General features: G+C 68.4%; 49 protein-coding genes and 2 pseudogenes (1 of these 51 running past the window's edge). 25 read left to right on the top strand and 26 right to left on the bottom strand.

Going from position 1 to position 56,348, the window contains the following annotated elements; all coding sequences use genetic code 11:
- The 7 genes from AC1DSO_RS01465 to AC1DSO_RS01435 form a co-directional block, all read right to left on the bottom strand.
- Positions 1-3,372 carry the 5' portion of a glycosyltransferase gene (locus tag AC1DSO_RS01465; RefSeq protein WP_477067134.1) on the bottom strand. 6 nt of this gene lie to the left of the window's left edge, so 3,372 of the gene's 3,378 nt are visible here — the first part of the coding sequence; it begins with the start codon at positions 3,370-3,372; the stop codon falls past the left edge of the window.
- An 87-nt stretch (positions 3,373-3,459) separates the two neighbouring features.
- Positions 3,460-4,755 carry a spinster family MFS transporter gene (locus tag AC1DSO_RS01460; protein ID WP_477067133.1) on the bottom strand — a complete coding sequence of 432 codons (1,296 nt, stop codon included), beginning with the start codon at positions 4,753-4,755 and terminating at the stop codon, positions 3,460-3,462.
- A gap of 105 nt (positions 4,756-4,860) precedes the next feature.
- Positions 4,861-7,104: a TonB-dependent receptor gene (locus AC1DSO_RS01455; protein WP_477067132.1), complete on the bottom strand. Its 2,244-nt coding sequence runs from the start codon at positions 7,102-7,104 to the stop codon at positions 4,861-4,863.
- Positions 7,105-7,425: 321 nt separating this feature from the next.
- Positions 7,426-8,133, bottom strand: coding sequence for a TetR/AcrR family transcriptional regulator (locus AC1DSO_RS01450; protein WP_477067131.1), 708 nt, complete (start codon positions 8,131-8,133; stop codon positions 7,426-7,428).
- Between the two features lie 77 nt (positions 8,134-8,210).
- The gene (locus AC1DSO_RS01445) at positions 8,211-9,662 is read right to left on the bottom strand and encodes a carotenoid oxygenase family protein (protein WP_477067130.1); all 1,452 of its coding nucleotides are present in this window, start codon (positions 9,660-9,662) and stop codon (positions 8,211-8,213) included.
- Positions 9,663-9,674: 12 nt separating this feature from the next.
- The gene (locus AC1DSO_RS01440; RefSeq protein WP_477067129.1) at positions 9,675-10,112 is read right to left on the bottom strand and encodes a DUF2141 domain-containing protein; all 438 of its coding nucleotides are present in this window, start codon (positions 10,110-10,112) and stop codon (positions 9,675-9,677) included.
- 35 nt (positions 10,113-10,147) lie between these two features.
- Positions 10,148-10,693, bottom strand: coding sequence for a DUF2306 domain-containing protein (locus AC1DSO_RS01435; protein WP_477067128.1), 546 nt, complete (start codon positions 10,691-10,693; stop codon positions 10,148-10,150).
- Between the two features lie 60 nt (positions 10,694-10,753).
- On the opposite strand from AC1DSO_RS01435, the gene AC1DSO_RS01430 reads away from it, so the two are divergent.
- Positions 10,754-11,581, top strand: a complete 828-nt coding sequence (locus AC1DSO_RS01430) for a LytTR family DNA-binding domain-containing protein (protein ID WP_477067204.1) — start codon at positions 10,754-10,756, stop codon at positions 11,579-11,581.
- Here AC1DSO_RS01430 and AC1DSO_RS01425 read toward each other — a convergent pair whose 3' ends face one another.
- The 4 genes from AC1DSO_RS01425 to AC1DSO_RS01410 all read right to left on the bottom strand — a co-directional run bounded on the left by AC1DSO_RS01425 (position 11,582) and on the right by AC1DSO_RS01410 (position 19,920).
- A complete protein-coding gene (locus tag AC1DSO_RS01425; RefSeq protein WP_477067127.1) occupies positions 11,582-13,747 on the bottom strand; it encodes a hypothetical protein in 2,166 nt (721 codons plus the stop codon).
- Between the two features lie 126 nt (positions 13,748-13,873).
- A complete protein-coding gene (locus AC1DSO_RS01420; RefSeq protein ID WP_477067126.1) occupies positions 13,874-15,274 on the bottom strand; it encodes an efflux transporter outer membrane subunit in 1,401 nt (466 codons plus the stop codon).
- 140 nt (positions 15,275-15,414) lie between these two features.
- Entirely contained in the window at positions 15,415-18,591 is a 3,177-nt protein-coding gene (locus AC1DSO_RS01415) for an efflux RND transporter permease subunit (protein WP_477067125.1), read from the bottom strand.
- A gap of 147 nt (positions 18,592-18,738) precedes the next feature.
- On the bottom strand, positions 18,739-19,920 hold the full coding sequence (locus AC1DSO_RS01410) for an efflux RND transporter periplasmic adaptor subunit (protein ID WP_477067124.1): 1,182 nt from the start codon (positions 19,918-19,920) through the stop codon (positions 18,739-18,741).
- A gap of 418 nt (positions 19,921-20,338) precedes the next feature.
- On the opposite strand from AC1DSO_RS01410, the gene AC1DSO_RS01405 reads away from it, so the two are divergent.
- The gene (locus AC1DSO_RS01405) at positions 20,339-20,974 is read left to right on the top strand and encodes a TetR/AcrR family transcriptional regulator (protein ID WP_477067123.1); all 636 of its coding nucleotides are present in this window, start codon (positions 20,339-20,341) and stop codon (positions 20,972-20,974) included.
- Positions 20,975-21,107: 133 nt separating this feature from the next.
- Here AC1DSO_RS01405 and modB read toward each other — a convergent pair whose 3' ends face one another.
- Together modB and modA are read right to left on the bottom strand one after the other, a co-directional pair.
- Positions 21,108-21,779: a molybdate ABC transporter permease subunit gene (gene modB, locus AC1DSO_RS01400; protein ID WP_477067203.1), complete on the bottom strand. Its 672-nt coding sequence runs from the start codon at positions 21,777-21,779 to the stop codon at positions 21,108-21,110.
- 2 nt (positions 21,780-21,781) lie between these two features.
- Positions 21,782-22,540: a molybdate ABC transporter substrate-binding protein gene (modA, locus tag AC1DSO_RS01395; RefSeq protein WP_477067122.1), complete on the bottom strand. Its 759-nt coding sequence runs from the start codon at positions 22,538-22,540 to the stop codon at positions 21,782-21,784.
- Positions 22,541-22,610: 70 nt separating this feature from the next.
- Here modA and AC1DSO_RS01390 point away from each other — a divergent pair, with 70 nt between their 5' ends.
- Positions 22,611-23,387, top strand: a complete 777-nt coding sequence (locus AC1DSO_RS01390; protein WP_477067121.1) for a TOBE domain-containing protein — start codon at positions 22,611-22,613, stop codon at positions 23,385-23,387.
- A gap of 110 nt (positions 23,388-23,497) precedes the next feature.
- Here the strand turns inward: AC1DSO_RS01390 and AC1DSO_RS01385 are convergent, their stop codons facing one another.
- Positions 23,498-23,926 carry a MarR family winged helix-turn-helix transcriptional regulator gene (locus tag AC1DSO_RS01385; RefSeq protein ID WP_477067120.1) on the bottom strand — a complete coding sequence of 143 codons (429 nt, stop codon included), beginning with the start codon at positions 23,924-23,926 and terminating at the stop codon, positions 23,498-23,500.
- Positions 23,927-24,006: 80 nt separating this feature from the next.
- Here AC1DSO_RS01385 and AC1DSO_RS01380 point away from each other — a divergent pair, with 80 nt between their 5' ends.
- Complete coding sequence (locus AC1DSO_RS01380) at positions 24,007-24,744, top strand: DUF899 domain-containing protein (RefSeq protein WP_477067119.1); 738 nt, start codon at positions 24,007-24,009, stop codon at positions 24,742-24,744.
- Positions 24,745-24,847: 103 nt separating this feature from the next.
- Positions 24,848-25,609, top strand: a complete 762-nt coding sequence (locus AC1DSO_RS01375; protein WP_477067118.1) for a VOC family protein — start codon at positions 24,848-24,850, stop codon at positions 25,607-25,609.
- Here AC1DSO_RS01375 and AC1DSO_RS01370 read toward each other — a convergent pair.
- From AC1DSO_RS01370 to mtgA, 3 genes are all read right to left on the bottom strand, one after another.
- A complete protein-coding gene (locus AC1DSO_RS01370; RefSeq protein WP_477067117.1) occupies positions 25,606-26,028 on the bottom strand; it encodes a Ros/MucR family transcriptional regulator in 423 nt (140 codons plus the stop codon). The genes AC1DSO_RS01375 and AC1DSO_RS01370 overlap by 4 nt on opposite strands.
- A gap of 103 nt (positions 26,029-26,131) precedes the next feature.
- Positions 26,132-26,674, bottom strand: a complete 543-nt coding sequence (locus AC1DSO_RS01365) for a GNAT family N-acetyltransferase (protein WP_477067116.1) — start codon at positions 26,672-26,674, stop codon at positions 26,132-26,134.
- A 23-nt stretch (positions 26,675-26,697) separates the two neighbouring features.
- Positions 26,698-27,396: a monofunctional biosynthetic peptidoglycan transglycosylase gene (gene mtgA, locus AC1DSO_RS01360; protein WP_477067115.1), complete on the bottom strand. Its 699-nt coding sequence runs from the start codon at positions 27,394-27,396 to the stop codon at positions 26,698-26,700.
- Between the two features lie 84 nt (positions 27,397-27,480).
- Here mtgA and AC1DSO_RS01355 point away from each other — a divergent pair, with 84 nt between their 5' ends.
- On the top strand, positions 27,481-28,143 hold the full coding sequence (locus AC1DSO_RS01355) for a nitroreductase (protein WP_477067114.1): 663 nt from the start codon (positions 27,481-27,483) through the stop codon (positions 28,141-28,143).
- A gap of 147 nt (positions 28,144-28,290) precedes the next feature.
- Here the strand turns inward: AC1DSO_RS01355 and AC1DSO_RS01350 are convergent, their stop codons facing one another.
- On the bottom strand, positions 28,291-29,322 hold the full coding sequence (locus AC1DSO_RS01350; protein WP_477067113.1) for a WD40 repeat domain-containing protein: 1,032 nt from the start codon (positions 29,320-29,322) through the stop codon (positions 28,291-28,293).
- Between the two features lie 262 nt (positions 29,323-29,584).
- Here AC1DSO_RS01350 and AC1DSO_RS01345 point away from each other — a divergent pair, with 262 nt between their 5' ends.
- The gene (locus AC1DSO_RS01345) at positions 29,585-30,031 is read left to right on the top strand and encodes a biopolymer transporter ExbD (RefSeq protein ID WP_477067112.1); all 447 of its coding nucleotides are present in this window, start codon (positions 29,585-29,587) and stop codon (positions 30,029-30,031) included.
- A gap of 153 nt (positions 30,032-30,184) precedes the next feature.
- Entirely contained in the window at positions 30,185-30,955 is a 771-nt protein-coding gene (locus AC1DSO_RS01340) for an EF-hand domain-containing protein (RefSeq protein ID WP_477067111.1), read from the top strand.
- Here AC1DSO_RS01340 and AC1DSO_RS01335 read toward each other — a convergent pair.
- Together AC1DSO_RS01335 and AC1DSO_RS01330 are read right to left on the bottom strand one after the other, a co-directional pair.
- Complete coding sequence (locus AC1DSO_RS01335; RefSeq protein ID WP_477067110.1) at positions 30,952-32,070, bottom strand: CobW family GTP-binding protein; 1,119 nt, start codon at positions 32,068-32,070, stop codon at positions 30,952-30,954. The two genes, AC1DSO_RS01340 and AC1DSO_RS01335, sit on opposite strands and share 4 nt — an antisense overlap.
- Before the next feature lie 40 nt (positions 32,071-32,110).
- Positions 32,111-32,740: a hypothetical protein gene (locus AC1DSO_RS01330; protein WP_477067109.1), complete on the bottom strand. Its 630-nt coding sequence runs from the start codon at positions 32,738-32,740 to the stop codon at positions 32,111-32,113.
- A 203-nt stretch (positions 32,741-32,943) separates the two neighbouring features.
- On the opposite strand from AC1DSO_RS01330, the gene rplU reads away from it, so the two are divergent.
- The 3 genes from rplU to AC1DSO_RS01315 all read left to right on the top strand — a co-directional run bounded on the left by rplU (position 32,944) and on the right by AC1DSO_RS01315 (position 34,527).
- Positions 32,944-33,498 carry a 50S ribosomal protein L21 gene (rplU, locus tag AC1DSO_RS01325; protein WP_477067108.1) on the top strand — a complete coding sequence of 185 codons (555 nt, stop codon included), beginning with the start codon at positions 32,944-32,946 and terminating at the stop codon, positions 33,496-33,498.
- 31 nt (positions 33,499-33,529) lie between these two features.
- A complete protein-coding gene (rpmA, locus tag AC1DSO_RS01320) occupies positions 33,530-33,799 on the top strand; it encodes a 50S ribosomal protein L27 (RefSeq protein WP_047406501.1) in 270 nt (89 codons plus the stop codon).
- Positions 33,800-33,993: 194 nt separating this feature from the next.
- Positions 33,994-34,527 (top strand): GNAT family N-acetyltransferase, encoded by a 534-nt coding sequence (locus AC1DSO_RS01315; protein WP_477067107.1) that lies wholly within the window; start codon positions 33,994-33,996, stop codon positions 34,525-34,527.
- Positions 34,528-34,642: 115 nt separating this feature from the next.
- On the opposite strand, the gene AC1DSO_RS01310 is transcribed toward AC1DSO_RS01315, so the two are convergent.
- Entirely contained in the window at positions 34,643-35,596 is a 954-nt protein-coding gene (locus AC1DSO_RS01310) for a hypothetical protein (RefSeq protein WP_477067202.1), read from the bottom strand.
- Positions 35,597-35,876: 280 nt separating this feature from the next.
- Here AC1DSO_RS01310 and obgE point away from each other — a divergent pair, with 280 nt between their 5' ends.
- The 8 genes from obgE (at position 35,877) to AC1DSO_RS01270 (ending at position 44,498) form a co-directional block, all read left to right on the top strand.
- Positions 35,877-36,941 (top strand): GTPase ObgE, encoded by a 1,065-nt coding sequence (obgE, locus tag AC1DSO_RS01305; protein ID WP_477067106.1) that lies wholly within the window; start codon positions 35,877-35,879, stop codon positions 36,939-36,941.
- The gene (gene proB, locus AC1DSO_RS01300; RefSeq protein WP_477067105.1) at positions 36,938-38,071 is read left to right on the top strand and encodes a glutamate 5-kinase; all 1,134 of its coding nucleotides are present in this window, start codon (positions 36,938-36,940) and stop codon (positions 38,069-38,071) included. Before obgE ends, proB begins: the two co-directional genes overlap by 4 nt.
- Positions 38,072-38,234: 163 nt before the next feature.
- Positions 38,235-39,770, top strand: a complete 1,536-nt coding sequence (locus AC1DSO_RS01295; RefSeq protein WP_477067104.1) for a UbiD family decarboxylase — start codon at positions 38,235-38,237, stop codon at positions 39,768-39,770.
- 6 nt (positions 39,771-39,776) lie between these two features.
- Positions 39,777-41,591 carry a M14 family metallopeptidase gene (locus AC1DSO_RS01290; protein WP_477067201.1) on the top strand — a complete coding sequence of 605 codons (1,815 nt, stop codon included), beginning with the start codon at positions 39,777-39,779 and terminating at the stop codon, positions 41,589-41,591.
- An 86-nt stretch (positions 41,592-41,677) separates the two neighbouring features.
- Positions 41,678-42,079: an MAPEG family protein gene (locus AC1DSO_RS01285; protein ID WP_047406519.1), complete on the top strand. Its 402-nt coding sequence runs from the start codon at positions 41,678-41,680 to the stop codon at positions 42,077-42,079.
- 57 nt (positions 42,080-42,136) lie between these two features.
- Positions 42,137-43,468: a TldD/PmbA family protein gene (locus AC1DSO_RS01280; protein ID WP_477067103.1), complete on the top strand. Its 1,332-nt coding sequence runs from the start codon at positions 42,137-42,139 to the stop codon at positions 43,466-43,468.
- Entirely contained in the window at positions 43,465-44,244 is a 780-nt protein-coding gene (locus AC1DSO_RS01275; RefSeq protein ID WP_477067102.1) for a 3'(2'),5'-bisphosphate nucleotidase CysQ, read from the top strand. The genes AC1DSO_RS01280 and AC1DSO_RS01275 overlap by 4 nt, the downstream gene beginning before the upstream one ends.
- A 20-nt stretch (positions 44,245-44,264) precedes the next feature.
- Positions 44,265-44,498, top strand: coding sequence for a DUF4170 domain-containing protein (locus tag AC1DSO_RS01270; RefSeq protein WP_477067101.1), 234 nt, complete (start codon positions 44,265-44,267; stop codon positions 44,496-44,498).
- Positions 44,499-44,633: 135 nt separating this feature from the next.
- Here AC1DSO_RS01270 and AC1DSO_RS01265 read toward each other — a convergent pair whose 3' ends face one another.
- A complete protein-coding gene (locus AC1DSO_RS01265; RefSeq protein WP_477067100.1) occupies positions 44,634-45,299 on the bottom strand; it encodes a fused DSP-PTPase phosphatase/NAD kinase-like protein in 666 nt (221 codons plus the stop codon).
- A gap of 144 nt (positions 45,300-45,443) precedes the next feature.
- Between AC1DSO_RS01265 and AC1DSO_RS01260 the strand changes: the two genes are divergently transcribed.
- The 5 genes from AC1DSO_RS01260 to lpxK are packed head-to-tail and all read left to right on the top strand — an operon-like array spanning position 45,444 to position 51,225.
- Complete coding sequence (locus AC1DSO_RS01260) at positions 45,444-47,222, top strand: ABC transporter ATP-binding protein (protein ID WP_477067099.1); 1,779 nt, start codon at positions 45,444-45,446, stop codon at positions 47,220-47,222.
- Positions 47,219-47,932: a lysophospholipid acyltransferase family protein gene (locus AC1DSO_RS01255; protein WP_477067098.1), complete on the top strand. Its 714-nt coding sequence runs from the start codon at positions 47,219-47,221 to the stop codon at positions 47,930-47,932. Before AC1DSO_RS01260 ends, AC1DSO_RS01255 begins: the two co-directional genes overlap by 4 nt.
- Before the next feature lie 31 nt (positions 47,933-47,963).
- Positions 47,964-48,974, top strand: a complete 1,011-nt coding sequence (locus AC1DSO_RS01250) for a cation diffusion facilitator family transporter (protein ID WP_477067097.1) — start codon at positions 47,964-47,966, stop codon at positions 48,972-48,974.
- A complete protein-coding gene (locus AC1DSO_RS01245; RefSeq protein WP_477067200.1) occupies positions 48,944-50,221 on the top strand; it encodes a 3-deoxy-D-manno-octulosonic acid transferase in 1,278 nt (425 codons plus the stop codon). The genes AC1DSO_RS01250 and AC1DSO_RS01245 overlap by 31 nt, the downstream gene beginning before the upstream one ends.
- Positions 50,218-51,225 (top strand): tetraacyldisaccharide 4'-kinase, encoded by a 1,008-nt coding sequence (gene lpxK, locus AC1DSO_RS01240; protein WP_477067096.1) that lies wholly within the window; start codon positions 50,218-50,220, stop codon positions 51,223-51,225. Before AC1DSO_RS01245 ends, lpxK begins: the two co-directional genes overlap by 4 nt.
- Positions 51,226-51,364: 139 nt before the next feature.
- Here the strand turns inward: lpxK and AC1DSO_RS01235 are convergent, their stop codons facing one another.
- Both AC1DSO_RS01235 and AC1DSO_RS01230 read right to left on the bottom strand, forming a co-directional pair.
- On the bottom strand, positions 51,365-52,651 hold the full coding sequence (locus AC1DSO_RS01235) for a metal-dependent hydrolase family protein (protein ID WP_477067095.1): 1,287 nt from the start codon (positions 52,649-52,651) through the stop codon (positions 51,365-51,367).
- An 8-nt stretch (positions 52,652-52,659) separates the two neighbouring features.
- Positions 52,660-53,742, bottom strand: coding sequence for a phosphotransferase family protein (locus tag AC1DSO_RS01230; protein WP_477067094.1), 1,083 nt, complete (start codon positions 53,740-53,742; stop codon positions 52,660-52,662).
- Between the two features lie 257 nt (positions 53,743-53,999).
- Here AC1DSO_RS01230 and AC1DSO_RS01225 point away from each other — a divergent pair.
- A pseudogene (locus AC1DSO_RS01225) lies at positions 54,000-54,409 on the top strand (VOC family protein).
- A 137-nt stretch (positions 54,410-54,546) separates the two neighbouring features.
- Here the strand turns inward: AC1DSO_RS01225 and purD are convergent.
- Together purD and AC1DSO_RS01215 are read right to left on the bottom strand one after the other, a co-directional pair.
- On the bottom strand, positions 54,547-55,827 hold the full coding sequence (gene purD / locus AC1DSO_RS01220) for a phosphoribosylamine--glycine ligase (protein ID WP_477067093.1): 1,281 nt from the start codon (positions 55,825-55,827) through the stop codon (positions 54,547-54,549).
- Between the two features lie 63 nt (positions 55,828-55,890).
- A pseudogene (locus tag AC1DSO_RS01215) lies at positions 55,891-56,348 on the bottom strand (methyl-accepting chemotaxis protein); the annotation flags it as partial.

Genomic DNA, 56,348 nt, shown 5'->3' with positions numbered 1-56,348 from the left:
CTTGCGTTCAGAGTGGGGCGAAACCGAAGCCGTCGCGCGACGCTCCAGCTTGCCCCAGCCCACCCGGCCGCCGCGGATGGCCATGACCACCGACTTGACCACGACGTAGTACATCAGCTGGCGATAGCCGAACCGCTGCACCGGCAGGAACGGCAGATCGGCCCACGGGGCGCGCTTCTCCAGCGCCATGCCTAGGGCGCCGGCTGAGAGATCGACAGCGATGAACACCGCCCAATAGGCCAGGCCCAGCAGCATGTCGTCGGGCCGCCACTCGACCGGATGGGCCACCGCGCCGTAGAGGCCGGCGACCAGGCTCCAGATCACCGCCAAATCGACCAGCGGTGCGGCCACGGCCAGCAGGATCTGGAACAGCCAGATCTGCGGCAGGGCCACGAAGCCCAGCACCGGGGCCTTGCGGCTGAACATCGCCTGGCGGTGCTTCCAGACGCATTGCAGCGTGCCGAACGACCAGCGGAAGCGCTGCTTCAGCAGGCCGCCGACGGTGTCCGGCGCCTCGGTATAGGCGCGGGCCTCGGGGTCGAAGGCCACCTTCCAGCCGGCGCGCTGGCAGGCGATCGTCAGGTCCTGGTCCTCGGCCAGGGTGTCGGCTGGATAGCCGCCCAGGGCGTCGAGCACGCTCTTGCGCCAGGCCCCGACCGCGCCCGGCACCACCGTGACCGCGCCCAGGGCCGACAGGGCCCGCCGTTCCAGGTTCTGGGCGGTGACGTATTCCAGGGCCTGCCAGCGGGTGACGATGTTCAGGCGGTTGCCGACGATGGCATTGCCGGCCACGGCGCCGACATCGGGATCCTGGAACCAGCGGGCCAGCCGGCCGATCGTCTCGGGCGGGAACAGGGTGTCGGCGTCCAGGGCCACGACGAACTCGCCCTTGGCCACGGCCAGGCCGCGGTTCACGGCCCGCGCCTTGCCGCCGTTCTCGAAGGACAGCAGCGTCACGCGCGGATCGCTGGCGAAGTGGTCGCGAACCTCCTGCGCCGTGCGGTCCTTTGAGCCGTCGTCCAGGACCAGCACCTCGAGGTTCTTCCAGTCGCTCTCCAGGATCCGCGCGATCGAGGCGGCGATCACCTTCTCCTCGTTGAAGCAGGGGATCAGCACGCTGACCAAGGGACCGTTGTCGCTGTCGAGGTCGGCTGGCTCCTCGTGCGTCCAGAAGCGGTGGACCAGGGCCAGGCTGGCCAGGAAAACCAGCCGCGCCACGCCCAGGAAGATCGCCGTGATGAACAGCCAGGTCATCGCCGCCTGCGTCCAGCGGAAGAAGTCGAACCCCACGCGGTCGACGGCCAGGTCCAGGGCGGTGCGCGAGGTGGGCGGCATCACCTGCTGCGAGGTCATGCCGGCCAGCTCGCCCACCGTGACCAGGCGATAGCCACGCGCGCGGATCTGATCGATCAGCCCCGGCAGCGCCGCCACGGTGCGGCTGCGGTCGCCGCCGGCGTCGTGCAGCAGCACCACCTGACCCGGGTTGTTCCCCGGATTGTCGAGGCGATCCAGGACCCGATCGATGATCTGTTGCGACGACGGCTTCTGCCAGTCGTCGGGATCGATGCGCAGGCCGACGGTCATGTAGCCGAGCGTCTGGGCGATCACGAGCGGCGCGACCTCGTGCGGCGTCGATGGCTCGGCGTCGCCGAAGAACGGTGGCCGGAACAGGCGCATCGAGCGGCCGGTCAGCACCTCGAACAGGCGCTGGGTGGCGTTCAGCTCGACCTGCACCTGCGGCAGCGGCGTCTCGGCGATGTTGGGGTGGGTCCAGCTGTGGCCGCCCACGTCGTGGCCCTCGGCGACCTCGCGCTCGACCAGGTCGGGCCGCCGCTGCATGTTCTGGCCGATCACGAAGAAGGTGGCCGGGGCGTTCTTCTGTTTGAGGACGTCCAGGATCCTGGGCGTCCAGCGGGCGTCAGGGCCGTCGTCGAAGGTCAGGGCCACCAGGCCCTTCTTCTGGCCGTAGCGCTCGATCACGTACGAGCTGGGGATGACGTCGTAGGTCTCGCCCGAGATCAGGCCGGTGTCGGGATCGAACTCCAGGCCGCGCTTGCCCGGGGTCGGCAGCTGGGCGATCCGCAAGACCTCGCCGCCGCCGTCGAAGTCGACGCCCTGACCATTGGCCAAGGTCGTCAGCCCACCAGCCGAGGCCTGGCCGTAGGGCTTGCCCAGCAGCGACCAGACACCCGGGTCCTCCATGCCCATCCGCCACAGGCCATAGCCGCGCGGCTTCCAAGGATCGGAGACCTTGACCTCGTTGAACAGGGTGACGGCGTCCAGGAACCAGACGATATGGTCGTCGCCGGCGTCGTCGGTATAGGTGTAGGTCGGGTTCAGGGCGTCGTCGTCCATGCGGACCGTCGCCCCGGCGTCCTGGGCGTTGCGCATGGCCTCGTGGAAGGTGGCCGGCGAGCCCGACGCGCGGCTGCCGTCCTTGTTCAGCGTCCAGTCGTAGCCATAGGCGCCCAGGGCCAGCACGGTGTGGTTCGGATCCAGATGCGCGAACCGCTTCTCCAGCTCGGTCTCGTACCAGTCCTGGCCGGTGTTCGGGCCAGGATCGCCCAGGGCGTAGTGCTGGTCGTAGGCCATCAGCACCAGGGTGTCGGAACTCCGCTGCAGGCGCTCGAGCGGCCAGCCCTCGCCGTCGAACGGGGCGGTGACCCAGACCTCGCGGCCAGCGCCCTTCAGGGCCGCGCGGGCCTGGTCGAGGAACTGGGGATAGGCGGCCAGCCCCTTGGCCGACAGCGCCTCGAAGTCGAAGACATAGCCGCCGTAGCCGCGCTGGGCGGCCAGGGTCGTGAGGTTCGAAATCAGCTTGGCTCGGGCGGCAGGATCGGCCAGCAGGGCGTCGGCCAGAGGGCCGTTGAACGCGGCGTCGGCCGAATTGTGGACCAGCGGTAGCACCGCCGGATGATTGGGCGCGGCGGCGATCCGCGCCGTCCCCTCCGGGTCGTCGACGACGCTGATGTCGCCCTTGCCGCCGCTGATCGCCACCCACTGGGGCGAGACCACGTCCAGCTTGTCGATGTTGCGGCGCAGGGACTCGCGGCTGTCCTCGTCCCAGGCGACGTAGAAGCCGACCGACAACGGGCGGGCGGCCGCGCCGTTCGCAGCGGCGCCTTTAGGCCGGGGGACGCGACGCCAGGTCTTGCCCAGCTTGGCCTTGTGCGCGTTCTCCTGATGCAGCGACGTCAGGATGTGGGGGTCCTTCAGCGGCGCGTCGGGCAGGTGGGGGGCGAAGGCCAGGGTGGCGACGAAGCCGGCCACGATCGCGGCGACGGCCGAGATGACGATCCCCAGGACCAGCTTGGCCCGCCGCTCACGCTTGCCCGTGGGGTCGTGAAAGATGTGGCGGTCTTCGGGGGTCATGGCGGCGCTCGCGATCTTCGCGCCTCTTGATACCCGATCTTGACCGAAGCGTGGCCGTCGAAACCCACGCCGCGTTTGCCCTCCGCCCTACTCCACCCAGTCCTTCTTCAGCCGGGTCGAGGCCAGGGTCAGCAGGGCCGCCGCGCCGAGATAGAAGGTCAGGCCCCAATAGATGGCGTAGCGCATCGACTCCGCGCCGTAGGTCGGGGACAGCTGGTCCGAGACGAAACCGAAGAACCAATAGCCGACGGCGATGCCGAGCAGGTTGTTGATCAGCAGGAACAGCGCCGAAGTGGTGCTGCGCATGGCGGCCGGAGCCAGGTGCTGGACCGCGGTGACCACCGGGCCCAGCCAGGCCAGGTTCAGGCCCGTCGGGATCAGGAACAGCACGAAGGCCAGGGCCAGCGCCTTGGCGTTCATCGCGGCGAAGAAGCACGGCAGGGCGATCAGGAAGCAGATCGCCGGGGCCAGGGCGTAGGCGCCTTTCGACTTTCCGCCGAACTTGTCGCCCAGAAAGCCGCCCAGCCAGATGCCGGCCACGCCGCCGAAGAAGGCGATGGCGCTGTAATAGATCGAGGTCTCGACCAGGGTCAGGTGCAGGCTGCGGATGAAGAACGACGGCAGCCAGAAGGCGACGCCATAGCCGCAGACCGACGAGCAGGCGGCGCCGAACGCCAGCAGCCAGAACGACGGCTTGGGCAGGACCGTGGCCAGCACCGCGCCGAAGCCCGGGACCTTCGCGGGGGCCGCGCCCGCCACGGCGTCGAGGCCGCCGCGCGGCGGATCCTTGACCACCAGCTTGAACAGCGGCGCCAGCACCACGCCGGCCGCGCCCACGGCGATGAAGGCCATGCGCCAGTCGACATAGGCGGCGATCAGGCCGCCGAACAGCACGCCCATTGCGGTGCCCAGCGGGATGCCGAACGAATAGGCGGCCAGCGCTCGGGCGCGTTGATGCTTGGGGAAATAGTCCGCGAGCAGCGAATAGGCGGGCGGCACGCCGCCGGCCTCGCCGACGCCGACGCCCATCCGGCACAGGAACAGCGACCAGAATCCGCCGGCGAGGCCGCAGGCCATGGTGAAGCCGCTCCACACCGTCAGGGCGCCGGTCATGATCCAGGTGCGGCTGAAGCGGTCGGCCAGCCAGGCGATCGGCACGCCCAGGGTGGTGTACAGCGCCGCGAAGGCCAGGCCGCCCATCAGGCCCAGCTGGGTGTCGCTCAGGTGCAGCTCGTTCTTGATCGGCTCCTTGAGGATGCCGAGGATCTGCCGATCCAGGAAGTTGAAGGTGTAGGCCAGGATCAGCATCGCCAGGACCACGTAGCGATAGCCTGGCTTGACGCCCGAGGCCGGAGCCTCCGCCTCGATCCGCTGCTTGCTCATGCCTTCGCCCCCGTTACGCCACTGGCCACATACAAAAATGGCCACATACAAAATGGGCGGAACTTGTTGCAGCAAGCCCCGCCCTAGCTTTTGTCGCCTAGATTTCTAGAACGCCACCTCGATCGAGCCCGCGATGGTGCGCGGCGGTCCGTAGAAGCCGATCACCGAGTTGTTGTAGGTGGCCACGCCGAAGTTGTAGCCGCCGGTGCGGTACTTCTCGTTCGTCAGGTTCTTGCCGGTCAGGGCCAGCTTGTAGCGGCCGCCCGGCGCGGTCCAGATCGCCGTCAGATCGACCAGGGTGAAGGCCTTCTGGTCCAGCAGCGGCAAGGGCTGCTCGAACTGCTGATAGTCGTCGCGGTAGCTGACCATCGGGGTGATCGCCAGGCTGCCACCGGCCAGGTCGCCGCGCCAGGTCAGGCTGACATTGCCGGTCCATTCCGGCGTGTTCTGGAAGCCATAGAGGTTGGCGACATTGATCACCTGGCCCGTCGCCAGAGTGGTCGACGGGTTCAGCGGGTTCGGGGCGCCGGCCGGCACGAAGCGGTTGAAGCGGTCGTACTCAGCGTGGATGTAGCCCAGGGCGACATTGCCCGAGAGGTGCTGGGACAGCTTGGCGTTGGCTTCGAACTCGACGCCGTAAAGGGTCGAGGCGCCGGCGTTGTCGACCGAGCTGGCGATGCCCGAGGGCACCACGACCTGGGTCGTGACCTGCTGGTCGGTGTATTTCGACAGGAAGGCCGCCGACGAGAACGACACTCGGCGGTCCAGCAGCGAACCCTTCAGGCCGACCTCGTAGGTCTTCACGACCTCGGGCTTGTAGCCGTTGACGGTCTGCGGGGTGATCGCCGCGTCGCCGCGCATGTCCCAGCCGCCCGACTTGTAGCCCTTCGAGAACGAGGCGTAGGTCGTCAGGTCGTCGCTCAGGTCGTACGAGGCCGAGATGCGCGGCGTGAACTGCTCGAAGGTCTTCTGGGCGTCGTAGTTGGTGCGCACCTGCAGGATCGGGCGCGGGGCGCCGTGCTGGTACGGGGTCGGCGTCGCGCCCAGATAGAAGAAGCGGAAGACGTTGGCGCGCTTGTGGTCGCGGGTGGCGCGGGCGCCCAGCGAGACCTTGAACTTGTCGGTCAGGTTGGCGCTGAAGTCGAAGAAGGCCGCGAAGCTCTGGGTGTTGACCTTGCCGCCGTCGGCGATGGCCACGCCCAGATTGCCGGCGATGGTGTCGAACTCGCCCGAGGCCTGGCTGTTCATGTAGTAGAGGCCGAACACGCCCTGGACGTTCTCGTCGGCGTAGACCGCCTGCAGTTCCTGCGAGAACGAGCGGTCGTCATAGGTGGCCGGCACGTCCAGGGTCGGCAGCGGCGTGCCGTCGAAGTCGATCATCGTCTGGGTGTGGCCGCGGCGGCTGGCCGTGATCGACTTCAGGGTGACGTATTCGCTGGCGTTCCACTGGCCGGTCAGCGACACGCCCTTGGTCATCACGTGGTTCTTGTCGCCCAGGCCCGCCTGGGTGTCATAGACGTCCAGCACCTTATAGCCGCCGACCAGGGCCGGCAGTTCGCGGTGGCCGTGGCGCGGGTTGGACTTGTCCTCGACCCGGTCATAGGCCAGGCGGAAGAACAGGTCCTCGGTCGGCTTGTACTCGGCGCTCAGGCGATAGGCGTGAACGTCCTTGTCGTACTGATCGGCGCCGGTGGTCAGGTTCGAGCCGTAACCGTCGCGCTTGTAGAGGGCGTAGGCCGCGCCGACCGACAGGCCGGTGTCGGCGATCGGCGTCTGGGCCGAGACCAGGACGTCGGTCTGATTGTAGCTGCCATAGGTCGCCTTGATCTTGGCGCCGGCCTCGTCGCCGAGGCGCTTGGTCACGTACTTGATGGCGCCGCCGATGGTGTTTCGGCCGTACAGCGTGCCCTGCGGGCCGCGCAGCACTTCGATGCGCTCGATGTCGAAGATGTCCAGCACCGCGCCCTGCGGGCGGTAGATGTAGACGTCGTCGACATACAGGCCGACGCCGGGCTCGTAGCCCCACAGCGGGTCCTGCTGGCCGACGCCGCGGATGTAGCTGATCAGGGTCGAGTTCGAGCCGCGGGCCGTCTGCACGGTGATGTTGGGGGTGGTCTGCGACAGGATGGTGATATCCGTGCCGCCCTGCTGTTCCAGCTTGGCGGCCGAGAAGGCCGAGACGGCGACCGGGACGTCCTTGAGGTTTTCCTCGCGGCGACGGGCGGTGACGACCACCGCGTCCACCGAGGCCGAATTGTCGGCCGCTGGAGCCTGCTGCGCCGACGCCACGCCCGCGATCGAGCTCCACGCCGCGCCAGCCAGCAGCGCGGCCTTCCACATCGAAGTCATGGGGTTTCCCCTCCCTTGCGTTCCGCCCTCCCCAGCCAAATCCGTCTTGCGCGGACGCGTGCTCGGGGCTCGCCAATTCATCGAACAGCGAATTGCGAGCACAATCACCCGAACCGGCGCCGGACGCCAGTCTTTTTTCACCAAGTGATGAAAATGGACGTGCGCGGAGCATCCGGGAGCGTAGAGCGCCCCCTCCGTCACGATGCGTATCCGCATCGCGCCACCTCCCCCGTTTCACGGGTGAGGAGGAAGCCCTCCTCCCCTGCCCAGCGGGGGAGGTGGATCGGCGCGAAGCGACGAGACGGAGGGGGCGTCCCGCGCCTAGCCCCCAGCCTTGGCGATCACCGCCTCGAAGCCCGCGGCGCAATAGGCGAACAGACGAGCCCGAACCGCCTCCAGATCGCTGGAATGGCACTCGCCCTCGGACAGCGAGTCGATCCGTCCGGTCTCGGACAAGGCCAGCATCATCGATCCGGTCAGGAACTGGTAGCACCAGTAGAGGTCGCGATACTCGGCTTGGGGACGCACGGTCTTCAGGGTCTCGACCAGCCGATGGACCACGGGGTCGAAGAACCGGGCCATGGTCTCGCCGCCCCAGGCCGGGGTGTTGTTCACCTGGGCGACCAGGGCGAAATAGCTCTTCCAGCCGGGGCCGCCGTCCTGGGAGATGCGCAGCAGCGGATCGATGAAGGCCTCGATCACGCCCTCGACCGTCATGGTCCCGGCGTGGGCCTGCAGATAGGCGTCCATCGACGACTCGCGGGCCTGGTTCAGGATCTCGGCCCGGCGCAGGAACACCGCGTCGAACAGCTCGCGCTTGGCCCCGAAATAGTAGTGGATCAGGGCGGTGTCGACGCCGGCCTCGGCCGCCACCTGGCGAGTGGTCACGCCATAGAAGCCGTGGCGCGCGAACAGGCCCTCGGCCGCGTCGAGGATGGTTTCCTTCAGGTCCAGGCCCTTGGCCTTGGACGGACGGCCCCGCCCGCCGGAACGGGCCCCGGAGCGGGATGGGGGCTTGGCTGCGGTCATGAGGACGGGCCCGCCGTGGTTGCGCTCCGTCCTCGGATAGGCGCAACCACGGCGTACTGGCAAGGATGACCGTTACGTCAGGCTTGGACGAACATCCCGTGGAAGGTCACCGGCAGCGCCACCGGGGCCCGCCAGGCGGCGATCGGGCCTTGCTGGACATGGCGCGCGTCGAACACGTGCAGCTCGGTCGCCTTGGCGTCGAGATTGACCGTCGTGCCGACCAGCCAGCCGTCCAGCTCCTCGCTGGAGCCGGGCCGCGGGACGAACACCGTCTCCTCGACCAGATGGCGCTGACCGAAGTCGAACACCTGGTCGGTGTCACGCTTCCAGTCGCGCACCGCCACGCCCTGGAACAGCGGCCGGTCGGGCCGTTCGTTGGTCACGTGGACCGAGTAGCGGCGGACCTGACCGGCGAAGCGCGGATCCGAACGCGGGAACTCGGCGCTGACGGCCTCTTTGGCGAACGCCCCCTTGCCGTCGGCGCCCAAGGTAATCAGGGCCCGGCGCGGCGGCGCGGCGCGCAGCCGTTCGCCGCGCAGGATCGCGCCGCCATTGGCGGCCGTGCCCGACGCGTCCTTGTCGACACAGGCGTCGAAACGGATGGTTCCGTCCGTCTCCTCCCAGGCGTCGCCCAGGTGGAAGAAGAAGAACGGCGGCAGTTCGAAGATCCGCTGCTTGCTGAGATCGTCCTTGTCCAGCACCAGCACCTGGGTCCCCAGCTCCGGCTTCCACTGCATCGAGGTCGCGAACGGCATGACGAACCGCTCCTGGATCCAGGGCTGGAGCACCAGCACCAGATGGCGCGCGGTGGCCGTGAAGTCGTGCATGTAGCTGCCGCGCGGCAACTTGATCATCTCGGCCTTCAGCAAGCTTCCGTCCGAGGCCAGCTTCCAGACCACCGCCTGCTTGCCGCCGAGGCCGATGTTCCAGATCGTTCCGTCCGGCTGGACGCGCGGATGGGCCAGGAACGGCATGCCCTTCAGGTCGGGGCGCAGGGTCTTGACGCCGCGCGTCTCCAGGGTGGCGGGATCCAAGGCGATCGGCGAGCCGCCCTCCCACAGCGCCCACAGCTCGCCGCCGGCCATCAGCACCGAGGTGTTGGCGGCATTGGCGTCGTCGGGGCCGGTGATCACCGCGCCCGGCCCGGCGGCCGTGCCGAAGCCGGGGGTGATCACGGCGTTGGCGGCCGTGTCGTGGCGACGCTTCACGGTGTCGACGAAGCGGGCGCCCATCCGCGCCTGGCCGTCGGCGATCTGGAACTTGCGGACCATGCCGTCGCCGTCGAACCAGTGGCCGACCGAGCCGCCCGGGCGGCGGAACTTGGCCGGGCCGTTGCGGAACAGCGTACCGGTCAGCTCGGCCGGCGCGCGGCCGTGCAGCCGGGTCAGGGCGGTCGGGGCGACGTCGGTCTCGACGTCGGCCAGGCCCAGGGTCCAATCGGCCGCGGCGGCGGCCCAGACGGTTTCGGGAGTCAGCAGGGAGGCTCCGCCCAGCAGGGCCGCGCCGCGTAGGATGTCGCGCCGGTTCATGGGTGTTCTCGCCTATTTCAGGTGGATGGCTTGGGTGTTGGCGCCGGCCTTCACCGTGAAGGCGGCGGCGTCGAAGGCGGGCGGGCCCATGTTCGGCGCGGCGTCGCGCGAAAAGCCGTAGGGCTCGACCGGCAGGCCGAACGGGTTGGTCCCCATCTTGCCGTCGCCGTCGACGTCCTGAAACGCGCGAACGGCGTAGGTCCCCGGCGGCAGGCTGACGACCTTGGCGGCGGCGGGATTGTCGCTGGCCGAGGCGATGGCGACGCGGACCGGCTTGCCCAAGCTCCAGCCCTGGGCGCTGTCATAGACGGCGATCATCACCTTGCCCTGGTTCGAGGTCAGCGCGGGAAAGGTCAGGGTCAGGTCGCCGAGCGCGTTCTGGGCGTGGGCCGTCGAGGCGATGGCGGCGGTGGCGATCAGGGCCAGGCCGTAGGTGCGGATGGAGGTCATGGCGAAATCCTTTGTCGATGAGGTTTGAGACGGGGTCAGCCCAGGAACACGGTCCAGAGCAGGCGACCGGGGATGAAGGCGAACAGGCCGGCCAGCAGCAGACCGCCGACAAACATGCCGGTCATGGCCCGGCGGTGGATGGCGACCTTGCCGCGCTTGATCGCGTAGACCGCGCCCGGCAGGCCGACGATCGTCCAGCCCGACAGCAGGTGGATGAAGCTGAAGGCGCCATTGTTGATCTCGCGGATGAACAGCGAGCTGACCGCCGTCGAGCCCATGGCCAGCACCCAGGTCCAGCCCAACAACTTGTGCAGGCCCGTGCCCTTCACCCGCATCATCAGGACGACGCCGATGGCCAGAGCGGTCAGGGCCGAGGCCAGGTGCAGCTGGATGATCGGCGCGGCCTCGGCGACCTTCGCGAGGTCCGGCGCGTGCGGCTGGAAATGGACCTGCGCGGCGTAACCCCCGAACTTCGGCGCGACCACCGCGGTGATCAACGCCGCGACGCCGGCGCCGATCAGGCCGGTGCGCACGGCGCTCCAAGGGATAGCTTGCGAGATTGACTTGCCTTGCGCGGCCATCTTCCTTCACTCCGGTTCGGCGGGGCGGTGGATCGCCTCGCCGTCGAGAGCCTTGGTGGAGTGGTCGGGTCCGTGTCTCAATCGTCGTTGCGCCAGTCGCCGGCTCCGTTTCGCGAATGGCTGGCCGACGCCGTTCACGCTTCGCGAACGGCGATGACCGCCAAGGAAAGCCTGCGTGGCTTCGTGGTGTCGGCGGGGGCCGGCGTGTTCCTGGCCCTGATGGGCGCGTTCGGAACCGACGAGATCCCCGTGGCGACCCGGCTCGCCTATTGGGTGGGGCTCTGCCTCTCAGGCGCGGCGGTCGGGACCGGTGTCACCCATTTCATCGGACGCGAAGGCCGGGCCGACGCCCGGCCTTGGCTCTATGGCGCATTGACCGCGGTTGGTGTGACCCTGCCGTTCACGGTGGTGGTGTGGCTGGTCAGCGAGCTGACCTTCACCGGCCACGTCCGGCTGCGGGCCTTGCCCACGTATCTGGGCCCGGTGTTCATCGTCTCCGTGGCGATGACGGCGCTGAACTTCCTGGTCCAGCGCCAGCCGGTCGAGACCCACGCCGCCCCGGTCGGCGCGCCGGCGCCGCGTTTCCTCGACCGCCTGCCGCCCAGGCTGCGCGACGCCGAGCTCCACGCGGTGGAGGCCGAGGATCACTATCTGCGCCTGCACACCTCACGCGGCCAGGATCTGATCCTGATGCGGCTGTCCGATGCCGTGGCCGAACTGGAGGGCATCGAGGGCGCCCAGACCCACCGTTCGTGGTGGGTGGCCAAGGCGGCCGTCGAGGCCGCCCGGCGCGGTGACGGCCGGGCGACCCTTCAGGTCAAGGGCGGTGTCGAGGCGCCCGTCAGCCGCGCCTACGCCAGGGCGCTGCGCGAGGCGGGCTGGTTCTGATCACCCGTAGTGGATGTCGACGCTGCCCGCGCCGGTCCCGACCGAGAGACCCGTCACGCCCACCAGCCGAACCAGGCCATCGCCGCTGTTGGCGCCGACCGTGGCGTCCTGGTGGTAGATGTAGGTGTCGCCATTGTACTCGAAGACCCCCGTGGCGTTGGCCGCCACCTGGCTTGAGACGTTGACCAGGGCCTGCTCCAGGGTCGTGGCCGAACCGGCGCTGAGGCCGGTGACGACGGCCGGGATCTCGACGCCCAGATTGACGTGGTCGACGCCCTTGGCGAAGTCGGTGACGGTGGAATAGGTCGTCACCTTGCCGCTCTCGACGGCCAGGTTGGAGAAGCGCGGCGCGGCGAAGCCGTCCTGGTACAGCTTGAAGACGTCGGAGCCGGCGCCGAGGGTGTAGGTGGACGTGGCTTGTCCCCGCAGGTCGGCGGCGACGCTGTCGTTGTAGGCCGACAGCACGACGGTGGTCACGCGGCCGTCCCGGCTGTCCGAACCGATCCCGGTGATGTCGATCCCCGCCGAGCCGGAGGCGTCCAGGTCGTAGGTCGTGAAGTCGGCGCCGACCACGTTGCTGACGAAGCCCGCGGTCAAGCGGCCCGTTCCGGTGACGATGACCGCGCCTGAGCTCCCGGAAACGGTTTGCGAACTGATGGTTCCGAGCACGCTGTCGCTCTGGACGTGCAGATAGAGCGCCCCGTCGTTGTTTCTGACTTCCAGGTTGGTGGGCGTCGCATTGCTGCTGGTGACGCCGTTCAGATAGGCGTGGACCTGAGGCGCACCGACGCTCATCGAGGCCGAGCCGCTGAACACCAGATCCGTGTGGTAATTGGCCCGCAGCGTACCGCCACTGACGCCGTCCATCTTCAGCGCCACGCCCCAGGCGATGTTGTCGACCCGCGTCGGAATCGCCGAGCGCAGGGTGATGTCCTGCAGGCCGGTATAGCCGGAGACTTCGAGGACGCCGATGAACGCGCCCGCGGGGACGGTGTACGCCAGCTTGAAGTTCTCGAGCACCAGGTGCTCGACATTGGTGATCTTGGTCTTGTCGAAGACGTCGCTATCGGCGCCCATCACCAGGGTGTCGTCGCCGGCGCCGCCGTCGATGATGGCGCCGTTGATCGCCTTGCCGATGGTGATCAGGTCGTTGCCGGCCCCGCCGCTGATCTTGCCGTTCGGCGCGCCGCCCAAGACCTCGACCGCCGCGTTCAGCTGGCCGACGCTGATCGTATCGTTGCCCTCGCCGCCATCGATATAGCCGCCGACCGTTCCCGAGAAGGTGACGGTGTCGTGGCCGGCGGCGGTCGCGATGGTCTGCGAAGCGTTGCTGTCGATCCCGGTGACCGTGTCGTTGTTGGCCGTCGACCGCAGGCCGGCCGTAGCCGCGTCGGGCGTGACGCTCTGGCTGGTGGTCACCGCGATGGTCGCGCCGGCCGGATAGGTCGCCTGTTGGCCGTACGTGCCCAAGAGGTCGGTGAAGAACACCGCCTGGCCGTCATTGGCCAGGTCGGCCAGGAAGGCGTCATTGGCCTTGGCGTAAACGCCCAGGTCGGCCTTCACCGCCTCGTTCAGCAGCCAGCCGATCAGGGCCGCCTTGGTCCCGATTCCGGTCGCGCCGTCGCCGCCGTAGGTGGCGAAGTACTCGGCGCGGGTGAACGTGCCGCCCTTGCCGTTGGGCACCTGGTCATTGAGGAAGCCGTTGACCTTCTCCGCCGTCGGGGCGAAGCCGAAGATCTCGGTATAGGCCTTGGTCGCCGTCGCCGTGAGATCCAGCGCGCCGTAGGCGGCGGCGAAGCGGGTCGCGCCCTCGCCGTTCTTGCCCAGATTGACCGCGAAGTTGATGTAGCGGTTCTCGGCGTTGAAGGTCTGATAGTAGGCCGAATTCAGGTTGTTCGGATTAGCGCCGGTCGGCGAGACCAGATAGTCCAACCCGCTCTGCTTGGGCGTGAAGCCGGCGAAGAAGGCGTACGAGACCGTCGCCACCGAGGTCGTGGTCGCGACCATCTTGCCGATCTCGGCGCGGGCGTCGGTCAGACTCAGCGTCGCGGCGTCGACCTGATCGGCCAGGGTCTGCAGCTTGGCGAGATCCGCCGTCGCGATGTTGGAGTACTTGATGCGGGAGACGTCACTGTACGCGGTCTCGAGAACTTGAAGCGTCGCCATAGCTCAACCTCCGGCACTGTCGAGCGCCATGAGTATTGAATTTGCTATACAACGCAAGCGTGGCCGTAAAAAATCGCGAAACCCGGCCGCCGCGAGGCGGCCAGGTTCACGTAGATCACTTGGAGCCTAGGCCTTCCAACCGCCGCCCAGCGCCTTGTAGATCGCCACGACGTCGGTGTTCACGGCCGTCTCGGCGACGCTGAGGGCGTCCTCGGCGGCCAGCAGGGTGCGTTCGGCGTCGAGCAAGACGAGGAAGTCGATGCCACCCTCTTTGTACTGGATCCGGGCCAGCTCGGCCGCCCGTCGCGAGGCGGCCGCCTGGTCGGTCAGGCTGTTCAGCTGAGCCTGCTGCTGGCGGTAGGAGACCAGGGCATTCTCCAGGTCCTCCAGGGCGCGCAGCACCGTCTGGTCGTAATTGGCCAGGGCCGCGTCGTCCCGCGCCTTGGCCGCGCGCAGGCGGGCGTGGGCGCTGCCCAGGTCCAGCGCCGGCCAGCTGACGGTGGGAGCCACCGACCAGGCCTTGCTGGCGCCGTTGCCGAAGCCCGCCGAAGTCCCCGACAGGAAGCCGACGAAGCCGGTCACCGACACGCGCGGGAACAGGTCGGCCGTGGCCACCCCGACCTGCGCGGTCGACGAAGCCAGGCGACGCTCGGCCGCCTGCACGTCCGGACGCCGCCGCAGCAGGTCGCCGGCCTCGCCGATCGGCAGGGCGGTGACCAAAGGACGGGTGTCGGTCTCGCGCGGAACCAGCAAGGCGTCCAGAGCGCCGGGCCGTTGGCCGGTCAGGACGGCCAGGCGGTAGTTGGCGCGCTTCTCGGCCGTGATCAGGACCGGGATCGCCGCCTCGGTGGCGTTGAGGCGAGCCTGAGCGCTGGCCACGTCGATCGGGCTGCCGGCCCCGGCGTCGAACCGCACCTTGGTCAGGCGCAGGGTCTCGCGCTGGGTCTCGAGGTTGCGGGTGGCGACCTTCAGCCGAGCCTGGGCGCCGCGCAGTTCGAGGTAGTTGCGGGCGACTTCCGCCGCGACCGTGACCTGGGCGTCGCGCAGCTCGGCCTGGGCCGCGCCGGCTTCCGCCCCGGCCGCCTCGACGCCACGACGGACACGGCCGAACAGGTCGATCTCCCAGCCGGCGTCGAAGCCGGCCTGGTAGGTCTGGCTCTCGACACGCTGGCCGTTCGAGCCGGGCTGCTGCTGGTCGCTCTTCACATAGGCGCCGTCGGCGGTGACGTGCGGTAGCAGGTCCAGCTTCTGCTCGGTGAACAGGGCGCGGGCTTCGGCGACGCGGGCGACGGCGATGCGCAGGTCCAGATTGGCCGAGAAGGCTTGGCCGACCAGCTGGTCCAGCACCGGGTCGCCGAACGCCTTCCACCATTCTGCCTCGGGATTGGCGGCGGTGAAGACGGCCGGATCGGCGTTCTGGAAGGCCGCCGGCGGGGTGGCCGGCGCCTTGTAGTTCGGCCCCACCGCGCAGGCGGCGGCCAGGAGCGAGATACCGGCGACGAGGGATAGGCGCAGGCCGAACTTCACGGCCTTGCTTGCCCCCTCCGCGCCTTCGGCGCTCCTCCCCCGGAGGGGGAGGAAGAGACGCGCTGACCTTCTTCCCCCTTCGGGGGAGGAGGGTCGCGAAGCGGCCCGGAGGGGGCCAGTGATTGCGGTAGAACGGAACATCAGTGCGCCTCCACGGGCGAGGTCAGCGCCGCCTTGGTCGCGGCCTTGCGGGCCGTGAAGCGACGGATGACGTAGTAGAAGACGGGGGTCAGGATCAGGCCGAAGACGGTGACCCCCAGCATCCCCGAGAACACCGCCACACCCATGGCGCGGCGCATCTCGGCCCCGGCCCCGTGCGACACCACCAGGGGGTAGACCCCCATGATGAAGGCGATCGAGGTCATCAGGATCGGACGCAGGCGCAGGCGGCAGGCCTCCAGGACCGCCTGGAGCGGGCTGTCGCCGTGCTCCTCGCGTTCCTTGGCGAACTCCACGATCAGGATGGCGTTCTTACACGCCAGCCCCACCAGCACGATCAGCCCGATCTGGGTGAAGATGTTGTTGTCGCCCTTGGTCAGCATCACCCCGGCCAGGGCCGACAGCAGGGTCATCGGCACGATCAGGATAACGACCAGCGGCAGGCTCCAGCTTTCGTACTGGGCGACCAGCACCAGGAAGGCCAGCAGCACGCAGAGCGGGAAGATGTAGATCGCCGTGTTGCCCGCCAGGATCTGCTGGTAGGTCAGCTCGGTCCACTCGTAGCCCATGCCGTTGGGCAGCTCGGACTTGACGATGTCCTCCAGCGCCTTCTGGGCCTGGCCGGTCGAGAAGCCCGGGGCCGGGCCGCCGTTGATTTCGGCGGTCAGCAGGCCGTTGTAGTGGCTCTCGCGGTCGGGACCGGTGGCTTCCTTGAAGCTGACGAACGCGCCCAGCGGGATCATCTGGCCCTGACCGTTGCGGGTCTGCAGGCGCAGCATCTGCTCGGGCTGCAGACGGAAGCTCTGATCGGCCTGGACGTTGACCTGGTAGGTGTGGCCGAAGCGGTTGAAGTCGTTGACGTACAGCGAGCCCAGATAGACCTGCATCGTCTCGAACAGGTCGGTCAGGGACACGCCCTGGGCCCGGGCCTTTTCGCGGTCGATGTCGGCCTGGATCTTCGGCACGCTGACTTGATAGCTGGAGAAGACCCCCGCCAGGGCCGGGTCCTTCTGGGCCTTGGCGATGACGTTCTGGGTGGCCTTGTAGAGCTCGTCCGAGCCCATGCCGGCCTTGTCGACGATCTGCATCCGGAAGCCGCCGATGGTGCCCAGCCCCTGCACGGACGGCGGTGGGAAGACCGCGATCTGGGCTTCGGGAATGGCGGCGAACTTCTGGTTCAGGGTTCCAACGATGGCGCCGGCCGACAGGGTCTCGCCGCGACGGTTCTTGAAGTCGTCGAGCGGGAAGAACACGGCGCCGGCGTTCGGGGCGTTGATGAAGCCGTTGGCCGACAGGCCGGGGAAGGCCACCGAGTGCTTGATGCCCGGCACCTTCATGGCGATGTCGCCCATCTGGCGGATCACCGCCTCGGTGCGGTCCAGCGAGGCCGCGTCGGGCAGCTGCACGACGGCGACCACATAGGCCTTGTCCTGCTGGGGCACGAAGCCGCCCGGCGTGCGGGCGAAGGCGAACACCGTCACGATCAGCAGGCCGCCATAAAGGGCCAGGGCGGCGGTGGAGCGGCCCAGGGTCTTGGCGACGCCGTTGACATAACCGTTCGAGGCCTTGGCGAAGAAGCGGTTGAACGGGTTGAACAGCCAGCCCAGCGCCAGGTCGATCAGCTTCTGGAAGCGGTCCTTGGGCGCGTCATGCGACCGGAGCAGCACGGCGGCCAGGGCCGGCGACAGGGTCAGGGAGTTGATGGCCGAGATCACCGTCGAGATGGCGATGGTCAGGGCGAACTGGCGRTAGAACTGACCGGACAGGCCGSTGATGAAGGCGGTCGGGATGAACACCGCGCACAGCACCAGGGCCGTGGAGATGATCGGTCCGGTCACCTCGGTCATGGCCTTGCGGGTGGCCGCGGCGGGCTCGAGGCCCAGCGATATGTTCCGCTCGACGTTCTCGACCACGACGATGGCGTCGTCGACGACGATGCCGATGGCCAAGACGAGGCCGAACAGGGTCAGGGCGTTGAGGCCGAAGCCCAGCATCAGCAGGATGGCGAAGGTGCCGACCAGGGAGACCGGCACGGCGATCAGCGGAATGATCGAGGCGCGCCAGCCCTGCAGGAACAGCACCACCACCAGCACGACCAGGATGATGGCCTCGATCAGGGTGTGGACCACCGAGTCGATGCTTTCCTGCACGAAGGCTGTGGTGTCGTAGATGATCTCGTAGTCGACGCCTTCGGGGAACTCCTTCTTGAGCTCCTTCATGGTCTTCTTGACGTTGGCGGCCATCTCGAGCGCGTTCGAGCCCGGACGCTGGAACACCGGGACGGCGACGGCCGACTTGTTGTCGAGCAGGCTGCGCAGGGCGTAGTTGTCGGCGCCCAGCTCCACGCGGGCCACGTCGCCCAGGCGGGTGATCTGGCCGTCCTCGCCCGAGCGGACGATCACGTCGCGGAACTGTTCCTCGTCGGTCAGGCGGCCAGGCGCATTGACCGACAGCTGGAATTCGGCGCCCGAGCCCGCATTGGGCGGCGCGCCCAGCTGGCCGGCAGCGACCTGGACGTTCTGCTCGCGCAAAGCCCGCACGACGTCGCCGGCGGTCATCGACAGGGCGGCCAGCTTTTCCGGATCCAGCCACACGCGCATGGAGTAAGCGCCCGCGCCGAAGATCTGCACGTCGCCGACGCCGTCGATCCGCTTCAGGCGGTCGCGGACGTTCAGCTGCGCGTAGTTGCTGAGATAGAGCATGTCGTAGCGGTTGTTCGGCGAGATCATGTGCACGACCAGGGTCAGGTCGGGCGAGGCCTTGTTGGTCGTCACGCCGATGCGCTGGACCTCCTGCGGCAGCTTGGGCAAGGCCTGGGCCACCCGGTTCTGCACCTGCACCTGGGCCTTATCCAGGTCGGTGCCGAGCGCGAAGGTGACGGTCAGGATCATCGCCCCGTCGGACGCCGACTGGGACGACTGGTAGATCATCCCCTCGACGCCATTGATGGCCTGTTCCAGGGGCGCGGCCACCGTCTCGCCGATGACGGACGGGTTGGCGCCGGGATAGGCCGCGCGCACCACCACGGTGGGCGGCACGACCTCGGGATATTCGCTGATCGGCAGGCGCGGCAGCGACACGATGCCGGCGATGAAGATGATGATGGAGAGCACGGCCGCGAAACGCGGTCGGTTCACGAAGAACTTTGAGAAATTCATGACAGGCATCCGGGGAGGAGCTGGAAGGGGTACGCGTTGGGCGCAGGTGGTCCCTCCCCGCCATCCGGCGAGCGACGAGAACCACCGCGAACCTTCGAAAAAGACGCCCGGCTCAGAATGCGAGCCGGGCGTACGCTTCAGTTACGCTTAGTTCTGACCGGCGGCCCGGCCGGCCACGGCGATCTGGCGGCCACCGGCCTCCAGCTGCGAGAGGTCGGCCAGGTCGGTCTTGACCTTGACCGGCGCGACAGTGTCGCCCGGCTTGACCTTCTGAAGGCCGCCGACGATCACCCGGTCACCGGGCTTCAGGCCCTGGCGGATGATGCGCAGGTTGCCGGCCAGCGGGCCGATCTCGACCGGGCGGTACTCGGCCTTGTTGGCGCTGTTGACGACCACGACGTAGCGCTTGCCCAGGTCCGTCGCGATCGCGCGGTCGGGGGCGAGCGCGACCTCTTTCGTCTCGGCGCTGACCATACGGATCCGCGCGAACAGGCCGGGTGTGAAGCGGCCGTCGGCGTTGGCGAAGATCGCCCGGCCGTTGATCGTGCCGCTCTTGGCGTCCAAGGCGTTGTCGATGAAGGCCAGCTTGCCCTCGTGCGGATAACCGTCCTCGGTCATCAGGCCCATATAGACCGGGCTGCCCTTGCCGCGTTCGGCCGAGGCGTACTTCAGGAAGGTCTGCTCGTCGGCGTTGAACTCGGCGTAGATCGGGGTGTCGGACACCACGGTCGTGAGCAAGGACGCCTGGGTGACCAGGTTGCCGCGGGTAATGATGGCCTTGGAGATCCGGCCATCGATCGGCGAGGTCACCCGAGTCCATTCCAGGTTCAGACGCGCCGTCTGGAACGCGGCCTGGGCGGCGGACAGATTGGCCTGAGCGGCCTTCTCCTCGGCGGAGAGGCGATCGAACTCGCTCTGGGCCAGGGCGTTCTGCTCGATCAGGCGGCGGCCGCGCTCACGGTTGACCACGGCCAGGTCCAATTGGGCCTTGGCGCGGGCCACCTCGGCCTGGGCGCGATTGGCCTCGGCCTGGTACGGGCGCGGGTCGATCTGGAAGAGCACCTGGCCCTTGGAGACGCGAGCGCCCTCGGCGAAGCGAGCGCCGTCGATGTAGCCCGACACGCGCGGACGGATCTCGACGGTGTCGATCGGCTCGAGGCGGCCGGTGAAGTCGTCCCATTGGCGGAGCGACTTGAAGGCGACGTCGGCGACGGTGACCTGGGCCGGCGGCGGGGCGGCGGCTTCCTGCTTGGCTTGGGCCGAGCAGGCAGCCAGCACGGCGACGGCGGCGAGGCCGGCGAAGGACGTGATGACGGGTTGAATACGCATGGGGGGAGGACCCTGCAGGATGGTGAAGCGGAAGGGGGGAGGAGACGTTTCTTGTTATTCCCAGACGGGCCGTCGGGCGGACCGCTGGGCGCCGGCGGACCAGGTCTGGCCCAGGGCGCGGACGGTTGGCCAATGGGGGGATTGGCCGATCCAGCGCCGGTTGGAGCCGACGCGAGATTTTATGAAGCTCAGCAAACCCTTATGGGAGTTGGCGCCGGCGGCTTCGGCGATGTCGTTCGCTTGAGGGGGCATTGGCGCGCGCTCCGTTTTTGGGGTTTAAGGGGTTTAAATGTCGCAGGGGCTGTTACTTGACCTCGGCGACCAGAAGAACGATCTAGGATGTGAGAGACCGTTCGGTATCATCCATGGCGGAGAGATACTGACCGGTAACTCCCACGTCAAGGAGAGCACTGCCAAAATGGCGACAAGAAATTCTGGGGACGCTGTCGGGGGCGACACGGAAGCGGCGGTGTGCGCACCCGCGTCCAAGCGCCCCGCGCGGGACCGGATCTTCGAGACCGCCCGCGAGCTGTTCTATCAGCACGGCATCCGCGCGGTCGGCGTCGACACCATCGCGTCCGAGGCCGACGCCACCAAGATGACGCTGTATCGGAACTTCCCGTCCAAGGACGAGCTGGTCGCCGAGGTGCTGCGCGAACAGGAGCGGGAATACTGGGCCTGGTGGGAAGAGGTGACGGCCTGCTGCTGCACCGATCCGCGCGCCCAGCTGGAGGCGATCTTCGACGCCTTCGAGACCAAGGCCTGCGACAAGGACGTCCACGGCTGCCCGCTGTCGAACGCCGCCATCGAGCTGCACGAAGAGAGCCATCCGGCCCAGGTGGTGTCGGTCAACTACAAGAAGGAGCTGTACCGACGGCTCAAGGACCTGACCCACCGCGCCGGCGCCAAGGACGAAGACCTGGCCGACGCCCTGATGCTGCTGATGGAAGGCGCCTCGGGAGCCCGGGTCACCCTGGGCGCCGAGGGCCCTATCCGCGCCGTAGCCCGCTCGGCTCGAGCGCTGATCCGGTTCCACCTGGACGGCGGCTGCTGACCTTAAAAACTGTCATCCCGGCCAAGCGCGCAGCGCGCCGAGCCGGGATCGCGGCAAGCGCCGGCGTTTTCGACGGTCCCGGCTCTCCGCTACGCTGCGGCCGGGATGACAGGTTGGGTGGAAGAGATCGGCCCTATCCCCGCCGCTCCAGCACCCCCGCGCGGCGCTCGATCCCCAGCAAGACCAGCAACACCGCGAAGGCGAAAGCCAGCAGCAGCAGCGACAGGCGGTGGGCCTGACCCCACTCCAGCCCCTCGACCAGGCGGTAGATCTCGGTCGACAGCACCGCGGTCTCGCCCGGGATATTGCCGCCCAGCATCATCACCACTCCGAACTCCCCGACCGTGTGGGCGAAGGTCAGGATGGCGGCGGCGACATAGCCCGGCAGGGACAGCGGCAGGGCCACGCGCCAAAATGACGCCCATGACGAAGCGCCGAGCGTCGAGGCGGCCTCGAGCGGCTCGTCGCCGATGGCCAGGAACGCGTTGCGCAGCGGCTGCACGGCGAACGGCAGCGAATAGATCAGCGAGCCGATCACCAGCCCCTCGAAGGTGAAGGCCAGGGTCCGGACCCCGAACGGATGCAGCAGGACCATCAGCGGGCTCTTGGGCCCGAGCGCAATCAACAGGTAGAAGCCCAACACCGTCGGCGGCAGCACGATCGGCAGAGCCACGAGCGCGGTGACCGGCGTGCGCAGGCTCGAACGACCGCGCGCCAACCACCACGACAGCGGCGTGGCCAGGACTAGCAGCAGGACCGTGGTGATCCCCGCCAGCTTGCCCGTCAGCCACAGCACCTCGACCATGCTCAACGAACCTCGTAGCCGTAGCGCCTGATGATCGCCTTGGCCTCACCGCCTTTCAGGAACTTCAGGAAAGCCTTGGCCGCCGCGCTGTTCGCGCCGGTCTTCAGCAGCACCGCCTGCTGGTCGATCGGGCTATGGTCGCTGGCGGGCACGATCCAGCGCGAACCGCCCTTCTCGCCCACGACCTGCGACAGGGCCACGAAGCCCAGCTCGGCCGCGCCGGTCTGGACGTACTGATAGGCCTGGGTGATCGAGGCGCCGGTGACGATCTTCGGCTTCAAGGCGTCGTACAACTTCAGTCGGGTCAGAGTCTCGACCGCCGCCTGGCCATAGGGCGCGCCCTTCGGATCGGCGATCGCCAGCTTCTCGAACTTGCCCTTGGCCAGCACAGCGCCTTTGCCGTCGACCAAGCCCGGTGCCTTGCTCCACAGCACCAGGCGGCCGGTGGCGTAGGTGAAGCGCGAACCGGGGACAGCCAAGCCCTCGGCCTCGACCTTTTGGGGCCGCTCGACATCGGCCGACAGGAACACCTCGTACGGCGCGCCGTTGGCGATCTGGGTGTAGAACTGGCCCGACGAACCGAAGCTCAGGGTCGCCTCGTGACCGGTCCTGACTTTGAACCTGGCGGCGATTTCGCGGGCCGCCTCGGTGAAGTTGGCAGCGACCGCGACCCTGGTTTCGCCGGCCAGGGCCGCACCGCCCCAGCTCAGCGATAGAGCGCTCGACAAGGCGGCGATCAGCATCGGACGACGAGCGAGCATCTGGTAAATCCTGGTACCGCATTGCGGTTATGTAGTTAAACTACATAACGATGAAATCGAGGCTCGACCAGTGAGTGAAGACGCCGACTTCAGCGCCTCCCTGATCCTCAAGCGCGGCGCCCTGGCCCGCGTCGGCCTGGAGCGCATCGCCCTGCTGGAGGCTGTCGCGCGCCGGGGCGCGATCAGCGCCGCCGCCAAGGACGTCGGGCTCTCGTACAAGGGCGCCTGGGACGGCGTGCAGGCGCTGAACAACCTGTTCGACACGCCCCTGGTCAGCGCTGCGCCGGGCGGCAAGAGCGGCGGGGCGGCCCACGTCACCCCACGCGGCCAAGCCGTCATCCGCGCCTTCCGCGCCGCCGAGCGCGAGGTCGGGGCGGCCTTCGCGCGGTTGGAAGCCGACCTCTCCGGCGACGCCGACCTGCTCTGGAGCCTGGGCCTGCGCACCAGCGCCCGCAACGCACTGCGCGGCGTGATCTCGAGCATCGGCGGAGACGGCGTCACCGCCCTGGTGACCCTGGCGCTGGGCGAGGGCCTATCGTTACGCGCCTCGATCACCCGTCGCAGCGTCGAGGACCTGAGCCTATCGCCCGGCCGCCCGGTCATCGCCCTGATCAAGTCCAGTTTCGTACGGCTCAACGCTCCCGGGGACGAAGGCGACAACCGCCTGCTCGGCGAGATCGTCGATCGCGAGGCCGGCGAAGCCTCGGCCGAGCTCACGATCGCGCTGCCGGTCGGCAAGAGCCTGGTGGCGACTCTGAAGCCCGGCGACGCGGGGTGGGCGCTGCCGATCGGCGCGAAGGTCGAGGCGCGGATCGCAGCGGCGGACGTGATCCTGGCGGTGGATTGACCCCGCCTGTCATCCCCGCCGTAGCGCAGCGGAGGGCCGGGACCGCGGAGAGCTCGGAGCTTCCGGCGGTCCCGGATCGGCCTTCGGCCGTCCGGGATGACATGTTTTGGTTAGGCGATCGCCTTCAGACTCGCCCGCAGCGCTTCACTCCCGCCGCCCAGCTCCTCGTCCAGCTTGCCATGCTCCCGCGTCCAGATCGGCAGGGCCTGGGCCAGGACGGCGCGGCCGCCCGAGGTCAAGCTCAGCACCCGGGCGCGGCCGTCCTTGGGGTCCGGCGCGATGGTCAGCAGGCCGCGTCGCTCCAGCGGCTTCAGGGCCGCCGTCAGGGTTGTGCGGTCCATGGCCAGCAGGGTGGCGACGCCGCCCAGCCCGGCGGGCTGAGGCCGGTTCAGCGACATCAACAGCGAGAACTGGCCGTTGGTCAGGCCCACCGGCCGCAGGGCTTCGTCGAAGCGGCGGGCCAGGGCCCGGGCGGCGCGCTGGACGTGCAGGCACAGGCACGTGTCGCGGACATGCAGCGTCGTCTCGAAAGGAATCACGACCGGCTTTGACATGATCGATTTATGTTGATATCAACGTAATAAGTCAAGGCGAACTTGCTCAGCTTACGGAGGACGTGATGTCGCACGCCGTGGTTTCCCGCGAAGACTGGCTGGGGGCGCGCCGGGCGCTGCTGGTCAAGGAAAAGGCTCACACCCGGGCCCGCGACGCCCTCAACGTCGAGCGCATGGCCCTGCCCTGGGTGAAGCTGGACAAGGACTACGTCTTCGACACCCCGGCCGGGAAGAAGACCCTGACCGAGCTGTTCGACGGCCGAAGCCAGCTGATGGTCTATCACTTCATGCTGGGACCAGACTGGGACGCGGGGTGCCCCGGCTGCTCGTTCATGGCCGACCACCTGGACGGAACCCTGCCGCACCTGAACCACCACGACGTCACCCTGGTCGCCGTCTCGCGCGCGCCGCTGGCGAAGATCGAAGCCTACAAGCGGCGCATGGGCTGGCGCTTTCCGTGGGTGTCGGCGTTCGAGAGCGACTTCAACCGCGACTTCCACGTCTCGTTCTCGCCCGAGGACCTGGCCGGCGAGACGATCGCCTACAACTTCACCGACCTGCCTGCGTCGCAGGGCAATGACGAGCTGCCGGGGCTATCGGCCTTCTATCGCGACGCGGACGGCCAGGTGTTCCACACCTATTCCACCTACGCCCGAGGGGCCGAGGAGCTGCTCGGCACGCTGATGATCCTCGACCGCGCGCCGCTGGGCCGCAATGAGCAAGTCGGCATGGGCTTCGTGCGCCGCCACGACGAGTACGAGGACGCCGCCAAGCCCGCCTGCTGTGGCGGGGCCGCCGCCTGAACCTGTCAGCATGATCAGATCCTGGAGCGCATTCGTCGAGACACTGCCCGCGCCCGCGTTCAATCTCGCGCCCAAAACCCCTACCCGTCTTGAGGAGGCCCCCATGGCCAACGACTTCGTCTGGTTCGAGCTCGTCACCACCGACACCAAGGCGGCCGGCGACTTCTATAAAACAGTGATTGGCTGGAGCTCGGAGATGTCGTCCGGACCCGCCGGCCCGTACACGATCTTCAAGGCCGCCAACGGGAGTTTGGGCGAGATCCCGGTCGGCGGCATGCTGGAGATGCACGGGGTGCCGCCGGGCTGGCTGGGTTATGTCGGGGTCGATGATGTCGACGCCTATGCCGGCAAGGTCGAGGCCGCCGGCGGTGTGATCCACAAGGCCCCGCAGGACATCCCGGACGTCGGCCGCTTCGCCGTGGTCGCCGATCCGCAAGGCGCGATGTTCGTCCTGTTCAAAGGCTCGCTAGATCAGGCCCCGCCGCGCCCCGCGCCGATGTCCCCCGGCTCGCTGGGCTGGTCGGAGCTACACGCGGCTGACTGGGAGAAGGCTTTCGACTTCTATTCGGGCCTGTTCGGCTGGGTGAAGCACGACACCGTGCCGATGGGCGAAATGGGCGTCTACCAGACCTTCGGCGCGAAAGAGGCGGCGTTCGGCGGCATGTTCAGCAACTACCAGCCCGCGCCCGGCCCCTACTGGCTCTACTATTTCGGCGTCGATGGCGTCGACTCGGCGATCGAGCGGGTGAAGGCCAATGGCGGCGAGATCCTGATAGGTCCGGCCGAGGTGCCCGGCGGCGCTTTCGTGGTCAACGCCAAGGACCCACAGGGCGGCTTCTTCGCCTTCCTCGGCATGCGGGGCTAGGACTGGCCCTGCCGCGCATGGCCGAGGCCCGAGGCCTTGGCCATGGCGCTGCGCCGGGCGCGATAGTCCAGCGCGGTCATCGGATAATCGTCGGGCAGGCCGAAGCGGGCGCGGTAGTCCGTTTCGGTCAGGCCGTGCCGATGAAGATGGCGTTTGAGGGTCTTGTAGGCCCGCCCGTCCAGGAAGCTGACCAGCGAATCCGGCCGGACGCTGCGGCGGATCTGCGCCGGCGTCGGCTTGGGCGGMTCGATGGCGGGCGCATCGGCCTGGTGCGCGGCGCTGTCCAGCACATGCCCTACCGCCCGGATCAATTCCGGCAGATCGGCGCGCTCCAGGGGATTGGCGACGACGTAGGCGCTGACGATCCGAGCGGTCAGGCCGAGGTTCGACTCGGGGCGCGGACGCGCGGACGGGTCCATGACAGCTTCCTTTCTCGACCAGGCGGCCAAGGCTTAGCCACGTCCGAGATCAGAACCCGGGGAATATTGCGCCGACGCGCGGATTTCGACGAAGGCGGACCGTCTAGCGACGGGCCCGCCATTGCGCCGCGGTCTGTCCCCAAAGGTCGACGACGGTCACCTCGAACGGCGGTGGCAACTTGCCCCGGCCGCCATTGGTCGATCCCAAGCGTTGGGCGACCTTGATCGAGGGGGTGTTGTCGGGATCGATGCAGTGGACCACCTCGGTCCAGCCCAGGTGGTCGAAGACCCAGTCGATCGCCGCTTCCGCCGCCTCGACGGCGTAGCCCTGGCCCCAGGCCGACGGGTGCAGGCCCCAGCCAACCTCGGTTCCCGGCCAGTCCTCGGGCCGCCATGGACCGATGCGACCGAGCCAACGGCCGCTCGATTTCTCGATCACCGAGAACATGCCGAAGCCGTTCAACGCCCACGATCCGGCCATGGTCGCCATGAACCGCCAGGCCGTCGCCCGGGGTTGCTGCCCGCCGATGAAGCGGGCGGCCACGGGGTCAGCCATCATCTCAGCCCAGCCGTCCAAGTCGACGTCGGCGGGCGGACGCAGGATCAGGCGTTCGGTCTCGAGCGTGGGTCCGGGCGCGACGCGCATGATCTTCCCTCTCCGGCTAGGTTCTAGCTGACGCACTCGGCCAGGCCGCCGCGACGCACCGCGCCCGAGGCCTTGCCGATCTTCTTGCTGCGCTTGGCCACGTAGCGGCCCGGCTTGACCACCTTCCACTTCAGCGGACTGGGCAGGATCGCCGCCAGGCGCGCGGCCTGGGCCTGGCTCAACCGGTCGGCGCCAACCCCGAAATAGCGCTGGGCGGCCGCCTCGGCGCCATAGATGCCCGAGCCGTACTCGATGGAGTTCAGATAGACCTCCATGATCCGCTTCTTGCCCCAGAAGGTCTCGATCAGGACGGTGAACCAGGCCTCCAGCCCCTTGCGAACGTACGAGCGGCCCGGCCACAGGAAAACGTTCTTGGCAGTCTGCTGGCTGATCGTGGAGCCGCCGCGGATCTTCCGGCCCGACTCGTTGTTGGCATAGGCCTTCTGCAGGGCGTCGAAGTCGAAGCCGCGATGGTCGCAGAACTTGGCGTCCTCGGCCGCGATCAGGGCGCGCGGCAGGGCCGGGGCGACCTTGTCGATCGGCTTCCAGCGATGGTCCAGGCCCCTCCCCTCCACGGCGCGGATCACCATCAGCGGCGTCACGGGCGGCGGGATGAAGCGGTAGAGGATGACGGTGACCACGGGCCCCGCCACCAGCACGATGAAAAGAGCCAACGCGATGTTACGCAGAAGCCGCCGCACGAAACGCCCCCCAAAGTCCACTTGTCTTGACGCAGCGGACGGATGCTAACCAGAGCCGAAGCCGCTGTCTCGCGGGATAGAGGCGTAGGGTCAAGGGAGCCTGCGATGGACGTGATCGACGCCGTCAACCGCCGCATGTCGGTGCGCGCCTTCAAGCCTGACCCGGTGGATGGCGCCCTGGTGCGCGAACTGCTGGAAGCCGCCGCTCGCGCGCCCTCTGGCGGCAATCTCCAGCCCTGGCGGGTCCAGGCGGTGGCCGGCGAGCCTCTGAAGGCGCTGAAGGCGGCCATGCTGCAACGGGTGGCTTCGCCTGATCCGGCCGAATACGCGGTCTATCCGCCCAACCTGTGGGAGCCGCTGCGCAGCCGCCGGTTCCAGGTCGGCGAGGACATGTACGCCTCGCTGGGCATCCCGCGCGAGGACAAGCTGGCCCGGCTGCAATGGTTCGCGACCAACGGTCAGGGCTTCGGCGCGCCGGCGCAGCTGTTCTTCTCGATCGACCGCCGCTGCGGCCCGCCGCAGTGGAGCGACGTCGGCATGTTCATGCAGACCTTCATGCTGCTGGCTGTCGAGCGCGGTCTGGACACCTGCCCGCAGGAGTTCTGGTCGCATTACAACCAGGTGGTCCACGACCATGTCGGCCTGCCCGAGGGCCACATGCTGTTCTCGGGCATGGCCCTGGGCTACCGCGACGACGCCGCCCCGGTGAACAGCTGGCGCTCGCGCCGCGATCCGTTCGAGGCGTGGGGGGAGTTGAAGGGGTTCTGAGCGTCCTGTGTCATCCGACCTCCCCGGCGAAAGCCGGGGCCCAGATCCCATAGCGCTGGGGCTGATTGGAGAGGCGCCGCGCCCAATGGATGCGCCAAGTGCTCCTCCCGCTGGGCCCCGGCTTTCGCCGGGGAGGTCGGATCAGAATTAGCCCACGAACTCGCGAGGCCCGCTGAGGTCCGGGATCTCCAGAACGCCGGCCTCGCCGCTCTCGTCGCCCCAGGCCAGGCGCTTGCCGTCGGCGCTGGTGGTCAGGGCGCTGATCGGGGCGCCCTTCTCGGCCTTCAGCGTCTCGATGCGGCCGTTGCGCATATGGGCGGCCCAGATCTTGCCGTTGTCCTGGCCGGCGATGCAGACCGGCTGGGCGTCGACGCCGGCCACCCGCACGACCATCGAATCGCGGGAGAAGCCGATCTCGGCCGCTTCCTTGCCCATCGGACCGTTGGCGCCGGCGAACGGCCAGACGACCGCGCCGTTGGCGCCGGCCGTGACCAGCAGGTTGCCCTTGTCGAAGAAGGCCACGCTCTTGATCTTGGACGGATAGCCGCCCATCCGCATGTCCTTGCTGTCCGACAGCCGCCAGCCGTGCAGCTGGTTTTCCTGCATCGACGAGATCAGGAACTTGCCGTCGGGACTGAAGGCCACGGCGATGTGGCTGCCGGCCCATTTCAGCGGGGTCGGCTTCTGGTCGGCGATCCGCGCGTACCACAGCTGGGCGCCGCCATAGGTGGCCGAGGCCAGGCGACGGCCCTTGGGTTCGAAGGCCAGGCCCGAAACCGTCTTCTCGTGGGTGAAGGTCCGGGCGAAGGCCGGGTCGGCGGCGTCGCGGACATGGACCTCCTTGCCGGCGGTGAAGGCGATCAGGCCCGAGGCGGCGCTGGCGGCCACGTGCTCGATCCACTTGCCCTTCAGCTCGGCGATCAGAGTGGCGACGACTTCGCTGCCCTCGATTCGGCTCCAGACCACCCGGCCATCATCGCCGCCGGTGACGATCCCGACGCCGCTGGGATGGATAGCGGCGGCCAGGACAGCGCCGCCCATCGGTCCGCCGTGGGCCTCGACGGTGACGAATCCGTCCTCGGTCTGCAGGCGCACCGTGCCGTCGCCCAGGGCGAAGGCGGCGCGGCCGGAGCGGTCGAACAGGGCGTCGGTGACGAAGGCGTCGAAAGAAAAGATCATGCGCGCGAGATAAGGCGCCGGGCCCCGGACGACCAGACTCTTTCAGAAAGCCCGCTCCCTGAGCCGGTTTCGCGCCCCACACGAAGCCAAGCCCTACAAGGCGCCCGTTCGAACGGCGTTCGGCAAAAAAGACTCGAAAAGGGGTTGCCATCGCGATGCGTCGTCGGGCTTTACTTCCGGGCCCGTCTGCGCCAGACGTGGCTAGGTAACGACATTTCAGGCGCGTCCCGAGCGGCGCGACCTTCTGGGAGACAGTCAGGCTATGGCGGCTAAACTTGCTGGCGGCGGCGGTGGCCGTTATTCGCTGGGCCAGAATTCCGAAATCAACGTCACGCCCTTCGTGGACATTCTGTTGGTGCTGTTGATCATCTTCATGGTCGCCGTGCCGATGGCCGTGACCTCGATCAAGATCGACCTGCCGCCGGCGGTGCCGAATCTGACGAACGAGAAGCCGAAGGAACCGGTCTTCATCTCGATCCAGAAGTCGGGCGCGATCTTCATCGCCGACAAGCAGAGCAGCCTGGACAACCTGGAAGGCGACCTGAACGCCAAGTTCGAAGCCACCGGCCAGGCCGGCCCGAAGGACGATCAGCGCGTCATGATCCGCGCCGACGCCGACGTGCTGTACGCCGACTTCATGGGCGTGCTGAACCAGCTGCAGACCGCGGGCTGGTACAAGGTCGGCCTGATCAACGAAGACATCCACTAAGGATCGTCCTCGGCGACAGCCAAGAACACGAAAGCCCCGGAGCCCAGGCTCCGGGGCTTTTTGTTTGCGCCTGGAACAGAGTCTGGACCAAGCTCAACCGTGGCGTGACTCTTGCATGCCCACTCGCCATTCCTCGATGGCGGAGACCAACGGATGACGACGATCGGCGGCGCGCTTACCCAGCAACTGCGCCAGAAGCTATTTGACCGCCTGGACGCCGATTCAAGCCAGGGCCTCGGCCTGGACGAGTTGAAGGCGGCCGATCCGGCCCAGTCCGCCGACACCTTCGCCAAGATCTTCGCGGCGCTGGACGCCGACCAGGACGGCAAGATTGGCCGGGCGGAAATCGCCTCCGCCCCGGCTCTGTCGCCGGGAGGCGGCGCGCTTTTGGCCGCGTCCGAACCCGGGGACGCGGTCGCGGCCCTGTTCCAGCGGGCCGACGTCGATGGCGACGGCAGGCTGTCGAACGAGGAGATGGAGGCCGAGAAGGCGTTGCGCCGCGCGGCCAACCTCGACGCCGGCTACGTGTCCGGTCCGATGTTCACCAGCCGCGACGCGAACGGCGACGGCGCGCTCGACCCGAGCGAGGTCACTGGGCTTGGCGGCTTGAACGTCGTCGCGCTCAAGCCTGTCTTCTTCGACGAGATGCCGGCCGAAAGCCAGGCGCGGTTACGGAAGGCGTTCGACCGGGAGCCTGACATCCACACGCCGGAGGAAAAGCAGAAGATCCGCGATCAGCTGGCCGCCGACCAAACCGAGCGCGCGTCGGGACCCGAAGGAACGGTCAAGCTCCTGGAGCGCGAACTTGGCGGCCTGCGCGACGACGCCGCCGCGCAGTTTTCGACCTTGCCGATGACCCGGAGCCTGTCCTCGCGCCTGCTGGCCCAGATCCTGAGCGACCTGGACCCGACCGGAACGACCTAAGCCGCCGTCGCCTCGAAGCCCTTGCGCAGCTCGGCCTCGTCGAGGTCGCGGCCGATGAACACCATGCGGCTGTAGCGCTTGTCCTTGTCGGTCCATTCGCGCTGGAAGTCGCCTTCCAGGATCATGTGCACGGCCTGGAAGACGAGACGCTTGTTCTCCCCCTTCACGTCGATGATGCCCTTGGCGCGCAGGATGTCCGGACCGCGCTTGGCCAGCAGGTCGTTGAGCCAGGCGGTGATCTTCTGGCCGTCGACGGGCTTGTCCAGGGTCAGGGAGATCCCCTTCACGCCGTCGTCATGGATGGCGCTGGCGTGGCCATGGTCGTGCCCATGGTCGTGTCCGCAGTGCTCGTCATGGACGTGCCCATGGTCATGGTCGTGGCCGTGATGGTGGTGATCGTGGCCGCAGTGCTCGTCGTGCACGTGGCCGGCCTCGCCGTGGGCGGGGTTGAGGAACTGCGGCTCCAGCTCGGTGATCCGCGCCAGATCGAAGCTGTGCTTGCCCAGGATGGCGTCCAGCGGAACGTTGGAGCGCTGGGCGCGGTGGATCGGGGCCAGCGGGTTGATCCGGCGGATGCGGGCCTCGACGTGGCGCAGGTCGTCTTCCGAGACCAGGTCGGTCTTGTTCAGGACGATCTGGTCGGCGAAGGCGATTTGCTCGACCGCCTCCTTGCTGTCGCCCAGCCGCAGCATGATGTGCTTGGCGTCGACCACGGCGGTGACCGAATCGAGGGCCGTACGGGCCTTGACGTCGTCGTCGACAAAGAAGGTCTGGGCCACCGGGCCGGGATCGGCCAGGCCGGTGGTCTCGACGATGATGGCGTCGAAGCCGCCCTTCCTCTTCATCAGGCCCTGGAGCACCCGGATCAGGTCGCCGCGCACGGTGCAGCAGACGCAGCCGTTGTTCATTTCGAACACTTCCTCGTCGGCCCCGACCACCAGGTCGTTGTCGATACCGACCTCGCCGAACTCGTTGACGATCACGGCGTAGCGCTTGCCGTGCTCCTCGGTGAGGATGCGGTTGAGCAGCGTGGTCTTGCCGGCGCCGAGATAGCCGGTCAGCACGGTGACGGGGATCTTGCCGGCGGAAGCGGCCGAGGGAGCGTCTTGGGTCATGGGCGCTATTTAGGCGCTCGGAACCCGAAGCGGAACTCCCCTAGAGTTCCAGAAACGCGACGCCGAGGCCCATGGCGATCAAGGCGACGCCCAGGATCGTCGACTCGTAGCGGGCGATCCGCTCCAGTCCCAGCCGCTTGACGCCGGCCAGGCTCAGGGTGGTGAACAGCAGCATGCCCCCCGCGGTGGCGGCCATCAGCACGGCGCTGAGCGCCGCGAAGCCGGTCCAGCCATGCTTCACCCCGGCCAGATAGATCGGCAGAAAGGCCTCGCACGGCGATAGGGTCAGCAGCACGACGAGGGCGATGATCGCCGCCCGATCCGAGGCGTAGCGACGGGTCTGGACCTCGGCCTCGCCGTGGTCGTGGCGACCGCGCCATAGATAGAAGAGCCCGAGGCCGATCATCAGGGCGCCGACCACCCAGCCGAACAGGTCGCCCATCTTCGGTTCGACGGCCAGGCCTGCGCCGACGAGAACGAGCCCCAGCAGGATGGTGAAGGCCACGTGGCCCAGACCGGCCAGGAAGGTGACGCCGAGGGTCTTGCCCGCCGACCAATGCTGGCCGCGCCCGACCAGCACGAAGGGCAGCCAGTGCGTCGGCAAGGCCGCGTGCAGGAAGGCGACCGTAAAGCCGGTAATGGCGATGGGGGCGAGAAGCGTCGGGTTCACCGGATGGCCTATAGCGTGTTATAAAGTAACACACCAGAGGCTTATTGCACCCTCGCCACATTGGCCCGCGATCGGTGCGGGAATCCGCCGCGACGCCGTTGACTCTCAGCCTTTGCGCTGTATAAGTCGCGCCCTCTTCGCCCGCCGGGTTTCCGAGCGGGCGTTCCCTATTTTGCGAACGCACGTTTTTAAGGCGCTAACCTATGTACGCGGTGATCAAAACCGGCGGCAAGCAGTACCGGGTTCAAGCCGGCGACCTGCTGGTGGTCGAAAAGCTCGAAGGTGAACCCGGCGCTGCCGTGGCCTTCGGTGAAGTCCTGATGCTTGGCGAAGGCGAGGCCGTGACGGTCGGCGCCCCTACCGTGGACGGCGCCGTCGTCTCCGGCACCCTGCTCGAAACCCGCAAGGGCGAGAAGGTGAAGATCTTCAAGAAGATCCGTCGCCAGGGCTATCGCCGCACCCGCGGCCATCGTCAGTTCGAATCCGTCGTGCGCGTCACGTCGGTCGTCGGCGCTGGCCTGGAAGCCAAGTGGGACGGCGCGATCGACCTGACCCCGAAGGTCATCCTGAACGCTCGCGCTCGTGGCCTCGGCGACGCCGCCGTTCCGGCGACGATCCCGACCGCTTCGGAAGCTGCTCCGGCCGCTCCGAAGAAGGCCGCCAAGGCTCCGAAGGYCGAAGCGACCGCCGAAGCCGCCCCGAAGAAGAAGGCCGCCCCTAAGAAGGCCGCCGCCACCACGGAGGAAGGCGAAGCCTAAGGGCGACGCCTTCTAAAGGTAGGAGAGCAAGATGGCTCACAAGAAATCAGGCGGCTCGTCCAGCAACGGTCGCGACTCAGAATCGAAGCGCCTTGGCGTGAAGAAGTTCGGCGGCGAGAAGGTTCTCGCCGGCAACATTCTCGTGCGTCAACGCGGCACCAAGTTCTATCCGGGCGCCAATGTCGGCATCGGCAAGGACCACACCCTCTTCGCGCTCGTCCAAGGCGCGGTGGGCTTCGTGACCAAGAAGCAAAACCGCACCTATGTGACGGTGACCCCGGCCGCTCAACCGGCCGAGTAAGCACGAACCAGAGTTTCTTCGGGTCGTGCTTCTCACAAAGAAGACGATCCGGACAGACGATCTCTAGCGGGGAGTCCGGAACGCCGGGCTCCCCGCTTTTGTTTTGTCCCGCCGCCTTGGAAAAACGAAAGCTTCGCCATGGCGGCGTCACGGTCCCAAAGCAAAGAGGACCGGAAGAACTCTGGGAGGCGCCGATGTGCGTCATCGAACAAAGACCGGTCATCGAGACCCAGCGGTTGACGCTGCGCGTTCCGACCCTCGCCGACGCCGAGCGCGTGGCGGCCTTTTGCGCGGATCACGACGTCGCGCGCATGACCACGCGCATGCCCTCGCCCTACACCCGCGGCCATGCCGAGGATTTCCTGGCGCGCTGCGAAACCCAGGACCGCTCGCGCGACAACGCCTTCGCCATCGAACTGGCGGGCGAAGGGCTGATCGGCGTCGTCGGCCTGTTCACCACCGCGGCCGGCGAAGTCGAGATGGGCTATTGGATCGGCCGCCCCTACTGGGGCCGGGGCTACGCCACGGAGGCGACCAAGGGCGCGCTGGACTGGACCCGAAGCGCCTGGAAGAAGCGCTACGTCGTGGCCGGACACTTCGACGACAACGACATCTCGGGCCGGGTGCTGGTCAAGGCCGGCTTCCTCTATACCGGCGTCGTCGAGCACAAGCCATCGATCGCGCGCGGAACGCTGGCCGCGACGCGGATGATGGTGTGGCTGGCTTGATAAGCTGTCATCCCGGCCGCACCCCGGCGAAAGCCGGGACCGCCACAGGCTCTGAGCTTCCGGCGGTCCCGGATCGGCGCGCTTCGCGCTTGTCCGGGATGACAGTTTTAAAGGCCTAAGCCGCGCGGTGGGTGTGGATCACCTTCTGCGGGCCTTCGCGGAAGCGCTTTTCGGCCGTGGTGATCCGCTCGCACAGGGCGTCCAGGTCGCTGAGCAGCGAGTAGGTGGCGTAGATCGGGATCTCCATCAGCGCCACCTGGGCGCGCGGCATGAATTCCGTGTACTTCTTCCACGCGACGTGACCGTCACGGGCGGCCATGGCCCGCTGGCCCAGCGGGTTCCACAGATCCAGATCCATCAGGTCGTCGCGGCACTGCTTCATGACCGGCAGGGCGATGTAGAGGAACAGGAAGGTCGGGGTGGCGGCGCGGGCGAACTGCGGCTGCACCTGCAGGTGCCAGATGCGGTAGGCCTCGAAGAAGCCCTGCTTGCGCACCGGGTCCGGCGGCAGCCAGGTGGCGTTCTCGTTGATCAGCTCGTTGGCCGTGCCCGAACGCTTGACCAGCTCGTCGGCGCTGGTTCCGGCCGGCATGGCCTTGGACAGGGCCACCACGGGGATGGCCAGCTTCTTGGCGACGTCGGTATAGGGCACCTGCCGGCCGGCCATCGGCGTCCATTGGCCGAACGAAGGCGCGCCCGGCGTGCTGGCGCGCTTGCTGGCGGCCGTCTTGTGCATCATCAACTGTTCTTCGCGCTGCTTCTCGGCGCGCAGGCGGTCGAATTCGGCTTCGTGAGCGGCTTGCTCTTCGGGGGTCATCCACCGGGCGCGGCCGGGGCCGTAGGTGCGCTCGAAGCGGTTCACCAGCACCAGGCTGTGCTCGGCCGACGGCTTGACGCCGATCTCGGCCAGGAAGGTCTTGAACTCGCGCCACTGCGGCGCGACGCCCGTGCCCCGGCTGATCAGGATGTTGCGGTGGGCGGACGCCTCGGCGCTATACTTGCGGTGTAGGTCCTGCGTCGACAGCTCGCGCAGATCCTGCGCCAGATTCCCATTGCCTTCTTCTGCCATCGCCAAGGTCAGCCTCCCGCTACGCCATAGAAGAAATGGCGGTTTTGCTGCCAAGACACTTTGTCGCACTATGTGTTTTAACACTTCGTCACGATCGCGAGCCTCGGTCACGCTTTTTCGCGGCGTCCCCAGTGACCAAGCGTCACAGCTCCCACAGCAAGCTGTGGCGCGCTCGTGATCTTGAAATCAGATCCTCGCGGGGCGGATGATCCGCCCGCTCCGCAAGGTTCCGGGGGCCTTTGGGCTCGACGCGCGGGACGCCTTGGGACAAAAGGGCGCCATGAAATTCTTGGACCAATGCAAGATCTACATCCGCTCCGGTAACGGCGGCGGCGGATCGGTGTCGTTCCGCCGCGAGAAGTACATCGAGTACGGCGGCCCGGACGGCGGCGACGGCGGTCGCGGCGGCGACGTGTGGATCGAGGCCGTCGAAGGCCTCAACACCCTGATCGACTACCGCTACCAGCAGCACTTCAAGGCCGGCACGGGCGTGCACGGCATGGGCCGGGCTCGCCATGGGGCGGCGGGCGAGGACGTGTTGCTGAAGGTTCCGGTCGGCACCGAAATCCTCGAGGAGGACAAGGAAACCCTGATCGCCGACCTCGATCACGCCGGCGCGCGCCTGCTGCTGGCCAAGGGCGGCAATGGCGGCTGGGGCAACCTGCACTTCAAGGGCCCGGTCAACCAGGCCCCGAAATACGCCAATCCCGGTCAGGAGGGCGAGGAACGCTGGATCTGGCTGCGGCTGAAGCTGATCGCCGACGTCGGCCTGGTGGGCCTGCCCAATGCGGGCAAGTCGACCTTCCTGGCCGCCGCCAGCGCCGCCAAGCCCAAGATCGCCGACTATCCGTTCACGACCCTGACCCCCAACCTGGGCGTGGTCGACCTCTCATCCGACGAGCGCTTCGTCCTGGCCGACATCCCCGGCCTGATCGAGGGCGCGTCGGAAGGCGCGGGCCTGGGCACGCGCTTCCTGGGCCACGTCGAGCGCTCGGCGACTCTGATTCACCTGATCGACGGCACGCAAGAGGATGTCGCCGGCGCCTACGAGACGATCCGGGGTGAGCTGGAAGCCTATGGCGAGGACCTGGCCGACAAGGCCGAGATCCTCGCCCTGAACAAGATCGACGCCCTCGACGAGGAGACCCTCGCCGAGAAGATCGCCGAGCTGGAAGCGGTCTCGGGGATCAAGCCGCGCCTGGTCTCCGGCGTCTCGGGCCAGGGCGTCACCGAGCTGCTGCGCGCCGCCTACCGGCAGGTGCGCATCCGTCGCGGCGATCTCGAGGAAGAGATCGCGGAGGACGAGGACCACGTGGACGAGACCCCCGGGGGCTGGACGCCGTGAACCTGGCCTCCCAGGCGGCTTTCGAGGGCGCCCGTCGCATCGTCTTCAAGGTCGGCTCGGCCCTGCTGGTCGACGCCGAGACGGGCGCGGCCAACCGCGCCTGGCTGGAAGCGTTCTGCGCCGACGCCGCGGCCCTGCGCGCCGCCGGCAAGCAGGTGGTGGTGGTCTCGTCCGGCGCGGTCGCCCTGGGAAGGCGTCGCCTGGGCCTGGTCGGCCGCAAGACCACCCTGCCGGAGAAGCAGGCCGCCGCCGCCGCCGGCCAGAGCCTGCTGATGCACGCCTGGGAGGAAGCCTTCGAGCCGCACGGGATCGGCGTCGCCCAGATCCTGCTGACCCGCGACGACACCGAGACCCGCCGCCGCTGGCTGAACGCCCGCGCCACCACCGAGACCCTGATGGGCCTGGGCGTGGTCCCCGTGGTCAACGAGAACGACACGGTGGTCACCGAGGAGATCCGCTACGGCGACAACGACCGCCTGGCCGCCCGCGTGGCCCAGATGGCCGGCGCCGACCTGCTGGTGCTGCTCTCCGACATCGACGGCCTCTACACGGCCGACCCACGCAAGAATCCGAACGCCGCGCACATCCCGCTGGTCGGGGAGATCACACCCGAGATCGCGGCCATGGCCGAGGGCGCCAACGCCGCGGCCGGGGTCGGCACCGGCGGCATGGCCACCAAGATCGCCGCCGCCCGCATCGCCCGCGCCGCCGGCTGCGCCACCCTGATCACCCTGGGCTCGCGCCCTCGCCCGCTCGCCGCCATCGCCGCCGGCGAGAAGGCCACCCTGATCGAGGCCGGCGCCTCGCCCGCCGCCGCCTACAAGGCCTGGATCGCCGGCTCGCTGGCCCCGCAGGGCTGGGTGACCATCGACGCCGGCGCGGCCAAGGCCCTGGCCTCCGGCAAGAGTCTGCTGGCCGCCGGGGTGCGCGCGATCGAGGGCCCGTTCGACAAGGGCGACGCCGTTCGCGTCCGCGACGAGACCGGCCGCGAGGTCGCCCGCGGCCTGGTCCGCTACGACAGCGCCGACGCCCACCGCATCGCCGGCCTGCGCTCCGACGCCATCGAGGCCGAGCTGGGCTTCACCGAAGGCCCGATGATCCACGCGGATGACCTGGCGGTCAGCTCTTAAAATCTGTCATCCCGGACAAGCGCGCAGCGCGCCGATCCGGGACCGCCGGAAGCGCTGAGCTTGCGGCGGTCCCGGCCCTTCGCTTCGCTCCGGCCGGGATGACAGTTTCCGATTCAGTTCTCCCCTCGCCCGGTCTAGGTTCCGCGCGTTCCCAGGAGTCCCCATGGCTTACCGTTCCCTCCGCGAGTTCATCGATGTCCTGGAGGCCAAGGGCGAGCTGGTCCGGGTCAAGGAGCCAGTCTCCAGCGTGCTGGAGATGACCGAGATCCAGACCCGGCTGCTGGCGACCGGCGGGCCGGCGGTGCTGTTCGAGCACGTGCTGCTGCCCGACGGCTCGCGCTCCTCGATGCCGGCCCTGGCCAACCTGTTCGGTACGGTCAAGCGGGTGGCCATGGGCGTCACCCTGGGCGGCGAACCCCGCGAGACGGCGGGTGAGCTGCGCGAGGTCGGCGAACTCTTGGCCTTCCTGCGCCAGCCTCAGCCGCCCAAGGGCCTGAAGGACGCCCTCGACATGCTGCCCCTGGCCAAGACGGTCATGGCCATGCGGCCGGGGACGGTGAAGAAGGCCCCAGTGCAGGAGGTCGTCCTGACCGGCGACCAGATCGACCTGACCAGGCTGCCGGTCCAGACCTGCTGGCCGGGCGAGCCGGCGCCGCTGATCACCTGGCCGCTGGTCGTCACCAAGGGGCCGGGCAAGGACCGCGAGGACGACTTCAACCTCGGCATCTACCGGATGCAGGTCCTGTCCAAGGACAAGTGCATCATGCGCTGGCTGGCCCATCGCGGCGGGGCCCAGCATTACGCCCGCCACAAGAAGGCGGGGAACCGGGAGCCCCTGCCCGCCTGCGCCGTGCTCGGCGCGGACCCCGGCACCATCCTGGCCGCCGTGACGCCGGTGCCCGACACCCTGTCCGAATACCAGTTCGCCGGCCTGCTGCGCGGGGCCAAGGTCGACCTGGTCCCGGCCAAGACCGTGCCGCTGATGGTCCCCGCCCACGCCGAGATCGTCATCGAGGGCCACGTCCTGCTGGACGAGTACGCCGACGAGGGCCCGTACGGCGACCACACCGGCTACTACAACAGCGTCGAAAAGTTCCCGGTCTTCCAGGTGACGGCGATCACCATGCGCAAGGACCCGATCTACCTGACCACCTTCACCGGCCGGCCGCCGGACGAGCCCTCGGTGCTGGGCGAGGCGCTGAACGAGGTGTTCATTCCCCTCCTCCGTCAGCAGTTCCCCGAGATCGTCGACTTCTGGCTGCCGCCCGAGGGCTGCAGCTACCGCATCGCCGTGGTCTCGATGAAGAAGGCCTACCCCGGCCACGCCAAGCGGGTGATGCTGGGCGTCTGGAGCTACCTGCGCCAGTTCATGTACACCAAGTGGGTGATCGTCGTGGACCACGACATCAACGCCCGTGACTGGAAGGACGTGATGTGGGCGATCAGCACCAAGATGGACCCCGCCCGGGACATCACGGTGATCGAGCACACCCCGATCGACTATCTGGACTTCGCCAGCCCCGAGAGCGGCCTGGGCTCCAAGATCGGCCTCGACGCCACCGACAAGTGGCCGCCCGAGACCAAGCGCGAATGGGGCCAGGAGATCCGTATGGACCAGGCCGTCGTCGACGCCGTCAGCGAGAAATGGGCGCGGCTGGGCCTGCCCGGTGACGGTCAGCCGATCTGGAAGAAGCCTTGAATGCGGATCCTCACCCTGGCGGTTCTGGCCGCCGTCCTGACAGCGAGTAACAGCATGGCCCAGACCAAGGCCCCGTGGGACGAAGTCTTCCTACCGCCCGCTCCGCACTGGCAGGGCGCCAGTCAGGCGCTGCTCCGCGACAAGTCCGATCCTTGGGTGACGCCGTTCGAGGCGGACGCCGACCACGACTTCTCGCCGACCTACGCCGACACCCGCGCCTGGTTCGACAAGCTGGACAAGGCCAGCAAGCTGATCCGCGTCGAGGACTTCGGCGTCTCGCCCCAGGGCCGCGCGATTTTCGCGGTGGTCGCCAGCAACGACGGCCCCAGCCTCGACCCCAAGAAGCCTCTGCTGCTGGTCCAGTGCGGCATCCATCCGGGCGAGATCGACGGCAAGGACGCGGGCATGATGCTGCTGCGCGACATGGCCTTCCACGGCAAGGATGGCCTGCTGGACAAGGTCAACCTGGTCCTGATCCCGATCCTGTCGGTCGACGGCCACGAACGGGCCAGCGCCTATTCGCGCCCCAACCAGCGGGGGCCGCGCATCCAGGGGTGGCGCAACACGGCGACCAACCAGAACCTCAACCGCGACTTCATGAAGCTGGACCAGCCGGAGATGCAGGCGCTGAAGCGGCTGCAGGCCAAGTACAAGGCCGACCTCTATGTCGACGTCCATGTGACCGACGGCATGGACTACCAGTACGACGTCACCTACGGCTTCAACGGCGAGAACGGGGTCTGGAACCGCTCGCCGGCCATCGCCAAGTGGCTGGATGGCGTGCTCAAGCCGGTCATCAACAAGGGCCTGGAAGCCGAGGGCCACATCCCGGGCGAACTCGTCTTCGGCATCGACGAGCACGATCCCAAGGCCGGCTTCAACGACGGCGGCCTGGGCGAGCGYTTCTCCAACGGCTGGGGCGCGGCGGCCCACGTTCCGACCATCCTGATCGAGAATCATAGCCTCAAGCCCCACGCCCAGCGAGTGCTCGGGACCTATGTCTTCATCGAGACGGCGCTGAAGCTGCTGGCCGACAAGGGCGGCGACTTGCGCGCCGCCATCGCCGCCGACAGCGCCCTGCGCCCGGCGCAGATCCCGGCCAATTTCATGTCGGACGACAAGCCGAGCTACACGCGCGAATTCAAGGGCATTAAGTACGAGTACTACGACAGCCCTGCCTCCGGCCGGAAGGAAGTGCGCTGGCTGGGCGAGCCGGATCCGGAGATCTGGAAGACGCCCTTCTACGGCTCACATTCGACCCTGACCTTGAAGCGACCGGTCGCCTATTACGTCCCCAGCTACCGCGCCGACCTGATCGAGCGCCTCAAGCTGCACGGCGTGACGCTGGAGACCCTGACCGCCGATAAGACCATTCCGGTCGAGATGATCCGCCTGGTCGAGCCCAAGATCGCCCCGCGCGCCAACGAGGGCCACGTCCAGATCAGCGTCGACAAGGTCGCGACCGAGACGCGCGACTGGGTCTTCCCGAAGGGTTCGGTGCGCGTGCCGACCGACCAGCCGCTGGGCGATCTGATCGTTCTGCTGCTGGAGCCGCAGTCCAGCGAGAGCTTCTTCGCTTGGGGCATGGTCCCGGAGATGCTGAGCCGCGTCGAATATATCGAGCCCTACGCCATAGCGCCGCTGGCCGAGAAGATGCTGGCCGCCGATCCGAAGCTGAAGGCCGAGTTCGAGGCCAAGCTGGCCGCCGAACCCAAGTTCGCCGGCGATCCGGACGCGCGCCTGGCCTGGTTCTACCGGCGGACCCCGTTCTACGACGACCACCACCTGCTCTACCCGATCGCCCGCGAAATCGCGCGATAGGCGGGTCGGGTTGCCGACCGTATGCGGAAGGCCTCATATGGCGTCCACGCTCGGGGGCGGGCGGTGTGCACTAGGGTATTGATTTGATGGATACGATCGCTTCCGGCCACGCCGCCGCGCTGTGGGCCGGGCTTCACCTGTTCCTGTTGCTGATCCTGTCGCTGCTGGTCGTGCGCCTGCGCCAGAAGCACAAGGTGGCCCTGGGCGACGAAGGCATCCCGGAACTGGCCCGCGCCATCCGCGCGTTCGGCAACGCCACGGAATACGTCCCGACCGGCATCGCCGCCCTGGCGGTCCTGGCGGTCGCCGGCGCGTCGCCGCTGGCCATCCACGTCGTGGGCCTGGTCCTGTTCGCCGGCCGCGTGATCCACGGCGTCGGGCTCTCCAACAGCGGCGGCGCCTCGATCCCGCGCGCCATCGGCATGGTCTGCACCTGGCTGGCCTACGTCTTCGCCGGCGTGGCGCTGCTGGTGTCGGCGATCGGGTAGGGGTTTGAATTCTCCTCCCCCGTTGCACGGGGGAGGAGACCTCGTCCATAAGACCGCATGGACGAAAATCTGTTGCATGACGTGGTCTCCGCCGCGCGGAAGGCCGGGGCCGACGCGGCCGAAGCTGTCTTCGCCGAGCGCCAATCCCTCTCCGTCTCGGTCCGCCTGGGCGCGCTGGAAGAGGTCGAGCGCGAGGAAGCCCGCGACCTGGGCCTGCGCGTCTTCATCGGCAAGCGCAGCGCTACCGTCTCCGGTTCGGACGTTTCGGCCGATGCGCGCGCCAAGCTGGTCGAGCGCGCCATCGCCATGGCCCGCCTAGCGCCGGAAGATCCCTATGCCAGCCTCGCGCCCGAGGATCGACTGGCCAAGGGCCCGTTCCCCGAGCTGGACCTGATCGATGTCTACGAGCCCGCGGCCGAGGCTCTGGAGACCCAGGGCCGCATGGCCGAAGAGCACGCGCGCGCCGTCAAGGGCGTGACCAATTCCGACGGTGGCTCGGCCAGCTGGTCGTCGTCGAAATGGTCGCTGGTCACCACCGCCGGCTTCCACGGAACCCACGCGGCTACCGGCCACTCGATCTCGGCCTCGGCCATCGCTGGCGAAGGCGCGGGCATGGAGCGCGGCGGCGAGGGCCGCACAGCCAGGCATTTCGGCGATCTACCGGCCGCCGGCGACATCGGTCTGGAGGCCGGCCGTCAGGCGGTGGCGCGCCTGAACCCGCGCAAGATCGCCTCGACCACCGCCCCGGTGATCTTCGAGAACCGCCTGGCCATGTCGCTGATCGGCCCGCTGCTGGGCGCGATCTCCGGGCCCTCGATCGCCCGCGGCACCTCGTTCCTGAAGGACAAGCTGGGCGAACGGATCTTCGCGCGCGGCGTACGCCTGGTGGAAGACCCGCACCGCGTGCGCGGCCTGGGCTCGGCCCCGTTCGATGACGAGGGTGTGGCCACCGAAGCCCGCGCCCTGATCGACGACGGCGTTCTGACCACCTGGCTGCTCAACACCAGCTCGGCCAAGCAGCTGGGCCTGACCACCACCGGCCACGCCTCGCGCGGCCTGGCCGGTCCGTCCGGCGTCTCGACCCACAACCTGACGCTCCAGCCGGGCGAGAAGGATCTGCGGGGCCTGATGCAGGACGCCGGAACAGGCCTGGTCGTCACCTCGATGTTCGGTCCCTCCCTGAACGGCAACACCGGCGACTGGTCGGTGGGCTGCGCGGGCTATTGGTTCGAGAACGGCGAAAGCACCGGCCCCGTCACCGAGATCACCGTGGCCGGCAACCTGATCGACATCTACGCGCGGCTGGTTCCCGGCTCCGACCTTGAGTTCCGCGGCGCCAGCAACAGCCCGTCGATCCTGGTCGACGGCCTGGCGATCGCGGGCAAATGAACGATCTGGACCTGATCCTTCAGGCCGCCCGGGAGGCCGGCGAGCTAGCGCTCGGGGCGCGCGAGAGCGGCTTGAAGATCTGGTCCAAGGAGGGCGGCTCGCCGGTCACCGACGCCGACCTGGCCGTCGACACGCTGTTGAAGACCGAACTCGGGGCCGAGCGTCCCGATTATGGCTGGCTGTCGGAGGAGACCGCCGACGACCCGGCCCGCCTGACCACGCCCCGCCAGTTCGTCGTCGACCCGATCGACGGCACCGTCGCCTTCATGAAGGGCAAGCCGTGGTTCGCGGTGTCGATCGCCGTGGTCGAGGACGGACGGCCGATCGCCGGCGTCGTCCACGCCCCGGCCCTGAACGAGACCTATGCCGCCACGGCCGACGGTCCCGCCACCCTGAACGGCCAGCCGATCGGACCCAGCGCCACCGACCAACTGCTCGGCGCGGCCATGCTGGGCGACGCCAAGATGTTCGCCCATCCCGCTTGGCGTGAGCCGTGGCCGCAGATGCGGATCGAGAGCCGCAATTCCATCGCCTACCGCATGTGCCTGGTGGCTGCCGGCACGTTCGATGCGGCCGTGGCCCTGTCGCCCAAGAGCGAGTGGGACGTCGCCGCCGCCGACCTGATCTGCCGCCGGGCCGGCGCGATGCTCAGCGATCACAGGGGCCAGCCCTTCGCCTATAATCGCCCCGTTCCGCTGGTTCCGAGCCTGGTTTGCGCCAACCCGGCGCTTCACCCGTTGATCCTGTCACGCGTCGGGCATATCGAGCTGCCATAACCATAATTCCTCGCAGGAACATGCTTCATATGGCTGAAAAACAGCTTCTCCATATCGTCGTCGGCGGTGAGCTGAAGGACGTCGCCGGCACCGAATTCCGCGACCTCTCCAAGGTCGAGTTCGTCGGCGCCTACGCCAGCTACGCCGACGCCCACGCCGCTTGGAAGGCCAAGGCCCAGGCCACGGTCGACAACGCCCACGCGCGGTACTTCATCATCCACGCCCACAAGCTGCTGGATCCGAGCACGGACTGAGCGGCCCGCTCAGCAGGCCCCCACCTGACCCGCTCCGCGGGTCGTCCGCCCCCGAAAGGGGCGGAAGGGAAACGCGTCCTTCTTCCCCCTCCGGGGGAGGAGGGCCGTAGGCCCGGAGGGGGCGAGTAACCGCCCCTATTCCCGCCGCAGGATCTTGTCCGTCAGCACCTTGCCCAGCATCCCCGCCCGGAAGGTCTTCTTCATCGCCACCGGATCGTAGTCGTCGCTTTCGACCCATTCGCTGAACGTCAGCCCCTTGGGCTCGCCCACGTCCAGGTACTGCTCGAACACGTAGTCCAGCACGCCGGTGTTGCCGTGCCTGATGTGCAGGTAGCGCGGGCCCAGCTGCTGCATCGCTTCACGGATCGGCAGGCCCAGGCGGTAGTGGGCGTAGAAGACGCTCATGATCCCCGCCCGGTCCGCGCCCGACTTGCAGTGCATCAGGGCGGGATATTCGATCGTCTCGAACAGTTGCTTCGCGCCCCGCACCCGTTCGCGGATCGGGACCTCGCGCGAGGTGATGGTGAAGTCGACGAAGTTCAGGCCCAGGCGCTCGCAGGCGTCCTTCTCCAGCGCATAGAAGCTGCCGTCGAAGCCGCCGCGCAGGTTTACGATCGTCTTGATCCCCCGCTTCTTCCACCAGGCCAGCTGGAACGGCCAGGGCTGGTTGGCGCGGACCAGTTCGGGGCTGATCCAATGGGCGTTGGAGAAGCCTAGCCGCAGATAGGCGTGGTCGTTCCACAGATAGTGGAGATAGGTCTTGAACCGGCCCCAGGGCGTGGTGAGGTCGAACTTGGCCAAGGCGGGGCGATCCTTCGGAAATTCCGAGCCTAAGTAGGGGCAAGCGCCTGGAAAGGCAAAGCCGGCCCTTATGCTGTCGCTTTTACGGGCGAGTGCGTCCCGCAAGTCATTGACAGCCTCCGCGCGAAATCCGACCCCTCCCGCATGACCGCCCAGGACACCCCTGAACTTTCGAACCGCGTCATCGCCGCGCGGATCTGGCGCGAGTACTTGAAGCCTCGTCGGAATCGACTGGTCGTCGCCGTGCTCTGCGCGGCCGCCGTCGCCGGACTAAGCGCCGCCCTCGCTTACGTGCTGAAGCCGGCGATCGATCACTTGATTTCCAATCCTCAGCCCGGTGCGCTGCTGCGCATCCCGTTGCTGATCGCCGCCATCGCCATCGCCCGGGGCGTGTTCCAGGTGCTGCAGACGACCTCGATCAACCGGATCGGCAACGGCGTCGTCGGCGACATGCAACTGCGGCTGTTCGGCAAGCTGATGCGCTCGGACCTGGCCCGCCTGCGCGGCGCCCATTCGGGCTCATACGTCTCGTCAATGCTCTATGACGCGACCCTGATCCGCGAGGCGGCCACCAGCGGCGTGGTCAACTACACCCGCGAGTTCCTGACCGTGATCGGCACGCTAGTGGTCATGTTCCAGCTGGACTGGGTGCTGGCCTCCGGCGTCCTGGTGATCGGCCCCGTCGCCAGCCTGTTCATTCGGCGTTTCTCGAACAAGACGACCAAGGCCGCCAAGGGCGCCATGGGCGAGACCTCCAATCTCTCGACGGCGATCATGGAAAGCCTGGACGGGGTCAAGATCGTCAAGATGGAGAACCGCGAGGCTTACGAGGAAGGCCGCGTGGCGGCCGTGATCGAACGCCGTCAGCGTCACTTGATCAAGGGCTCGAACGCCAAGGCCATGGCCGCCCCCGCCACGGAAACCTTCGGCGCCCTGATTACCGCTGGTGTTCTGGCCTATGCCGGCTGGCGCGCGACGATGGGCGAAATGAGCGCCGGGGATTTCTCGGCCTTTCTGGCGGCCCTCGCGATGTCCCTGCAATCGCTGCGGCAGGTCGCCAACCTACAGACGGTGTTCAGTGAGGGGTTCACGGGCGCCCGCCGCCTGTTCACCGCCCTGGACGTGGCGCCGACCATTCTCGACCCCGCCGACGCCAAGGCCCTGCCGGCCGGCGACGGCACGATCACGTTCGACCACGTCACCTTCTCGTACGGCGCCGAGATCCCCGCCCTGTCGGACGTCTCGATCCAGGCCCGCAAGGGCGAGACCGTGGCCCTGGTCGGCCCCTCGGGCGGCGGCAAGAGCTCGATCCTGAACCTGATCCCGCGCTTCTACGACGTGACGGCCGGCGCGGTGACCATTGACGGCCACGACGTCCGCGCGGTGACCCTGGCCAGCTTGCGCGACCGCATCGCCCTGGTCACCCAGGAGCCGTTCCTGTTCGACGACAGCATTCGCGCCAACATCGCCTATGCCCGGCCCGGCGCCAGCCAGCTGGAGATCGAGGCCGCCGCGCGGCAAGCCGCCGCCCACGACTTTATCCTGGAGCTGCCCGAGGGCTACGACACCGCCGTCGGCGAGGCCGGGGCCCGCCTGTCGGGCGGTCAGCGCCAGCGCATCGCCATCGCCCGCGCCTTCCTGAAGGACGCCCCGATCCTGCTGCTGGACGAGGCCACCAGCGCCCTCGACACCGAGAGCGAGGCCCAGGTCCAGGCGGCCCTGGAACGGCTGATGGCCGGTCGCACCACCATCCTGATCGCCCACCGCCTGTCGACCGTGAAGAACGCCGACCGCCTCTACGTGATCGAGCGGGGCCGAGTGGTCGAGACGGGGAGCCACGCCGAGCTGGTCCGCGCCGGCGGCCTCTATGCGCGCCTGGCCAAGGCCCAAGACCTCGATCATGTACCGGAGGCGTCGATTTGAGGCCGCTGCGTTCGCCGTGGGTCATGGGCGTCACGACCTCGCTCCTGGCGGCCTATCTGCGCCTGACCTACGCCACTCTGCGCTGGACCCGCGAGGGCCAGACGGTCGCCGAGCAGGTCTGGGCCGAGAGCCTGAAGGACGGCGGCGGCGCGATCCTGTGCTTCTGGCACTCGCGCGTGCCGGTCGCCCCGACCTCGTGGCCGCAGGGGCCCGACAAGCCCCGGATCCACGCCCTGATCTCGCAGTCCACCGACGGTGAGTTCATCGCCCGGGTGATGGACAAGATCGGCTTCCCCGCCGTTCGCGGCTCGTCGGCCAAGAAGACCGACCCGGCCAAGAACAAGGGCGGCGAGCAGGCCCTGCGCGACATGGTCAAATGGGTGCGCGACGGCAACGCCATGGCCGTCACCCCCGATGGTCCGCGCGGCCCCGCCGAGCATCTGGAGAAGGGCGTTGTCACGCTGGCCCGGATGACCGGCGCGCCGGTGCTGTTCGTCGGCATCGCCATGCGGCCCTGCATCCGACTGAAGAGCTGGGACCGCACCATCGTGCCCTTGCCGTTCGCCCGCGCCGCCATGGTCTGGGACGCGCCGGGTCGCGTGGCTCGCGCCGACGATGTCGAGGCGCTGGCGCCCCAGTGGGCCGATCGCCTCAGCGCCGTCTCGCGCCGCGCCGAAGCCATTGTCGGCGAAACCGCTCCCGAAGATTGATCCGCCCCGTCCTTGGTGGGATGTAGGACCCATGTCGCACGATCACTCCGGACACGCGCACGATCACCATGACCATGATCACCACGATCATGACCATGCGCACGGGCACGGTCATGCGCATGGCCATCATCACGGCCACGGTCATCACGGCCACAGCCACGCGCCCAAGGACTTCGGCCGCGCCTTCGCGGTCGGCGTGGCGCTGAACCTGGGCTTCGTGCTGATCGAGGCCGCCGCCGGCCTGATCACCCACTCCCTGGCCCTGCTGGCCGACGCCGGTCATAACCTGTCCGACGTGCTGGGCTTGCTGATGGCCTGGGGCGCGGTGGTGCTGGCCAAGCGCGCGCCCAGCGCCCGCCGCACCTATGGCCTGCGCAAGGGCACCATCCTGGCTTCCCTGGCCAACGCCGCCCTGTTGCTGATCGCCGTCGGCGCCATCGCCTGGGAGGCCGTCCGTCGCTTCGCCACGCCCGAGCCGATCCAGACCGGTCCGGTGATGGTGGTCGCCGCCATCGGCATCGCCATCAACACCGCCACGGCCCTGATGTTCATGAAGGGCAGCAAAGACGATCTGAACGTCCGGGGCGCCTTCCTGCACATGGCCGCCGACGCCGCCGTTTCGGCCGGTGTCGTGATCGCGGCCCTGGCCATGGCCCTGACCGGTTGGCTGTGGCTGGACCCCGTGGTCAGCCTGGCCATCGTCGCGGTGATCGTGCTGGGCACCTGGAGCCTGCTGCGCGACTCGCTGGACATGGCCCTGGACGCAGCCCCGCGCGGGATCGACACCGCCAAGGTCCGCGACTGGCTGGCCCAGCGTCCGGGCGTCATCGAGGTGCACGACCTGCACATCTGGGCGATGAGCACCACCGAGACGGCGTTGACGGCTCACGTTGTCCGTCCGCTGGACGGCGACCACGACGCCTTCCTGCACGAGGCCTGCGAACACCTGGCCAACAAGTTCAACATCGGCCACGTGACCATCCAGGTCGAAACCAGCGGCGGCGCGCACGGCTGCCGCCTGGCGCCGGCGGATGTGGTGTGATCCGACCATCCGCCCTGAGCCTCTACCGGGCCGCCACGGGCCTGCTCGAACCGCTCGCCCCGACCCTGCTGGCCGGTCGCGCCCGTAAGGGTAAGGAAGATCCCGCGCGCCTGGCCGAACGCCTGGCCAAGGCGCCGACCACGCGGCCCGACGGCCCGCTGGTCTGGCTGCACGGCGCCAGCGTCGGCGAGAGCCTGTCGATCCTGCCGCTGGTCGAGCGCCTTCAGGCCGAGCGCCCTGAGGTCACGGTGCTGGTCACGTCGGGCACCACGACCTCGGCGGCGCTGCTGGCCAAGCGCCTGCCGGCCGGCGCGATCCACCAGTACGTCCCGATCGACGCTCCGGGCGCGGCCCGGCGCTTCATCGCCCGCTGGAAGCCCGACCTGGCCGTCTTCGTCGAAAGCGAGCTGTGGCCAAACCTGTTGCTGGAGGCCAAGGCCGCCGGCGCGCGCCTGGCCTTGGTCTCGGCCAAGCTGTCGGACCGCAGCTTCAAGCGCTGGCGTCAGCGCCCGGACGCAGCCCGCCTGCTGCTGTCGAACTTCGACCTGATCCTGGCCCAGGACGCGAGGGCCCACGAACGCTTCGAAGGCCTAGGCGGCAACGTCACCGGCGAGGCCGACCTGAAGTTCGGCGCCGCGCCGCTGCCGGTGGATGCGACCGCCCTGGCCGCCGAACGCGCGCGCTTCCCGCGTCCGCCCCTGCTGATCGCCAGCACCCATCCGGGCGAGGACGAGATCGTGCTGGACGCCGTCGCCGCCCTGCCTGACCGGCCTTCGGTGGTGTTGGCCCCGCGCCATGCCGAGCGCGGCCCGGCCATCGCCGAACTGGCCAAGGCGCGCGGCCTGACCGCCGCCCTGCGTAGCCGGACCTCGGACGCGGTCGCCGACGTGATCGTCGCCGACACGCTCGGCGAGATGGGCCTGTGGTTCCGCCTGGCGGGGACTTCGCTAATCGCCGGCAGCCTGGTTCCCGACGTCGGCGGCCACAATCCGCTGGAAGCCGCGCGGCTGGACTGCCCGGCGATCAGCGGGCCGTTCGTCGACAATTGGACATCCGCCTTCGCCGCACTGGAAGCCGCCGACGCGGTGGTCATGACGACACCAAGCACTCTGCGCGACGCGCTCGCCGCCGACCTGGCCGCCCCCATCGCGGCCAAGGCGCGCGCCGCCAAGGCTCGCAGCTTCGTCGACATCCGCGACGCCGAGGCCCGCGCCGGCCTTTCCCGTATTCTCGAGCTGGTCCCATGAAACTCGGCACGCCGCGCTGGTGGTACGTGAAGAAGGGCGGACCGGCTCCGCTGACTCGCGCCCTGCTGACCCCGCTGTCCTGGATCTGGTCCGACACCACCCGCCGCCGGATCGCGCGGACCACGCCGGCCATCGTCGGCGCGCCGGTGATTTGCGTCGGCAACGTCACCATGGGCGGGACCGGTAAGACGCCGATCGTCCGCGAGCTGCTGCTGACCCTGACCAAGCGCGGCGTCGCCGCCCACGGCCTGTCGCGCGGCTATGGCGGCAAACTGAAGGGTCCGGTCCGGGTCGACACGGCTCGCCATACGGCCGCCGATGTCGGCGACGAGCCGCTGATGCTGGCCCAGGACTTTCCGATGTGGGTCGCGGTCGACCGGGTCGCCGGCGCCAAGGCCGCTGTTCGGAGGGGGGCCCAGGCCGTTGTCATGGACGACGGCCACCAGAACCCGACAGTCAAGAAGGCGCTGTCCCTGGTTGTGGTCGACGGCGAGACACGTGGCGGCGAGTGGCCGTTCGGCGACGGCCGGGTGTTTCCCGCCGGCCCGATGCGCGAGCCGCTGAAGGTCGGCCTGTCCCGCGCCGACGCCGTGATCGTGCTGCTGCCGATCGACATGGAACAGCCGGACTTCGACCTGCTGGTCGAGTTCGGCGACATGCCGGTTCTGGTCGCCCGTCTGGAAGCCGCCGCCCCCGTGCCGAAGGGCCCGCAGGTCGGCTTCGCCGGCATCGGCAAGCCCTGGAAGGTCGAGAAGGCCCTGACCGCCGCCGGCTGCCAGCTGGTCGACTTCGCGCCGTTCCCGGACCACGGCGAATACGACGAGGCGACCCTGAAGATGCTGGCCGAACGGGCCAAGGTCTATGACGCCGGCTTGGTCACGACGGAAAAGGACTGGGTGCGCCTGCCGCCGAAATGGCGCGAGAAGGTGACGCCCTGGCCCGTGCGGGCGCGCTTCGAGGACGAGGCGGCGGTGGAGAAGCTACTGGCGGGCGTGGGGCTGTAGGCCTTTTCTTCCCCCTCCGGGGGAGGAGCGCGCAGCGCGGAGGGGGCGAGTCGGTGATTTCGCCCCTCACTTGCCCCCACCTGACCGCGCGACGCGCGGTCGTCCGCCCCCSGAGGGGGCGGAAGGACGCAGCCCTCTCCTACCWGTAAACCACCCCACCCTTGATCACCGAGGTCACGTGCTGAAGCACCGTCACGTCGGCCAGGGGATCGCCCTTCACCGCGATCAGGTCCGCCGCCTTGCCCGGCGCCAGACTGCCGATCTCGCTCGACAGCGAGAAGTGATCCGCCGCATTGACCGTGGCCGCCTGGATCGCCTCCAGCGGCGTCAGGCCCGCCTTGACCAGCAGGGCGAACTCGCCGGCGTTGTCGCCGTGGGCCGAGACGCCGGTGTCAGTGCCGAACGCGATCTTGACCCCGCCGTCATGGGCGCGGCGGGCCATGGCCAGCATCTTTGGACCCGCGTCCAGCGCCTTGGTGGTCTGGGCCGGGGTCAGGAAGTTGTTCGGCCCCGAGGCGATCCGATAGACGAAATCGCCGGCCATCAGGGTCGGGACCAGATAGGCGCCGTTCTTCTTGAAGGCGGCGATGCTGTCGGCGTCCAGATAGGTGCCGTGCTCGATCGAGTCGCCGCCGGCTTTCAGGAAGCTGTTGATGCCGTCGACGCCATGGGCGTGGGCGGTGACCTTGCGGCCCATACGGTGGGCGGTCTCGACGATCGCGGCGAGCTCGGCGTCCGAGAACTGCTGGTTCAGGCCCGCGGCGGTGTTGGACAGCACCCCGCCGGTGGCGGTGATCTTGATGATGTCGGCGCCCAGCCAGACCTGCTCGCGCACCGCGCGGCGGCAGTCGTCGGGCCCCGAGCAGACCGAGGTCGGCCGCAGCACGTGCATGACCTCCTCGCTATAGCCGTTGATGTCGCCGTGGCCGCCGTGGACCGACACCGCCGAGCCGGCGGCGATGATCCGCGGGCCGGGCACGTCGCCGCGCCGGATCCCGTCGCGCAGGGCGAAGATCGCCTGGTTGGTCGCCCCGAGGTCCGCCACCGTCGTGAAGCCCGCCATCAAGGTCTTACGGGCGTAGCCGGCGCCGACCATGGCCTCGTCGGCCGGTGACTGAGTAACGTTGTCCAGCCGCGAGGTCGGTCCCTGCTGGCCGGTCAGATGGACGTGGCTGTCGATCAGGCCCGGCAGGACGAAGCTGTCCTTCAGGTCCACGACCTTGCCGCCCGGCTCGGCGACATAGCCGTCGACGATGCGGGCGACCTTGCCGTTCTCGAGCACCACGGTCTTGGCGGTCTCGACCTTGCCGGTGGCCGGGTCGGCCAGCAGCTTGCCGGCCTGGACGAAGACGGTTTCGGCGCACGCGGCGCTGGCCAGCGCCCCGATCATCGCCAGGGCGCAGGCGCCGACGAACAGATTCCGCATCTAAGCCTCTAAGCCCCCGCCTTCCGCGCGAAGGTCCAGGCCCCCTTGGCCAGCACCGGTACGCGCGCCTCCATCAGCTGCGCATGGGCGCTGGCGGCGGTGCCGTCACGGACGCGGCCGACGATGCCCTGGCAGATGCCGGCCAGTCTGAAGAGGTTGTAGCTGAAATACCAGTCCAGCTCGGGCAGGCCGTCGCGGCCGGTGGCCTTGCAGTAGCGCTCGACCGCCTGCGGGATGGTCGGCACGCCATACGCTTCCAGGTCGGCGATCTCGGCCAGGCCGCCGCGCTGGTCGGAGGGCATCACCCAGTTCATCAGGAAGTAGCTGAAGTCGGCCAGCGGATKGCCCAGGGTCGACAGCTCCCAGTCCAGCACCGCCACCACGCGCGGCTCGGTGGCGTGCAGGATCATGTTGTCGAGCCGGTAGTCGCCATGGACGATCGAGGTCTGGTCGTCGGCCGGACAGCTCTTGGCCAGCCAGTCGATCAAGAGGTCCATCTCCGCGATCGGCTTGGTCTCGGAGGCCTTGTACTGCTTSSTCCAGCGGYCKATCTGGCGSKCGAARTAGTTGCCGGGCTTGCCGTAGTCGGCCAGGCCCACGGCCGCGTAGTCGACATTGTGCAGGGCGGCCAGGGTGTCGATCTCGGCCTCGTAGATCGCCCGGCGCTCGGCCGGCTGGTAGTCGGGCAAGGTCCCGTCCCACAGGATCCGGCCTTCGACATTGTCCATCACGTAGAAGATCGTGCCGATCACCTCCTCGTCCATGCACAGGGCATAGGCCTTGGCGACGGGGAAGTTGGCCTTGTTGAGGCCCGAAATCACCTTGAACTCGCGGTCGACGGCGTGGGCGCTGGGCAGCAGCTTGCCCGGCGGCTTGCGGCGCAGGACGTATTTCCTGGCCGGCGTGACCAGCTGGTAGGTCGGGTTCGACTGGCCGCCCTTGAACTGGCGCACCTCCAACGGGCCGGCGTAGCCCTCGATATTCGCTTCTAGCCAAGTGGCCAGTTTCGCCTCGTCGATCGCGTGGCGCGGGTCGATCGGCTTGGTGCCCGAGTTCAGGTCCTGGACGGACTGTTCGGCGGCTTCGGCCATGGCGCTTCTCCCCAACGCTTGTTTGAACCGAGAGTTTAGAGGGCGGCGCGCGGGTGGCAAGCCGCTTGAGTGCTTGGGTCACGAAGGCTAGAAGAGCCTTGTCGAAAAAGGGCCAAGGACCGGACCCAGGTAAGCCCGGTCGCTCCGCTAGCCGGAGAACCTGTACCCCGCCTTCGGGCGGGGACCCGCGACGAGACGGCGGCGCGATCCCCGCGCCGTTGGCTCGGCGTGTGTGGTCCCTGTCTATGTCGAACTTTCTGTCGTCGAAGCCCCCACGCGCCGCGCCCCTCACCCAAGGAGTGCGCCCATGCGCCTGAACCACCTCGATCTGCCCGTTCCCGACGTCGCCGCGACCCGGGACTTCTTCGAAACCTGGCTGGGCTTCACCCACGAGCGGACCCTGGGCCAGAACGGCCTGGCCATCCTGCGCGACAGCGCCGGCCTGGTGCTGATCCTCAGCCGCCTGCGCGATGACGGGGCCCAGACCTGGCCGGTTCCGTTCCACATCGGCTTCCATCTGGACAGCGAGGCCGCCGTCAGCGACCTGCACCGGCGGATGACCGAGGGCGGGCTCAGCATCGGCCCGGCCGCCGTCGAGCGCGGCGCGTTCAGCTTCTACTTCACAGCGCCGGGCGAGATCCTGGTGGAGGTGGCGCACAGGGCGTAGGTGAAACCCTCTCCCAGAGGGAGAGGGCGGGGCCCACGCCATAGGCGTGGGAGGGTGAGGGATTAAAACGTCAGCCGGCGAAACCCCTCACCTCCCACCGCTTCGCGGCGGGTCCCTCCTCTCCCTCTGGGAGAGGCTTATTTCGAAAGCGCCCGCCAGCCGATGTCGGTTCGGTAGAAGCCGCCTTCGAGGCTGATGGTCCCCAGCGCGGCGTAGGCCACGTCACGGGCCTCGTGCAGGGTCGCGCCCAGGGCGCAGACGTTCAGCACCCGGCCGCCGGACGCGCGAAGAACACCCTCGGCGTCGCGGGTCGTGCCGGCGTGGAAGACCACCGCCTCACCGCCGAAATCGGCGTCGGCGTCCTGGATCAGGCCGCCGGTCTTGGGCGCGTCGGGATAGCCCTCGGCGGCCAGGACCACGCAGATCGCCGCCTCCTCGCGCCATTTCGGCGGCGCGGCCGAGGCCAGCTCGCCCTTGGCCGCGGCCAGCAGGATCGGCACGAGGTCGCTCGAAAGGCGCAGCATCAGGGTCTGGCACTCGGGATCGCCGAAGCGGGCGTTGTACTCGACGAGCTTCGGTCCCGTGGGCGTCAGCATCAGGCCGGCATAGAGCACGCCGACATAGGGATTGCCCTCAGCGGCCATGCCCTCGACCGTCGGGACGATCAGCTCGCGCCAGGCCTGGTCGATCAGGGCCTCGGTCAAAACAGGCGGCGGCGAATAGGTGCCCATGCCGCCGGTGTTGGGGCCTTCGTCGCCGTCATAGGCGCGCTTGTGGTCCTGGGCCGCGCCGAACAGCATCGCGGTCTTGCCGTCGCAGAGGGCGAACAGCGAGGCCTCCTCGCCGTGCATGAACTCCTCGATCACCACCCGCGCGCCGGCCGAGCCGAAGCGGCCGCCCAGCATGTCGACGACGGCGGCGTCGGCCTCGGCGCGGGTCGCGGCGATGACCACGCCCTTGCCGGCCGCCAGGCCGTCGGCCTTGATCACGAACGGGGCGTCCAGCGTGTCGAGGAAGACCCCGGCCGAGGCCGCGTCCTCGAACACGCCATAGGCCGCCGTCGGCAGGCCGTGGCGCTGGCAGAAGTCCTTGGTGAAGGCCTTCGACGTTTCTAGCTGGGCGGCGCGCTGGCTGCCGCCGAAACAGGGGATGCCGACCTCGGCCAGCTTGTCGGCCAGGCCGACTTCCAGCGCCGATTCCGGACCGACCACCACGAGGTCCGCGCCGATCTCGCGGGCCAGCGCCACCAGCGCGTCGGCGTCCGTCGCCTTGACGTTCTGCAGCTCGGCGACGGCTTCGATGCCGGGATTGCCCGGGGCGGCGACGAGGCGGCCGCACAGCGGCGACTGGGCGATCTTCCAGGCCAGGGCGTGCTCACGCCCGCCGGACCCGACGAGGAGGATGGTCAGCTTTTCCATGAGCGCGGGGTGTGACGCGGCCGACCCGGCCGGTCAAGGCCGAACGGCGCGTCGCGCCGCCGCTCAGGCGTAGTCGCGGAACTCGGAGTCGGCCTCGTCCGCTCCGCCCCGGGTCAGGTCGAGGGCGAAACCGGCGGCGCGAGCCTGCTGGGTCGCGACCGCTGGACGGGCCGAGGCCTTGCGGGTCGGCGCGGCCGTCGCGCGCTTGGCGACGGCGCGGACCGGCGCTCGGCGTCCGCGATCATCGCCGTCGGTGCGGAAGAAGCTGATCGAGGCTTGGAGCTCGGCGGCTTGGGCGGCCAGTTCCTCGGAGGTGGCCGACATCTCTTCGGACGCGCTGGCGTTCTGCTGGGTGACCTTGTCCAGCTGCTGGATGGCTTCGTTGATCTGCGCGGCGCCGATGTCCTGCTCGCGGCAGGCGGCGCTGATCTCGGCGACCAGTTCGGCGGTCTTGCGGATGTTGGGGACCAGGCTGGTCAGCATGACGCCAGCCGATTGGGCGGCCTTGACCGTTTCCGAGG

It is taken from the genome of Caulobacter sp. P4_E5 (assembly GCF_056401555.1).
Note: the sequence above shows the minus strand (reverse complement) of the source record. Positions and strands in the feature narration are given on the sequence as shown.

Bases quoted from the DNA above. Each gene is read 5' to 3' on its own strand.
- AC1DSO_RS01460 (WP_477067133.1), bottom strand. From the start codon at position 4,755: ATGAGCAAGCAGCGGATCGAGGCGGAGGCTCCGGCCTCGGGCGTCAAG.
- AC1DSO_RS01455 (WP_477067132.1), bottom strand. From the start codon at position 7,104: ATGACTTCGATGTGGAAGGCCGCGCTGCTGGCTGGCGCGGCGTGGAGC.
- AC1DSO_RS01450 (WP_477067131.1), bottom strand. From the start codon at position 8,133: ATGACCGCAGCCAAGCCCCCATCCCGCTCCGGGGCCCGTTCCGGCGGG.
- AC1DSO_RS01445 (WP_477067130.1), bottom strand. From the start codon at position 9,662: ATGAACCGGCGCGACATCCTACGCGGCGCGGCCCTGCTGGGCGGAGCC.
- AC1DSO_RS01440 (WP_477067129.1), bottom strand. From the start codon at position 10,112: ATGACCTCCATCCGCACCTACGGCCTGGCCCTGATCGCCACCGCCGCC.
- AC1DSO_RS01435 (WP_477067128.1), bottom strand. From the start codon at position 10,693: ATGGCCGCGCAAGGCAAGTCAATCTCGCAAGCTATCCCTTGGAGCGCC.
- AC1DSO_RS01425 (WP_477067127.1), bottom strand. From the start codon at position 13,747: ATGGCGACGCTTCAAGTTCTCGAGACCGCGTACAGTGACGTCTCCCGC.
- AC1DSO_RS01410 (WP_477067124.1), bottom strand. From the start codon at position 19,920: ATGCGTATTCAACCCGTCATCACGTCCTTCGCCGGCCTCGCCGCCGTC.
- AC1DSO_RS01405 (WP_477067123.1), top strand. From the start codon at position 20,339: ATGGCGACAAGAAATTCTGGGGACGCTGTCGGGGGCGACACGGAAGCG.
- modB (WP_477067203.1), bottom strand. From the start codon at position 21,779: ATGGTCGAGGTGCTGTGGCTGACGGGCAAGCTGGCGGGGATCACCACG.
- modA (WP_477067122.1), bottom strand. From the start codon at position 22,540: ATGCTCGCTCGTCGTCCGATGCTGATCGCCGCCTTGTCGAGCGCTCTA.
- AC1DSO_RS01380 (WP_477067119.1), top strand. From the start codon at position 24,007: ATGTCGCACGCCGTGGTTTCCCGCGAAGACTGGCTGGGGGCGCGCCGG.
- AC1DSO_RS01375 (WP_477067118.1), top strand. From the start codon at position 24,848: ATGGCCAACGACTTCGTCTGGTTCGAGCTCGTCACCACCGACACCAAG.
- AC1DSO_RS01365 (WP_477067116.1), bottom strand. From the start codon at position 26,674: ATGCGCGTCGCGCCCGGACCCACGCTCGAGACCGAACGCCTGATCCTG.
- AC1DSO_RS01355 (WP_477067114.1), top strand. From the start codon at position 27,481: ATGGACGTGATCGACGCCGTCAACCGCCGCATGTCGGTGCGCGCCTTC.
- AC1DSO_RS01350 (WP_477067113.1), bottom strand. From the start codon at position 29,322: ATGATCTTTTCTTTCGACGCCTTCGTCACCGACGCCCTGTTCGACCGC.
- AC1DSO_RS01345 (WP_477067112.1), top strand. From the start codon at position 29,585: ATGGCGGCTAAACTTGCTGGCGGCGGCGGTGGCCGTTATTCGCTGGGC.
- AC1DSO_RS01340 (WP_477067111.1), top strand. From the start codon at position 30,185: ATGACGACGATCGGCGGCGCGCTTACCCAGCAACTGCGCCAGAAGCTA.
- AC1DSO_RS01335 (WP_477067110.1), bottom strand. From the start codon at position 32,070: ATGACCCAAGACGCTCCCTCGGCCGCTTCCGCCGGCAAGATCCCCGTC.
- rpmA (WP_047406501.1), top strand. From the start codon at position 33,530: ATGGCTCACAAGAAATCAGGCGGCTCGTCCAGCAACGGTCGCGACTCA.
- AC1DSO_RS01315 (WP_477067107.1), top strand. From the start codon at position 33,994: ATGTGCGTCATCGAACAAAGACCGGTCATCGAGACCCAGCGGTTGACG.
- AC1DSO_RS01310 (WP_477067202.1), bottom strand. From the start codon at position 35,596: ATGGCAGAAGAAGGCAATGGGAATCTGGCGCAGGATCTGCGCGAGCTG.
- obgE (WP_477067106.1), top strand. From the start codon at position 35,877: ATGAAATTCTTGGACCAATGCAAGATCTACATCCGCTCCGGTAACGGC.
- AC1DSO_RS01295 (WP_477067104.1), top strand. From the start codon at position 38,235: ATGGCTTACCGTTCCCTCCGCGAGTTCATCGATGTCCTGGAGGCCAAG.
- AC1DSO_RS01285 (WP_047406519.1), top strand. From the start codon at position 41,678: ATGGATACGATCGCTTCCGGCCACGCCGCCGCGCTGTGGGCCGGGCTT.
- AC1DSO_RS01280 (WP_477067103.1), top strand. From the start codon at position 42,137: ATGGACGAAAATCTGTTGCATGACGTGGTCTCCGCCGCGCGGAAGGCC.
- AC1DSO_RS01275 (WP_477067102.1), top strand. From the start codon at position 43,465: ATGAACGATCTGGACCTGATCCTTCAGGCCGCCCGGGAGGCCGGCGAG.
- AC1DSO_RS01270 (WP_477067101.1), top strand. From the start codon at position 44,265: ATGCTTCATATGGCTGAAAAACAGCTTCTCCATATCGTCGTCGGCGGT.
- AC1DSO_RS01260 (WP_477067099.1), top strand. From the start codon at position 45,444: ATGACCGCCCAGGACACCCCTGAACTTTCGAACCGCGTCATCGCCGCG.
- AC1DSO_RS01250 (WP_477067097.1), top strand. From the start codon at position 47,964: ATGTCGCACGATCACTCCGGACACGCGCACGATCACCATGACCATGAT.
- lpxK (WP_477067096.1), top strand. From the start codon at position 50,218: ATGAAACTCGGCACGCCGCGCTGGTGGTACGTGAAGAAGGGCGGACCG.
- purD (WP_477067093.1), bottom strand. From the start codon at position 55,827: ATGGAAAAGCTGACCATCCTCCTCGTCGGGTCCGGCGGGCGTGAGCAC.